This is a genomic window from Butyricimonas sp. Marseille-P3923 (assembly GCF_900184685.1).
Classification (GTDB): Bacteria; Bacteroidota; Bacteroidia; order Bacteroidales; family Marinifilaceae; genus Butyricimonas; species Butyricimonas muris.
In genome coordinates this window covers 1095757-1153427 of record NZ_FXXL01000007.1, presented here as the reverse complement: position 1 = coordinate 1153427, position 57671 = coordinate 1095757, and the positions used below count along the sequence as shown (strand labels likewise).

Here is a 57671-nt window from a genome sequence, read left to right as displayed (position 1 = left end):
ACTGTATTTGACGAATGGATAGATGAGAGAAATCCCATTGCACCTAAAAGAGCAAAAAAATAGAACATATGCAAAAAAACAAGATTCAAATATTATGCCATTTGGTATTTGTAACTTTAATCGGAATGATATGTAATGCTTGCTTTGTCGTTAATGGCAAGTATTGGGATGTACGTGAACCTTACGAGGCGATGAATCCCACGGAATACGTGTTTGATTTTCCAATTCAAACGGTACGAGGGATGATTGATAGTTGTTTTGATTTGTCTGTTAGTGAACGTTTTAAGGATATATATGTTAGGAAATTAAGATCTGATTTATTCAAGTTAATACACGCCGAAGAGTTTCAATCTTATGTATTCAGGGACAAAAAGGGAAACTATTTACCTATGATTGTTTATCCAGTCTTGATGATTGATTCGTTAGGAGAAAATCAGACTATGATTCAAGTGAAATCAGAGGAGCATACGATTGTAGCTGGTAAACGATTTGTTTTTTTTAATCCAGAAAGATTCTCTATGTGGGCTATGCGTTATAAAAGGGAAAAATCATCCACAATTGAAGAATATGAAATATTGCGTTATCTTGGCAAAAGATTAGGACAGATGAATATGCCTCCAATTCATTATCCCAAAGCAATGACATTAGAGGAAGTGAAGTCTAGGTTTTCGTATTTTCCATTCTCTGAAAGTGATTTGGAGTTTGGAAAATGAAAGATATATTTCAAATAGTCAAAGTCATAATTAGAAATAAATACTATATTTGAATTATAGAAATATGGTTTAATTTGTGATTTATATAAAATTTATTTTATTGATTTTTAGATGATAGAATATATATATATAACGAAATTTCTTGTATTTCTGTAGTGTAAAAATTCAGTCAAATAATTCAAAACCGGAAATTGAAATTGGAAAATTATGATGGAGATCGTTTTAGGAGATAAAAAAGTTAGTTTGGAGCGACCTGTCGTGATGGGTATTTTGAACGTGACACCCGACTCTTTTTATGACGGGGGAAAGTACTTGAGTGAAATCGGGGTAATCAAGCGCATCGACGAGATCGTGGAGCAAGGGGCGGGGATTATTGACGTGGGAGCTTATTCCACTCGTCCCGGGGCTGCTTTCGTGAGCGAGGAAGAGGAACTTTCACGGTTGAGTTTTGCCGTCGAGCTGGTGCGTAAATACCATCCCGAGGTTCCGGTTTCGATAGATACGTTCCGGTCGGGAGTGGCAAAGGAGATTAATCACTGTCTGGGACCGGTTATCGTGAATGATATTTCCGGCGGCACGATGGATGAGAGGATGTTCGAAACGGTTGCCGGGATGGGGGTACCCTATATATTGATGCACATTCAAGGTACGCCGCAAGATATGCAAGTAAACCCACGCTATGATGACGTGGTACGTGAGGTTGGGGAGTTCTTCACGGAGCGTATAGCCCGTCTGAATGCCTTGGGATTTAATAATATCATACTGGATCAAGGTTTCGGTTTCGGGAAGACCGTGGCACATAATTATCAATTGATGGATAAAATGGAGTCTTTTCTCGATTTTGGATATCCTTTACTCGTGGGCATTTCTCGCAAAACGATGATATGGCGTTTATTGGATATTACCCCGAAAGAGGCACTGAACGGTACTACCGTGCTCAACACGATATCGCTAATTAAAGGTGCTCACATCCTTAGGGTTCACGATGTTCGTGAAGCCGTGGAGGCAGTGAAGATCGTGGAGGCGATGAGAGGGTGAATCACTTGCCATAGCACGATTCCGGCAGTGACGGAGATATTGAAGGAGTGTTTTGTCCCGAATTGCGGTATTTCAATGCAGTTGTCCGAGAGGTCGATGACTTCCTGCTGCACGCCTTTCACTTCGTTGCCGAACACGAAGGCGTATTTTTGTCCGGGAGTGATGGTAAAGGTTTCGAGAGAGATGCTGTTCTCCGCTTGCTCCACGGATAGAATGGTGTACCCCTCGTTTTTCAATTCTTTCACGGCATCGGTAGTTTCCTCGAAATATGCCCAGTCGACGCTTTCTTCCGCGCCGAGGGCTGTTTTGTGTATTTCCCGGTGGGGTGGGGTGGCGGTGATACCGCAAAGGTATATTTTCGACAACCGGAAGGCGTCCGACGTGCGGAATACCGAACCGATGTTGTTCAGGCTGCGCACGTTGTCAAGAACTACTACAAGCGGGAGTTTTTCTGCCTCTTTGTATTCTTCCGCGGAGAGGCGGTTCAGTTCTTCGTTGAGGAGTTTGCGATGGGACATGAAATTGAAAATTGAAAATTGAAAATTGAAAATGAGGGTGAGTCATTTCGATTTCCAATTCGGGGTTATTAATGATAGTTTTTAGTTTATTTGAAGATTGAATATGTTTTTTGAGTTTTAATTTTCAATTTTGCATTTTCAATTTTCAATTGTTTTGCCGAGTAAGGTGGCTGCCGTGCATTCGGTTACTCGAACTTGAACGAGGTCGCCGACTTTAGCGCCATTATCCGGGAACACGATCACTTTATTTTGGCTGCTACGCCCGAAAAGTTCGTCCGATTTCTTTTTGGAAACACCTTCGACCATAACTTCGAAGACTTTACCCACGTCTTTCAAGTTACTTTGATGAGATATTTCTACTTGCATGTCAATCAGTTCTTGCAGGCGTCTGCCCTTGACTTCCTCGTCCACGTTATCCGGTAAGTTACGGGATGCCATGGTGCCGGGGCGTTCGGAGTACTTGAACATGAAAGCGGAATCGAACATCACTTCTTTCATCAAATCGAGAGTTTGCCGGTAATCTTCCTCGCTCTCGTTGTGGAAGCCCACGAACACGTCGGTAGATATTCCACAATCCGGGACAATCTCACGGATGGCACGGATACGGTCCAGATACCATTCACGGGTGTATTTCCGGTTCATGTCTTTCAACACGGAGTTACTGCCGGATTGGAAAGGCAGGTGGATGTGTTTGCAGATATTGGGATAAGTGGCGATTGCCCGAAGTATGTCATCATTCATGTCTTTCGGGTGTGACGTGGCGAAACGGATACGCATGTCCGGTACCGTTTTTGCAACCATGGCAAGCAACGCCGGGAAATTCATTTCCGTGTTATCTCCCCGCCACAAGTACGAGTTCACGTTTTGCCCGAGTAGGGTAACTTCTTTATATCCTTTTGAATGGAGGTCGAGTACTTCGTTGATGATGCTTTTCGGGCTGCGGCTGCGTTCGCGTCCCCGCGTGTAGGGCACGATGCAGTAGGTACAGAAGTTGTTGCATCCCCGCATGATAGACACGAATCCGGAGATGGCCGTTTCGTCTATGCGGGAAGGGCAAATGTCTTTATAGGTTTCGGTTGTCGATAATTCGATATTGATGGCTTTTTCTCCTTTTGCCGCTTTTTCGATCAACAAGGGAAGGTCCATGTAGGCATCCGGTCCCACGACGATATTCACGTTTTTTTCCTGTTCGAAGAGAGCGTCGCCCAATCGTTCCGCCATACATCCCATGATGGCAACCAACACGTGCGGTTTTTTCTTTTTCACCTCGGTGAAGCCTTGTACTCGCCCGCGTACCCGTTGTTCGGCGTTTTCACGGACAGAACAAGTGTTGACCAGAATTAAATCCGCCTCGTTTTTGTCTTCGGTTCGTTTGTATCCTTTATCTTCTAGTATGGCTGCCACCACTTCGCTATCCGCCACGTTCATCTGGCAACCATAAGTTTCTATGTAAAAATTCCGTATCTCCATTCTCAAATTTTATTTCCGAGGTGCAAAGGTAGTGAATTTCATTCAAAATCCTACCGTATTCCCAAGGTAATCCTAGGGTAATAATATCTCTCCTTGCTTGCAACCCAAGTGTGTGGCACTTCTAGCATCGTGGGGAAACGGTGGGGTAAGCGTGTTGCAAGTGGTCAGTAAGGGGTGTGAGGTAGTAATACGGTGGTATTACCGGGGGATAAAGATAGAAACACTTTGAAATGGTATAAAATAGATAGTAATATTCGATATATTATATGATTATGAGTAAAATACAGATGATATTTATGATTACATACGCCCAATTATGAGAATGTGCCGTTTGAGATACCGAGTTCGTGGGTGTGGACGACATTAGGAGAAATGTTTACCTTACAAGCTGGTAAAAATATTACAACTAAAGATATTTACAATACACCCGACACCAAACATCGTTTTCCTTGCTACGGAGGTAATGGACTGAGAGGATATGTTAGTAATTACAATAAGGAGGGACGTTACCCTTTAATTGGAAGGCAGGGAGCATTATGTGGTAATATAAATGAAGCGCATGGGCAATTTTACGCTACTGAACACGCAGTCGTTGTTGAAACATATTGTGAAACAGATATTGATTGGGCTGTTAACGTCTTAGTATATTTAAACTTAAATCAATATGCAACTTCTACAGCACAGCCGGGCTTATCTGTTGGTACAATTAGTGAAGTTATGATTCCTGTACCTCCGTTAGCAGAACAGCAAAAAATATCTCAAAGAATAAGTAACTGGTTTACCCTCATCGACCAAATTGAGCAAGGTAAAGCCGACATACAAGTTGCCATCAAACAAACTAAGTCCAAAATTCTCGACCTTGCAATTCACGGCAAACTTGTACCCCAAGACCCGAACGATGAACCAGCCTCGGAATTGCTCAAACGTATTAATCCGAAAGTGGAAATTACTTGTGATAACGTGCATAGGAGGAAGTTACCACAAGGTTGGAGTAAATGTTATTTGAAAGATGTGCTTTCAATTATAATGGGGCAATCTCCCAATGGAGAAACAATTAACCACACAAATGGTATAGAGTTTCATCAGGGAAAATTATGCTTTTCGGAAATCTTTGTACAGCATTCTAATGTTTACACATCAAAACCAACAAAGATTGTCGAGAAAGATTCTTTATTACTGTGTGTTAGGGCTCCCGTGGGTATAGTAAATATAGTAGAAAGAAAAGTCTGCATAGGTAGAGGTTTATGCGCATTAAAACCTAAAGAAGGAAATACAAAGTTCTATTTTTATTGGTTGCAAACCTTACAGGATACATTTGAGTATAAAGCAACGGGAACCACGTTTAAAGCTATTTCTGGTGATATCATTAAATATGAGTATATCATGTTACCTCCTCTTGTCGAGCAACAGCGCATCGTACAAAAGATAGAAGAACTTTTTTCATCCCTTAATATCATTCAAAAAGCCTTAGAAGTGTAAATAATTTCACTTCTAAGGGTATTGTTACATTACCAATTCACTACCTTATCCACGATTTTCTGCTGTTCACTGGCTGTTCTTCGGAGATAGATGCGAGTTGTTTCAATACTTTCATGTCCCATAAGGTCGGCAAGTAAGGCAAGGTCGTTGAAACGGTCGAGGAAATTTTTTGCGAAACGATGGCGAAATGAATGAGGATAAACAACATCTTTATTCAGTCCGTATTTTTCTGCAAAGTGTTTCAATTGTTGTGCAATCCCACGTGTAGTGATACGATTTCCAAATCGGTTTAGGAATATATAGCCTGAAGTAAGCCCTTTTTCTTTGAGCCATTGGGAAGCTTCTATACGCAAGTTTTTCGGAATATACAAACGGCGTATTTTTCCACCTTTGCTATAAAGGTCAAGATGACCAACTTGTACATGCTCTGCTTTGATATGAAGAAGTTCACTGACACGTGCTCCGGTGGCAGCCATAAACCACACGACGAAATACCACTCATCATACCCATCTGCTTTTAAGCGTGTTTTGAGGAACTTATAATCTGCATCACTGATTACGTTCTCCAAAAAATTCTTCTGTTGCACTTTGACAAACTTCACCTTCAGTTTCTCTTGTTTCGTAAAGTCCAGATATTTGTTGATACCCTGCAATCGTAGGTTTACTGTCTGTGGTTTGAAGTTCTCCATCAAATAGCCTTTGTAGGTCAAAAGGTTCTTTTTGTTCACTTCCCCATAGTGATTGAAGAAATACTGTACCGTCCACACATATGATGTAACGGTATTTTTTGCCAAATTAGTTTTGGCAAGATGGCTTTTGAATTTTGTTACCATATTACATTAATTTATAATAAATACGATAACAATATAAGAGAATGTATAGTGTATATGACTGTTGATTATATTCTAATTGTAAAACATTACGGGAAAGCAAGGTCGGTTTAGTAGTTCCTCTTTCGAGCAATAAATGTACCGATACCGCCTTATAGTGAGCAATAAAGGATTGTTTATGTAATAAATATTGCTTTTAATTATCTCTATACAATTATGGAGAGTTTACAAATTCTCCATAATTGTATCTAATTTAACGAATGTCTTATGAACGGCATCTATAATTCGTTTTTGTTCAGCCTGGGGCGGTATGGGAATTGTCAATTTGGAATATTCAGAAATCCAATATCGTTTATGGGTATCGCCAATTAAGCGAGTTACGCTCATAAATATTGCGACAAATCCTATTTCAATATCTTTTTTAACCTGCAAAATCTTCATGGCAGATGATTTTACTTTGAAAGGAAAATCTACAAGTTTTGAATCTGTAGTAAAGTCATCAAAGATAATACAAGGCAATTGAGAATATATTCCCTTAACTTCATTGGTATAACCGATAATGAACGATTTGCCAGCTGTTAAAACAGGGATAGGATAAGTATCATTATAATTTGTGGTATCGACAATATAAGCCGTAGGTTGTTCATAATTTACAACATCTTCGAGTTTACATAATACCCATCCGGTGGGCAAGTTCTGATAATGCACGTTATCACAAGTAATTTCCACTTTCGGATTAATACGTTTGAGCAATTCCGAGGCTGGTTCATCGTTCGGGTCTTGGGGTACAAGTTTGCCGTGAATTGCAAGGTCGAGAATTTTGGACTTAGTTTGCTTAATGATGGCTTGTAAATCAGTTTTGCCTTGCTCGATTTGGTCAATCAAAGCAAGCCAGTGTTGAATTTCTGTAACGATACGCTGTTGTTCTGCAAGGGGCGGTATCGGAAATAATAAATCCGACAATACTCCAATATATAATTCCTTTTGATTGGTACTCCCTGCAAGATTATCTTCCAAATGCCGTTGTATAAGTTGCGATGAAATATAAGCAAAAACAAACTCAGATTTAATCTCGCTTGTTGTCCTTATAACTGAGACATGAGAATCTGGTACAACAAAAGGATAATTCTTCAAATAGCTTTCGTGGAAAAGTCTTGTTCGTCCAACTGTTCCAGTTCCTGTTGAATTGACAAGCACATCTCCTGTTTTTAGCTTGTATTCCTCGCTCCATTTACAAATTGTAGATGGGTCTAAGAAGCGTGCTTGCTCTAAAGATATACCGCCTTCTTTTAGATTACATTTTTGAGCAAATACAGGATAGGTTTTATCCGTATCTGAATACTTTGGGGATTTACCTCTAGATAAGAACAAACACATTTCTCCTAATGTCGTCCACACCCACGAACTCGGTATCTCAAACGGCACATTCTCATAATTGGGCGTATCGGAAGATGTGGACTTCTTATTGCGTTTAATTTTTCCTTCTTTAATTAGGCGTTCTTTTTCTGTTTTAATTCGTTCAAGTAAAATAGATGCGGGTTCATCATTGGGGTCTTGCGGTACAAGTTTGCCGTGTATTGCAAGGTCTAATATTTTCTGGCGTAATTTTTTTGTATCCATGATTGTGGTTGATTTGTCCTGTTTATGGTAGGACAATTATCATTCTATTGCTTATTAAGTTCAAATTCAATTTCTTCAATCGTGGGAAGTGAAGACTTCCATTTATCTGTCAATTCATCGTCCAATACTGTTTGCCAGGAGGCAATACCCATGGGACGTTTAAATCCCTCTAAAGAATATTTGACAACGGTTTCATTTTTACTTTTTACGAGTAACAGACCGATTGTAGGTGCATCCGTTTCATGTCGGAGTGTCTTATCTACTATCGCTTGATACATGTTAAGTTGTCCCATCATACCTGGGTCAAAAGGAATTGCTTTCAATTCAATGACAATGTAACAACGAAGTTTAAGATGATAAAATAGCATGTCAATGATGAAATCTTGCCCATCAATTTCTAAATGTATCTGTCTTCCCACGAAAGAAAATCCTTGCCCCAATTCTAGTAAAAAATTTGTGATATGAGTAGTTAATCCATTTTCTATATCTTTTTCACGACTATTGGAATCAGCCCCGGTGAAATCTATCAAGTAGGGGTCTTTAAACAACTGTTGTATCATATCAGATTCTTCATCGGGCATAATTGCTGGAAAGTTGGTTGGGAGTTTGCCTGTACGTTCCACCGTGTATGCTTTAAGATGTATATCAAGCATGTTATAACTCCATCCATTTTCTATTGCAGCCATTGCATACACTAATCTGCGGTTGGGTTCTTTAACCTTCTCCATCAATACGATATTGTGTCGCCATGATAATTGTGCAACGCAGCGTTGCACAATTGATTCGTCCTGCCAGATTTCTGCGAATTTCCTCATGTATTTGAGATTCCTTGGTGAAAAGCCTCTTTGCTCGGGGAATGTTCGTTTTAAGTCTTCTGATAGTTTATCTACAATCTTAGCTCCCCATCCTTCTGCTTTTTGGCAATTCAAAATGTGACGCCCTATATGGTAATACATCATTGACATTTGGATGTTTGCTGTCCACATCACTTTCCTTCGGGCTTGGTTGACCTCTTCTTTTATGGATTGAAAAAGTTCGGCATACCATTGAGGAAGTGAAGCATCTGGTTGACCTATGGGAAAGAAAATACCGTCAACTTCCTTTAATCGTCCTAAACGTTCTACGTTGTCATTTTTTTCTTCCATCATTCTTTGATATTAGCCATTAACTTTTGTAATTCTTGCACTGCTTTGCTTATATTTTCACTCTTGCTCTGTATCTCTTCTATCAGTTCGACAAGTGTATATGTATCTTCTTTACCGCCCTGCTTTATCCAAGTGATGTCAAGACTTGTCTTGTCACGACTCGTAATTTCGTCAATGGAATATTTGCGCCAGCGACCGGAAGGATTTGTTTCGGCATTATAAGTTTCCTTTCGAGCAGAGAGGTTTTCGGCATGAAAACAGGAAACAAAGTCGTCTAAATGATGGCGTTCTAATTTGTTGGTGGCGAGCGTGTGTTTCACATTCGTACGGTAGTCATAGAACCAAATTTCTTTTGTCGGTTGTCCTTTGGTAAAAAATAATACATTTGCCTTTACGCCTTGCGCGTAGAAAATACCCGTGGGTAAACGGAGTATAGTGTGCAAGTTGAAGTCGGCAAGCAACTTTTTGCGAATGGTTTCTCCCGCATTACCTTCAAAAAGCACGTTGTCAGGAAGTACCACTGCTGCTCGACCGCCATTCTTTAACATCACCATGATATGTTGTAGGAAGTTGAGCTGGTTGTTTTTGGTTTCCACGTAGAAATCGGGACGGTTGATGTCTACCGAACCTGCTGGTCTTGTCCCGAAAGGAGGATTGGCAAGAATCACATCCACTAATGTATCCGGAACATTTTCTAGGGAGTCTTGACAGAGAATAGGACTTCGGTCAGTACCGATTCCATGCAGGTAAAGATTCATTGATGCCAACGTTACGACAAGGGCTGTATTGTCAAAACCATGAAGGGCCTTATTTCTAAGGAAATCACGTTTGTCTTTATCTTGAGATTCCTTTTTCATGTGGTCATAAGCCGTGAGTAGAAAACCTCCGGTACCGCAAGCGGGGTCACAAACTGTTTCCGTTATCTTGGGGCGAGTAACGTCTACCATCGTTTGTATTAGAGAACGGGGCGTGAAGTATTGTCCTGCACCACTTTTTTTATCTTGACCATTTTTCTCCAAGATACCTTCATATATAGCACCCTTTACATCGCCATCCATTAAGAGCCATTGTTCCTCTTCAATCATGGAGAGTACTTTCTTTAAATACACGGGTTTGTCTATCTTGTTTTGTGCTTTGGTAAATATCGTGCGAACGAGAACACTTACTTCATCATTATTTTCATCACCTAGAAATTTAAGAGTTGTTTCATAATGTTTTAGTAAGTCCAAGCCTTCGTCTTTGACTGCTAGTAAATCTTGCCAACCATAGCCTAGTGGAATTGCTGATTCTCCCCCGTACTCGACATTCTCCGCATCCATTTTCAAGAAAAGAAGATAGGTCAATTGCGTGATGTAGTCCGTGAAACCGATGCCTTGTCCCGCGAGAGTGGTGGCGAGTGTCCATACTTTTTTCGTGAGTGATGATTCTGTATTGATGTTTTTCTTTGCCATTATTATGCTATTTTTCTATAAATGATGAATTTCGAGAGTGAAATCAAAGCCTCGTCCGCGGCGGCAACTCCACCAAAGGCTTTAATGAGTTGGGCGGCACGAGTTTTGTCATCTTCCCTGATATCTTTAATGTTACAAGCCCCGTTAGAAGCGATATAATTTACGATTTGCCTTATTATTTCAATTTGTTTATCCGTGATATTCCGTTGCGTTTGCCCATACCATAGATTGAATCTTTGTTGGGCGGTCGGATAAAGACTTTCCAAACGGTCTATCTGATGATAAGCATAGCGAATCAACTGAATGATATTGGTCAGCGCATCTTTTTCTTCTTTAGTAGAACGAGTTTTTACACTATTAGGATTGAGAATGGTATACGAGTTCCATAATTGCGATTGACTGAATTTGTTGTTGGCTATTCTTAGTCTATTTTCTAAATCTTTCAAGAGTGAATAGGTAATCGGACTTCCATCGTTGTTATAAATGAGACGTAATGCTTCCACTTCATCTTTATGCTCGTTACAATATTGTTCAAATGCGGAAGTCATACTTTGTGCCTCTTCTACAGAAAATCCTGTTGAAATTAATTTATCTTCACCCGGTTGTAGGGTAAATACGAACCCTGCATTAAGGATAAGCAGATATTCACGAGCCTCCGGATAATTAGCGATATTGGCAACCAATTTTTTCCGCTCGATATTCGGTTCGTTTATATCCATGTAAGGAGGGAGGGAGGCTTGTTCTAGTGCAATATAGATGTTATTTGAGATGTCTTTCATGTCGGTATGAGCCAAATTCATGAATTTGGTTCGCTGAGATTGGTCGCTCTTGTTATAAATACGAGATAGACGACTGGCTAACAGACGTAGATTACCATCATTGACATTTCCGTGTGCTATATGTTCAAGTAACTCCTTGAAAGTAATCAATTTTGTTGTCGCTCCTTCTGACGGGGGAGTAATCTTCTTGTCATGTTCGGTTACCCCTACAGCATCTACCAAGAAAAAGCAATCTTTACTGAATGCGTTGGGAGTAACATTACGCAACTGTTCGTCGCCAATAGTGCGAACACCACGCCCTTTCATCTGAATATAGAGTGGTTCGGAAATTACATCTCGCATAAAAAGAACGACTTCAAGCGGTTTTACATCTGTACCAGTGGCAACTAATGTGCAGGTCACGGCAATACGGAATTCCTTATCGTTTCTGAATTGACGTATCAACTCGTTGCTATCCCCTGATGAGTAGGTTATTTTTTGTACAAATGTATCGTCATTCTCATGCCCGAATACTTCTTTCGCTATGCGGACTATATTCGTTGCGTGATTTTCGTTGAGAGCAAATATTAGTGTTTTTGGTAAATAGTCTATATTAGCTTCTCGCGGAGGGTCATTGAACATTTCGGGATAAACAGCATCTCGGTAAGTCTCAAGTACAAGTTTGATTTGAGCCGGATTTATTATACTGCGGTTCAATTCTTCTTTCGTGTAGTTTTTTGTTTCTTTATTGCTGATGTCCTCGATTTTACCCGTGTAGACTGTAGCCCGTTTCAGTTTATCGCCTTCCAATATTGCACCTCCTTCTTCCGTTGCTTTTGTCTTGATACGGTAAATTCGACAATCTACATTCACTCCATCAACAATTGACTCTTCAAGTGTGTAGTTTACAATTATATTGCTGTTGAAGAATGCTTTCGTTTCAGGTGCGGGAGTTGCTGTAAGTCCAACTAATTTTGCCGTGTTGAAATAATCCAAGACTTTTTTCCAATTTCCATAGATGGAACGATGGCATTCATCTATGATTATCATATCAAAGAAATCAGGAGGGAGATTCGGGTTTCGTGGAAGTTCTATTTCGGAAGTTTCGTCATATTCTTCATCATTATCCGTATCTTCGATATCTTCTCCTTTCAAAAGTGAAAATAATCGTTGAATGGTTGAAATTACTACATTACTGTCTTGCGGGACTTTCGGGGAATGCAATCTGTTTACAGTGAAAATGGTATTGAAAGGGTCACCGTTTTCCGTAAGACGGAACCGTCCAAATTCACCTTCTGCCTGTTTCCCAAGATTATTCCTATCTACCAAGAATAATATGCGTTTCATGGGTGTATAAGCAAGAAAACGATATGCCGCAAGACAAGCCGTGTATGTTTTACCTGCCCCGGTAGCCAAATTCATCAAAGCACGATTTTGTCCGGAACGGAAACTCTTTTCCAATTCCGTGATAGCTTCATATTGACAATCGCGCAGTCCTTTTTTACGAAGTATCGGAAGTCCAGCATAAAAATCCTTTATGCCAAGCATTTTTACAATTTCTTTTGGAGTGTGTATGCGATTCAGCTCAATATAATCAGAATTTTTGTTTCGATGATCTCGAAATAGAACTACATTTCCGTTTGATTGATATATCAAAGGAAGCGGATTCTCGTAAGTTTGATAACAATTCGGTACGCTGCGAACATATAAGGTGGCTTGTTGGCAGACTATATTTGAAGAAACATTTGTTTCTTCTCTTTTGGCTTCTAAAATACCGACGGCTTTGCCATTAATAAATAGGAAATAGTCTGCTTCTAAATTTCCTTTCAACAAACCTTCTTTAATTGCAACAGCTGTAATATTGGGTGCATAATGATCTCTGTCAACAATTGCCCATCCCGCATCAAGAAACATTTGGTCTATTTTTACACGAGCCTTTTCTTCCGGTTTCATAATATCGCTTTTTAGTTCTGATAAGGGAATGTTATCAGAAGTTACAAAGTTAGCGAATAAAAAAGAGAATTTTATGCTATTTCCTCTTGGAATATTAATTACAGGTAATTACTGTCAAATCGGCAGAGAACATTTTTTGGCATAACTATTGTCATTTAGTTGTCGTAAAAATTTGAAGTACAATTAAATTAAAAATATAGAGTTATGTCAACAGGAAAGATTGGAGTTTCAACAGGGAATTTATTCCCGATTATCAAGAAGTTTTTATACTCGGATCATGATATCTTTTTGAGAGAAATTGTATCGAATGCCGTGGATGCTTCACAAAAGATGAAGGTGCTGGCTTCGAACGGGGAGTTTAAGGGTGAACTTGGTGAGTTGAAGGTAAGAGTGAAGGCTGACAAAGCGGCAGGTACGTTGACGGTATCGGATAACGGTATCGGAATGACGCAGGAAGAAGTGGAGAAATATATCAATCAGATCGCTTTTTCCGGCGCGGAAGAGTTCATGAACAAGTACAAAGATAACGCGGCGGCTATTATCGGTCATTTCGGGTTAGGTTTTTATTCTTCGTTCATGGTGAGTGACAAGGTGGAAATCGTGACGAAATCTTATAAAGAGGGGGCGAAAGCGGTGAAATGGTCGTGCGAGGGGAATCCGGAGTACACGTTGGAAGAAACGGAGAAAGCCGAGAGAGGTACGGACATTATCATGTATATCAACGAGGAAGAGAAGGATTTCTTGGAGGATTCGAAGGTAAACGAGTTGCTGACGAAATATTGTAAGTTCCTGCCTATCGAGATTATTTCCGGGAAGAAGAAAGAGTGGAAAGACGGTGAGTACAGGGATACGGACGAGGATAACGTGATAAATGACACGAATCCGGCGTGGACACGTAAGCCCGCGGACTTGAATGAGGAGGATTACGAGAAGTTCTATCGCGAGTTGTACCCGATGGCTCAGGAGCCGTTGTTTCATATCCATTTGAACGTGGATTACCCGTTTAACTTGACCGGTATTTTGTATTTCCCGAAGATTGATAATAAGTTCGAGATTCAGAAGAATAAGATACAGTTATACAGCAATCAAGTGTACGTGACGGATTCGGTGGAAGGAATCGTACCGGAATATCTGACATTACTGCACGGGGTGATCGATTCTCCGGATATTCCTTTGAACGTGTCGCGTTCTTATTTACAAAGTGACCGTAACGTGAAAAAGATTTCCAGTCATATCACGAAGAAGGTTGCCGATAGTTTGACCGATATATTCACGAACAAGCGTGAGGATTACGAGAAGAAGTGGGATGATTTGAAGATATTTATCCAATACGGTATGCTGACGGACGAGAAATTTGACGAGAGGGCAAAGAGTATTTTCTTGTTCAAAAATACCGAAGGGAAGTATTTCACGTACGAGGAGTACGAGAATTTGATTAAAGCTAACCAGACGGATAAGGATAATAAAGTGGTATTCTTGTACGCCACGGACGAAAAAGAGCAATACACGTATATTGAAGCCGCGAAGGGGAAAGGTTACGATGTGTTGTTGATGGACGGTCAGTTGGATACGCACTTTATCAATCATTTGGAGCAGAAGAATGCGGAACATCGTTTCGTGCGGGTAGACTCGGATGTTATTGATAAGTTGATACCGAAGGAGGACGCTAAGGAAGTGGCTTTGAGTCACGAGGAGCAGGAGGAATTGCGTGCCGTGTTCTCGTCCCAATTGCCTAAAGACGGGGGGATGTTCATGGTGAATTTCGAGGCGATGGGTGAGAATGGTGATCCGGTGATCGTTACGCGTTCCGAGTTTATGCGTCGTATGAAAGACATGGCGGCAATGAATCCGGGTATGGGATTCTATGGAGCCATGGGAGATCAGTATACTTTGGTCGTGAACACGGATCACAAGTTGGTGAATGATATTCTGGAGAACGAGAAGAGCGAGATGCAAGCCAAGTTGGAACCGATTTACTTCGAGATTAAGGAAACCGAGAAGAAGCAGGCGGAGTTGGATGAATTGAACAAGGGCAAGAAAGACGAGGAAATTCCGCAGGTAGATAAAGATAGGAAGACTGAGTACAATAAAACTGTTTCCGATTTACAGAAGCAGAAGAACGAGCTGTTGGAAGAATATGGAAAAGGTAATAAGGTTGTAGGTCAGTTGATTGACTTGGCTTTGTTGGCAAACGGGTTGTTGAAAGGAGAGGCTTTAAACAGGTTTGTCAAGCGAAGCGTGGAGTTGATAAAATAAAAAAGTTAAGCCGGACGTTTGTCCGGCTTATTTATTTCAGAAAAAATCATTACTTTCGTTGGATGAATTTGATTGAAGTTACTTAAAAATATAAAATTATGCAGGTTATTTTTTCTTCCGGGACATATAAGAGAACGATGGTAAGGTCTATCGTGGCAATCGTGACAGGTATCGTTTTGGTGCTTTGGCCGACAGAGGTGTTGAATTACACGGTTAAGATTATCGGGGCGGTGTTCTGTCTTGCCGGAATCGTGTCTTTCCTCGTGTCTTTGCGGGATCAGGATGGGAACTCGCCGAGAGGTTTGATTTCTTTTAACGGGATCGGGAGTATTATTCTGGGTATTCTGTTGTGGGTGATGGCGGATACTTTTACCAATATATTGATGTACCTGCTTGGTTTTATTTTGGTTGTCGCTGGTATCGGTCAATTGGTTGTTCTTACTTCTGCAAGGAGATTCGGGCAGATTAGCGGGATGAGTTATTTGTTCCCGATAATCGTACTTTTGGCGGGTATTGTTATTTTCGCGAATCCGTTTTCCGCGAAAGAAGGAATAATCACTTTTTTCGGGGCGATTTCTATATTTTACGGGATTACCGATTTGATTAATCAACGCCGGATTAATCAGTTGAGAAAAGAGGCGCATGAGGCGGAACAACAACAGAAGTTGGGTGGGGGTGAGATTGAGGACACGGAGTATGAGGAAGTTGAATAACCTTTTTAATTTCGGATTTACGATTTCAGATTTATGATTTCAGATTTATGATTGAAGAGGAGTTTGTAGGCTTAGGATAGTATTATTTAAGAATAGATATAATGGTGTATATTATTAATAAGGAGGATTCGGTTTATAATCGTTTTTTAGCAGAGCTTAGAGATAAAGAAATACAAAAGGATCCTTTGCGCTTTCGACGGAATTTGGAGAGAGTCGGTGAGATTATGGCTTACGAGATCAGCAAGACTTTTCACTATTCGTCGCGAAAGGTGCAAACCCCGATAGATGTGGCGGACGTGAGGTTGGCAGATGATGAAGTGGTGGTGGCTTCTGTTTTGCGTGCAGGGCTTCCTTTTCATCAAGGGTTTCTAAATTACTTTGACCGTTCGGGGAGTGCTTTTATTTCCGCGAGAAGAAAATATAAAGAGAATCATATAGATTTTGAGATTCGTTTCGATTCAATTTACACGCCTAGTCTGGAAGGAAAGCAATTGTTGCTGGTAGATCCGATGCTGGCAACCGGAGCGTCTATCGTGGTTGCTTATCATGAGTTGTTGAAGCAAGGTGGAAGACCGCTGCACACGCATATTGCAGCTATCGTGTCCAGTCGTCAAGGTGTGGATAAAATTACCGAGGCGTTGAAAGATGAGCCGGTTACGATATGGACAGGTGCCGTGGACGAGAGATTGACGGAGAGTTGTTATATTGATCCGGGAATCGGTGATGCCGGTGATTTGGCATTTGGAGAGAAATTGTGAAAACTTAAAGATAAAAACTAAAAGCTAAAAGTTGAAGGTTCAGATTAAAGCATTATCTTTGGCGTCATGGAAATGAACAAATATTTAATAGCTGCCTTATATGTGTTTGCCGGTTGTGTGGCAACACTCCCGATTGGGGTGCGTGCCGGGAATGTCCCTGTTGCCAATGACAGCTACCGTTTGTTGATTTCTTCTCCCACTGAAAAAATTATAACCGTTTGCACGGATAAGAGGACCGCGGATGATTTGGACTATGGTGTTTTTAGTCATCAGAATTATTTAGCCTCTATTGATAGTGTAAAGGTTTATTATACTTACTCACCTTTAGTGCTTCCGGGTTGGAAAGTACCCGAAGTAACAGCTAATCCCATACGAGCGCCGGGGAGATGCTGATAATTTTAGATTTATGATTTTAGATTTACGATTGAAGAGGTAAACTATGTTTTATCATTTTCGATTTTCATTTTTCAATTTTTCAATTATAAAAAAGTATGGGATTTAATGATATATTAAAAAGTATGTTCGGTAACAAGGCAGATCGGGATATGAAGGAGTTGTTACCGGTGGTTAAGAAGGTGAACGCGGAGTGGGAGAAGATTAAAGGATTGAGCCATGATGATTTGAGAAAGGTGTCTGCTGATCTGAAGGCGAAGATACACGCTCATGTAAAATCAGAGGAGGATGAGATCGCTACGTTGAAAGCAAAAGTGGAAAACGAGAAACCCTCTATCGAGGAGAGGGAGGAAATATATAACCGGATTGATAAGCTGGAAGAGCAGATTGACAAGAAACTGGAGGATATTTTGAATGAAATATTGCCAGTAGCTTTTGCGGTGATTAAGGATACTGCACGACGATTTACCGAGAACAAGGAAATCGTGGTAAAGGCCACGGATTTTGATAGGGATTTGGCCGTGACGAAAGATTTCGTGGAAATAGAGGGGGAGGATGCCGTTTATTTTAATTCGTGGCTTGCGGGAGGAAATGAGGTTACTTGGGATATGGTACATTACGATGTGCAGTTGATCGGAGGTTCCGTGTTACATCAAGGGAAGATTGCCGAGATGGCTACCGGTGAAGGTAAAACGTTGGTGGCAACTTTGCCTGTTTTCCTGAATGCTTTGACAGGGCGAGGCGTACATGTGGTAACGGTCAATGATTACCTTGCCAAACGTGACTCCGAATGGATGGGACCGTTATATATGTTCCACGGTTTGTCAGTAGATTGTATTGATAAAACGGAGCCTAATTCTCCCGAGAGAAGAAAGGCTTATCAAGCGGATATCACTTTCGGTACGAATAACGAGTTCGGTTTCGACTATTTGAGAGATAATATGGCGATACACCCGGAAGACCTTGTGCAACGGAAGCATAATTATGCTATCGTGGATGAGGTAGACTCCGTGTTGATCGATGATGCCCGTACTCCGTTGATTATTTCCGGTCCTGTACCCAAGGGGGATATCCAGATGTTTGACGAGTATAAGCCCCGTGTGGAAAAGTTGGTTCGTATGCAGCGTGAGTTGGTTTCACGGATTTTTAACGAGGCGAAGACTTTGCTTGCCAGCGGTGACCGGAAACAGGAGGAACAGGGTGCTATTCTGTTATTGAGAGCGTTTAAGGGGTTGCCCAAGTACAAGCCATTAATCAAGTTCTTGAGTGAACAGGGAAATAAGGCGACTTTGGTAAAGACCGAGAATATATACATGCAGGAAAACAACCGTCGTATGCCTGAGATCACGGACGAATTGTATTTCGTGATCGACGAGAAGTTGAATTCAATAGATTTGACGGATAAAGGGCATGATACGATTACGGCGGCGGGAGAGGATCCGAACTTCTTTATATTGCCGGATATCGGTTCCGAATTGGCTGAAATAGACAAGATGAATTTGTCTGACGAGGAAAAGGTCGAGAAAAAAGACCAGTTGGTACAGAATTATGCTACCAAATCGGAGCGGGTACACACGGTGAACCAGTTGTTGAAAGCGTATACTTTGTTCGAGTTGGATGTGGAATATGTGGTGATGGATAATAAAGTGAAAATCGTGGACGAGCAGACCGGACGTATCATGGAAGGTCGCCGTTATTCCGACGGTTTGCACCAAGCTATCGAGGCGAAGGAGAACGTGAAGGTGGAGGCTGCCACGCAGACATTTGCTACAATTACTTTACAGAATTATTTCCGTATGTACCACAAGCTGGCGGGTATGACCGGTACGGCGGAAACGGAAGCGGGAGAGTTCTGGGATATTTATAAATTGGATGTCGTAGTTATCCCGACGAATAAACCGATTATCCGGAAAGACGCAAACGACTACGTGTACAAGACGAAACGCGAGAAGTATAATGCGGTAATAGAGGAGATTATCCGATTAGTGGAATTGGGACGTCCCGTTCTGGTGGGTACGACTTCGGTTGAGGTATCCGAGTTACTGAGCCGTATGTTGAAAATGCGCGGAATTAAGCATAACGTGTTGAACGCTAAGTTACATCAGCGGGAAGCTGATATTGTGGCTGAAGCCGGTAAATCGCAAGTTGTTACTATCGCTACCAACATGGCAGGTCGTGGAACGGATATCAAGTTGAGTCCGGAGGTTCGTGCCGCGGGTGGTTTGGCAATTATCGGTACGGAGCGTCATGATTCCCGTCGTGTTGACCGTCAGTTAAGAGGTCGTGCCGGACGTCAAGGGGATCCGGGTTCATCACAATTCTTCGTGTCATTGGAGGATGATCTGATGCGTCTTTTCAGTTCCGAAAGAATTATTCGTGTTATGGACCGTTTGGGACATGAGGAGGGGGATGTGATTCAACACTCGATGATCACGAAATCTATCGAGCGTGCGCAACGTAAGGTGGAAGAGAATAACTTCGGTATTCGTAAGCGTTTGCTGGAATATGACGACGTGATGAATTCGCAACGTGAGGTTATTTACAAGAAAAGACGCCATGCATTACTCGGGGAGAGAATCGGGGTGGATATTGCTAATAACATGTACGATGTTTGTGAAACGTTGGTAGAAGTACATAAAGATAGCAACGAAGTAGAGGATTTCCGATTGGATGTATTGAAATATCTGTCCGTGAATTTTGATATAAAGGAAGAAGAATTCCAAAAGACTTCCGCTTCGGAATTGACCGAGAGATTGTATAAAGAGGTGAGAGAAACCTTTACCCGCAAAGTAGAAGGAATTTCGAAACAGGCATTCCCGGTGATTAAGAATGTGTTCGAGCAAAGGGGTGAAATGTTTAAGAATATCGTGGTTCCTTTCACGGATGGCAAGAAAATGTATAACGTGGTCACGAATTTGGAAAAAGCATATAAGACAGAGGGGGAAGAATTAGTACGTGCCTACGAGAAATCGATTATGCTTGCCCATATTGATAATGCATGGAAAGAGCATTTGCGGGAAATGGACGATTTGAAACAATCGGTTCAGAATGCCACGTACGAGCAAAAAGACCCGTTATTGATCTATAAATTCGAATCGTTCAATTTGTTCAAGACGATGGTGGATAAGATCAACAAGAGTGTGGTTTCTACTTTGATGAAAGGACAAATTCCGTTCGAGGCTCCGGAGGAAGTAAGACAAGCCGAGGAAAGACGTACGGATATGAGCAAAATGCGCACGGGACGTACGGATGCTCCCGCGGCACAGACAAATCAAGGACCTCGTAAAGTGGAGCCGGTGAAAGTCGGTCCTAAGGTGGGACGTAATGATCCTTGTCCTTGCGGAAGTGGTAAGAAATACAAGAATTGCCACGGTAGAGAAGAAAATTAATTTTAGATTTATGATTGATGATTTCAGATTCTTGCTGTAATCGTCAATCATAAATTTTAAATCGGAAATAATTATGGTTTCATTATTTATCAACTGGGATGTCAGTCCCGAGATTTTTAATTTAGGAGGCTTCTCTATCCGGTATTACGGTTTGTTGTTTGCGTTGGCGTTTGTTTGCGGATACAAGGTAGAAGAGAAGATGTTCAAATCAGAGGGATTAAGTCAGCAATGGTTGGACAAATTATGGATATATGTTGCCGTGGCAACCGTGATCGGTGCTCGATTGGGACATTGTTTCTTTTACGGGTGGGAATATTATCAGAACCATTTATTGGAAATTGTTTTGCCATTTCAACTCAGTCCGTTTAAATTCACGGGTTTCCAAGGGTTGGCGAGTCATGGTGCCGCGATAGGTATTATCGCGGGATTATGGTATTATTCCAAGAAAGTGAGTAAAAAATCAATCTTTTGGATATTGGATCGTGCCGTGATTCCTATTGCTCTTGCAGGTTTTTTTATCCGGATGGGGAATTTGATGAATTCGGAAATAGTCGGACTTCCGACCACTTTGCCGTGGGGTTTTATTTTTATCCACGGGCATGGGATTGAGAATCCGGAATTACCTCGTCATCCGGCTCAGTTGTACGAGGCAATTTGTTATTTAATCAGTTTTGCCGTGTTAATGCATTTGTATTGGAGAACGAATGCGAAAGATAAACAGGGTTTTCTATTCGGTATGTTTTTGATCTTGATTTTCGCGGCACGTTTCTTTATCGAGTTCGTGAAAGAGGATCAAGAGGCTTTCGAGGCTTCGATGACATTGAACATGGGGCAATGGCTGAGTATTCCTTTTGTCCTTGTGGGTATCTATATGGTATGGAGAAATAAAACGCCGTTGAAAGCGAAGTAATTTATGACTAGGTGAATATGAGTTACGATAAAAGATTCATGAAAGAGGCAATTCGAATTGCCGTGGAGAATGTGAAGAATGGGACGGGAGGTCCTTTCGGGGCTGTTGTTGTGAAAGGCGGGGAGATTATTGCATCTTCCGGGAATACGGTAGTACCGGATAATGATCCGACAGCTCATGCCGAAGTGAATGCTATTCGTAAGGCATGTAGAAATTTGGACTCCTTTCAACTGGAAGGGTGTGAGATCTATTCCAGTTGTGAGCCTTGTCCGATGTGTTTGGGGGCAATTTATTGGGCTCGTCCGAAAGCTGTTTATTATGCTTGTACGAAAGAGGATGCGGCTGAAGGCGGATTTGATGATTCTTTTATCTATAAGGAAATCATGTTGGATGGTTTGCGACGTTTTATCCCGTTCGTGAACGAGAAAGAAGAGGGTGCCGGGGAGGAATTTGAGCTTTGGCGTGAGGAAAAGAACAAAGTCAAGTATTAGAATCTGTGTTCTATAAAGTTATGAATAGGGCGTGTTTTGAGAAGGATACGCCCTATTTTTATGTCCTATTTCCAAATATTTCTTGCTGTTTTTCTCTTTTTTTATTAAATTTGTAAACCTCAGGTATTTGCTTTCTGTATAAATACATGTCACTTCTTGGCATTCGAGGGCGTTTTCGGACGCTACAACATTTTATGTTGTGTTTTTGTTTAACTTTTGAAATAGGAGGAACGTGGAGCTGAAAAATGTACTGAAATATTCGTATACCGAATTAATAGATTTATTTGAAAAGGACTTCCCGAGTATATTGCATAACGCAAGGATAAGCGATGATTGGAGAGTCTTCGAGCAATTTTTGAAAGAATATATTCGAGCGACTCTAATCAGACGTCCTTCGCCTCTTTCTATACGGCGTTTTTTTCGCATGTTCGTGAATCGTTCCCGTTATATTCATGATTTCTCGACGGGTGAGAAAATCCGGTACGAGCCGATAAAATGGTTATGGGAGGCTTTGCGGGGGGAAGATAATGATGTGCATCAGGACTTTTTGATCGACAGGTATTTTTTGTTTAAACAGTTTCAAAATAGCTTTGATGTTTTGTCAGATCAAGAGCAATGCAAGAATTGGAGAGAACGTTGGGAAGTGGGTACGGATGAAGATGTTGCCGAGGAACGCCGGGAGAATAGAAAGCGAATATCTTATTTGTTAATTCGTAAAATAGAGCGACGGGATAAAATGAATTCCCGTTATCGTTTTGCCGCAGAAACGAGTGAAGAGGACAAAATGAGGCTGATAGACGAATGGTGGAAAGACTATAAATTTCATTTGACGATGGCAATACGGGAACCGGATGAATTGAATCTGTTTTTGAATCATACGTTATCTGACAAAACGATGCAAATCCTGCATGATGCAAAGCGGAAAGGAATACCTTTTTTCGTGACGCCTTATTATTTATCCCTGTTGAGCGTGAAAGAGAACGGGTATGATGATTCCACGATTCGGAGTTACGTGATTTATTCCCGGGAACTGGTAGAGAATTTCGGACATATTCAGGCTTGGGAGAAAGAGGATGTCGTGGAAGCCGGTAAGCCCAATGCGGCAGGTTGGTTATTGCCAAATTCGACAAATATTCACCGTCGTTACCCGGAAGTGGCTATTTTTATTCCGGATTCGATGGGGCGTGCTTGTGGAGGATTGTGCGCTCTTTGCCAACGGATGTATGATTTTCAAAAAGGGCATCTGAATTTTAACTTGGATCGCTTGAAGCCGATAGAAGGATGGGAGAGAAAGATGGAGCGGTTGATGACTTATTACGAGTATGATTCTCAATTACGGGATATTTTGATCACGGGAGGTGATGCATTGATGAGTCAGAATTCGACGTTGGAGAAAATTCTGGATGCTGTTTACCGGATGGCGGTTCATAAACGGGAGGCTAACAGGGAGCGGACTAAAGGAGAGAAATATGCCGAAATCCGGCGGGTGAGATTGGGTTCTCGTTTATTGGCGTATTTGCCGAGTCGGATTGATGACGGATTGATTGATGTCTTGAAATGTTTTCGGGAGAAAGCCACTCGTGCGGGGATACAACAATTTTTTGTGCAAACGCATTTTGAATCGCCGTTGGAGATCACGGAAGATGTGGTACGTGCGGTACGACGCTTGCTGGATGCCGGATGGATTATAACGAATCAACTCGTATTTACCGTGGCGGCATCCCGCCGGGGACACACGGCAAGGTTGAGGGAGGAATTGAACAAAATAGGAATTTTGACTTATTATACTTTTTCCGTGAAAGGCTTTGGTGAGAACTATGCTCTGTTTGCCCCGAACAGTCGCTCCATGCAAGAGGTAAAGGAAGAAAAAATATACGGTCGTTTGTCCCCGGAATTGGAGAAAGAGGTGTTGGATATATTGAAGCGTCCGGAATTGCTGAATCCCGGTTTGGTTCGTTTATTAGAGAAATATGGTCAACCCTTCTTGGCTACCGACCGGAACGTGATGAATCTGCCGGGGATAGGAAAAAGTATGACTTTTGTGACAGCCGGTTTGACTAAACAAGGGAAGCGAATTTTACGTTTTTCCTTGGACGCGAATCGTCGACATAGTCCCGGTGTGGATAATATCGGGGATATTTATATCGTGGAGAATAAATCTATTGCGGCATATTTACGCCAGTTGGAAGAATTAGGAGAGAATGTTGAAGACTATTTTTCTATATGGCATTACTCGGAAGGGCACACGGAATCCCGCTTCGCTTTGTTCGAGTATCCGGAGCAATACACGGGTATCACGGATGATTTTACAAATTTGATCATAGAGTCTTAAAAAGAATTGCGTATTTGTAAATTTTAGGCTATCTTGGCTGTTGTGTTTAAAAAATACGTTTATGAAAAAGATCAATTTAGTTTCAATCGTAGTATTGTGTATTATTTTGCTTGCCGGATGTGCCGGAGAACCTAATCAAGAGGTGAATATTATTCCTCAACCCCAGAGTGTGGCTGTTGAGGATGGTGGTTTCAAACTGTCCCCGAAAACGGTGATTAACGTTGTGCAAGGAGCGGAGGATTTGACTCCCGCTTGTACTTTCCTTAGTACATTGACCGAAAAATCTTTCGGGACACCTTTAAAGATCGAGAAAGGTGGTGCCAAGAGTAATGCAGTGAACATTACTGTTGATCCTTCCATGAAAGCTGATGCTTATGAGTTGACCGTGAGTGAGAATGCTATTCATATTCAAGGTGGAAGCTCAAAGGCCGTGTTTTACGCCATGCAGAGTTTGCGGCAGATGATGCCTGTCGGGATGGAGAAAGGGGAAAAAATGAACAAGATAAGAATCCAGAATGTACGGATTCAAGATGAACCTCGCTTGGGATACCGAGGTACGATGTTGGATGTTTGTAGACATTTTTTCACGGTGGATGAAGTGAAGACTTTTATCGATATGCTGGCGTTACATAAATTGAGCGTGTTCCATTGGCATTTGACGGATGACCAAGGGTGGCGTATCGAGATTAAAAAATACCCGGAATTAACTCGGATAGGCAGTCAACGTAAACAAACCGTGATAGGTAAAAATACCGGAAAATATGACGGGAAGCCTTACGGGCCGTATTTCTTCACGCAAGAGGAGATAAAAGATGTCATTCAATATGCGGCTGATCGCTATATTACAATTATCCCGGAAATCGAACTTCCCGGGCATGCTTTGGCTGCGTTAGCAACCTATCCGGAATTGGGATGCACGGGTGGTCCTTACGAGGTTTGCCAGATGTGGGGTGTTTTCCCAGAAGTTTTTTGTCCCGGAAACGAGAAGACATTTGAGTTTTGGGAAGGGGTGTTGACCGAGGTTGCCGAGTTATTCCCGTCTGATATCATTCATATCGGGGGTGACGAATGCCCGCGGGATGAGTGGAAAAAATGTAAGAAATGTCAGGCTCGAATGAAAAAGGAGAATATGAAGGAGGAGTACGAGTTGCAGAATTACGTGGTTCACCGGATTGAATCTTTTTTGAAGACGAAAGGGAAAAGGATTATCGGTTGGGATGAAATTTTGGAAGGCGATGTTTCCAAGACTGCTATCGTTATGTCGTGGAGAGGTAAGAGCGGTGGTATAGCCGGAGCGAAGAGGGGGAACGAGGTGATTATGGTACCGAATGATTACGCTTATTTTGATTATTATCAAGCGAAACCGGTGGAGAATGAGCCTTTCGGTATCGGTGGCTACGTACCCGTGGAGAAGGTGTATAGTTTGGATCCCACGGAAGGGTTGACTCCCGAGGAGGCAGCAAAAATCATCGGTGTGCAGGCTAATTTGTGGGCAGAGTATATCACGACTTTTAGCCACGCTCAATACATGTTGTTGCCTCGTATGGCGGCGTTGTCAGAGGTGGCTTGGACTCCGCAAGCGCGAAGAGATTATTCGGGTTTCTTGAATAGAGCCAAGTTGTTAACGCAACGTTATGACGCCTTGGGATATAATTTTGCCAAACATATTTTGCAGGAGCCGAAAACGAATGAATAAGATATTATGGTTTGCCTTTTTCTGTTGTAGCATCGGGGGGATTCTCGGATGCTCTTCGGAAAAAGAGATAAGAACGGAGGTTTCTTCCGGTTGGCAATTCCGTCAAAAGGATAGTGGCGACTGGCTTCCGGCAACTGTTCCGGGGACAGTGCATACGGATTTGCTGGCAAACGGGAGAATAGAAGATCCTTTTTACCGGATGAATGAACTCGGATTGCAGTGGATTGATAAGAAGGATTGGGAATATAGAACCGAGTTTTCGGTTGATGATGAGCTGATAGGCAAGAAAAACCAATATCTCGTTTTTCAAGGATTGGACACGTATGCCGATGTCTACTTGAACGGTGAGTGTATCGGTTCTGTGGATAATATGTTCCGTACGTGGAAATTTGATGTTTCCGGTAAATTGAAAGTCGGGGATAATGAATTGCGTGTTGTACTCGCTTCTCCCACTGCGAGAGGATTGGAAGAGATGAAGCGTTACGGTTTGAGATTGTCGGCAGATAATGATCAAAGTGAAAGAGGGGGAATGGGACAAGACCGGGTAAGCGTGTACACCCGTAAGGCTCCTTATCATTATGGTTGGGATTGGGGACCTCGTTTGGTGACTTCGGGGATATGGCGTCCGGTTATCATCGAGGCGTGGAGTGGTATGAAAGTGGAGGACGTGTATATAAAACAAACGGAGGTCACGAGGGAGTTGGCAACTTTAAGTGCGGATATTCGCGTGAAGGCGGATGTCGGACAAGAGGTCGAAATTGAGATTACGAGTGACGGGAAAGTCTTGGCTTCCGGTAAGAAGAGCTTGGAACGGGGAGAAAACAACGTTTCCGTGCCTTTTGAGGTGGAGAGTCCTCGGTTGTGGTGGAGTAACGGTTTGGGGGAGCAAAACTTGTATTCTTTTAAAGTGCGGGTGACGGGTGTCGAAGGTGTTATTGCCGAGAAAGAGGTGACGACCGGATTGCGATCATTGAAATTGGTACGGAAGAAGGATCAAGGGGGCGAATCGTTCGGTTTTGAATTGAATGGTGTACCCGTTTTTGCCAAAGGGGCGAATATTATACCGAATGATGTTTTTCTGCCTCGTGCGAATCGAGAGGTGTACGAGAAAATGGTTTTCGATGCCGCGAATGCTAACATGAATATGTTACGGGTATGGGGTGGCGGAATATACGAGGATGATGTTTTCTTTGAATTGTGTGACAAGTACGGGATTATGGTGTGGCATGATTTTATGTTTGCTTGCGCGATGTATCCGGGGAACAAGGAGTTTTTGGATAATGTTCGGGAAGAAGCTATTGATAACGTGGTGCGGATGCGTAATCACCCGTGTATAGCCCTGTGGTGTGGTAATAATGAAAATGCATTGGCATGGCGTCACGGTTCTCCCGGCGGGTGGGGATGGAAACAGCAATTCACGAAAGAACAACAGGATACCGTGTTTAAGGCTTATTATGACGTGTTTCACGATTTATTACCGCGCGTGGTGAGTGAATATATGCCCGGGTGCGATTACTGGCCTTCTTCCCCTATGGCGGGACCGGAACCGACTCAGCACGGGTTGGATGGAACGACTTCCGGCGACCAGCATTATTGGGGTGTTTGGCACGGTTTCCGTCCATTGGAGAGTTATGACGAGGTGACTACTCGTTTTTGTAGTGAATACGGATTCCAGTCTTTCCCGGAAATGAGTACTATACGTACCTATGCTTTACCGGAGGATTATGATATTAACTCGGAAGTGATGAAATCACATCAGCGGAGTTATATCGGTAACGGGCGTATTTCGGATTACATGAAAATGTATTACCGGGTTCCGACTGATTTCGAACAGTTTATTTATATGACGCACGTCTTGCAAGGGCTTTCGACGAAAATGGCTATCGAGGCGCATCGCCGGAATATGCCTTACTGCATGGGGTCGCTTGTTTGGCAATTGAATGATTGTTGGCCTGTCGCCAGTTGGTCGACCACGGATTATTACCACAAGTGGAAAGCGGCACATTACGTGATGCGTGATTGTTTTAAAGAGATCATTGTTGCCCCGAAGTGGCGGAATGACAGTATGCTCGTGTATGTTGTCAGCGACCGTTTGCAACCCGTGGAAGCTGAATTAAGTATTGATGTGATGGATTTCTCGGGGAAAATTATTTATTCGGAGAAGTCCAATGTTGAAATTCCGGCTAATACATCAACTGTTTTAACGGGTATGAAGCGTTCTTTTTTACTTCGGGGGGCTAGTGGAAAGGATGTCTTTGCCGTGGTTCGTTTGACAGCGGGAGGAAAGAACGTGGATGAGAAAAACGTGTACTTCGAGTATCATAAAGATTTGAATTTGCCCCAAGAACCGGAATTGTCGATTCTGGCTCGGGAAGAGGGGAAGCAAAAGTATATTTTGGTAACGGCAAATAAATTAGCATGTAACGTGATGTTTGCTTTGCCGGATAGTACGGCTTTCTTTTCGGATAATTATATCGATATACTGCCGGGACGGACGTATAAAATAAACGTGAAGACAGATGTTCCTCTCGCGGAGATTGAAAGACGGATACAGTACCGTTATCTACGATAAAAAATAAGAGCCGTGTATTTTTGAACATGGCTCTTGTTTTTTATTAGAATTCTCCGAAATATCCCGGGGGAGAGTTTTCTCCTGCTCTTTTTCTATCGGCTTTTTTACTTCCCATCGTGTTAAAGCGGTAAGATATCGTCAGCATGTAATAATTCTGGGTATTTGTACTGTATCTGGTTTGCGTGTAAAGGTCTTGGATGCTGTAATTCAATAAATTCCTTTGGCGCAATAGATCCATTGCTTTGAATCTTACTTGAAGTTGTTTCCGTTTTAAGAATTTCTTCCCGATCTCCATGTTTAACATGCTATTGGATTGGTTGATATTCCCGCCTTTTTTACTTAGCGTGTAGCTATAAGAATAATCTCCGGCGAGAATGAATTCTTTCCAGAATACCCATTTAACGTTAGCGTTGACGGATTGACTGAAAGAACTGGACCCTTCCGTTGTCGTGCTTGTTGAAGAAGTGTAAGAGGTCGAAGATCGAATATTGTAATCCAAGTTTTCTGAAACATTACTCGTGATCCCTAGATTGAATGAGGCCCTGTGTGAATTGGTAATATTCTTGATATTATCGTAGATCGACGGGCTTCTGGAATAACTGTAAGATAAGGAGGGGCTTAATCTTAATTTGAGAGCGTTGATCCCGAACGAGTAACTGGAATTCATGGAGATACTCCATTGACCATTTAAGTTTATAGGCGTGGAAAGCCGGGCTCCGCGCAATATCTCGTAACCATTGATAACCGTATCGTTTTCGATAAATTGGGTAGCGGTGGCTATATTATTGAACGAGTTATTGAAATTAAGCCCTACATTTAGAAAGTTGAATTTTTCTTCTGAAATTTTTGAACTGCTGAAACTGAGAGAGGCTGATTGTGAAAATGTTTTTTTCAAATCGGGATTACCTTTGGATACACTTAACTGATCACTGACGTCCAATACATCTTGCAGTTGACTTGCACTAGGTGAACTTGTATTTCCATTATAGCTAAAGTTTAAATTGCTTCTTTCTGTCAGAGAATAGTTGAAATTGAATTGAGGAGAAAGATTCAAGTAATTATTTTTCACGAGTGAATCCGGGGCGTTTAAATACTCGTATTTGTTTTCTTCACTGGATAAATTAATGGAACCACCCCCGTTGAACGAGAATTTTTCTTTGTAATAATTGTAATTGACCCCGATACTATTATTTATTCTGGTATTACTGATTTTGTTCGTGAGAGAGGTGTCAATACCTATGATTTCGGTAAAAAGAGCGTCTTTATACGATATACTCTCTTTATCCGATTCGTCCTGACTGTAACTTAACGAGTAATTGAAAGATAAACGGGCGTGTTCGGTCAAAGGTTCGGAATAGGATACGGAACCTGTTAATGAATTTGAAAAGCTTTTTGTACTGTTGATCAGGTTACGCAAAGTATCTCTTTTGTTGATAATACTACTGTCTTGTTGTATCCCGTCGCTTTTCGTGTCACTGACATTTATATTTCCGTTTATCGTTAATGTCCGTCCTCTTTTGGCAAACCCATGCATCCACGAGAAATTTCCACCGAAAGAATAAGAATCGTTATGGTTTTGGCTTTTGGCATTTGTGATATTTAATGTATCACCGTCTTGAATACTATTTCCCAATCTGATGGAGCGGCTATCCGATTTACGTAACGAGAATGACGGGGAGAAGCTGATCCTGTCTTTTTCACTGATTTCATAACTGAAGCGGGTATTGACGCTATGGCTGGAACTCTCGGACCAAGAGTGATTCTCGTTCTCGTAAATTTTACTTTGGTAACTTTCTGACGGGAAATAATCCTGTCGGGTAGAACTGGCAGAGTAGGATTCGTTATCGCTACCACTATAACCGCCGGTTAGTTCCAGACCTTTTTTGAAAGTATTGAAAAAGTCCATGCCGAAGTTTTTACCCCTGTTGTGTCCCCCTTTTCCCTTGTAAGAGGCGTTAGGTAAATCCGAACCTTGATTCGTGTTACGCAAACTTCCCCGGATAGAGAATCTGCGTTTACGATTGAACGCGTTTGCGTTCGCGTCCAGATTGTAGTTGTTGTTCTTGAAAGAATCTTCGACATCATCCGATATGCCGTAACCTAATCCGGCTTTACCGAATATTTTTAATTGATCCGGATTCTTGGTTTCGATATTCAAAGAGCGGAATTTCTTACCGTCATTGTAACCGGAGAAATTCGCTTCCTCACTTTTCCCGTCAAACATCTTGATTTTAGAAACGATATTTGCCGGTAAGGTTTGTAGGGCTGCCATCGGGTTATCAAGGAAATATTCCGTGCCGTCAATATAGATGCGTTTGACTTCTTCTCCGTTTGCCATGAGTTTGCCGTCCACGAGTTCAAACCCCGGTAATTTTTTTAATAAATCTTCCAATTCTGCGTCTTCCGGGACTTTCACGGCTGCCGCGTTAAATTCGGTTGTATCGCCTCTTTGGATGATAAGAGGCGGTTTTGCCGTGATAACAACTTCATCCAGTTCTTCCGGTAAAAGTTTAATAATCCCCACGTTTGTATCCGCTTTTACCAGATATTTTTTGGTCGTGGGTCTGAATCCGACATAAGAGGCGGTAACGATTACTTCCCCTGCCGGTATATCCTTTAGCGTGAATTCGCCCATGGCGTCCGTTACCGTGGTAGGTTTCTTTTCGGCTCCCAAGTATATATGGGCTCCCGGTAATGTATCGTCATCCGAATCCCCGACGATAACACCTTTAATCGTGTGTACGACGGTTTTCTTTTCCTGTTGTTTGACAGTATCTTTTCTTACCGTATCCCTTACCTGCGTTTGAGCCAGTAGTGACACGGGACTAACGGTCATCAGTAAAATAAAGGCTATTTTGAAAATATGGTGTAGCATGATTTTTCTTTTCTATTTTAAACAAAAATAGATATAATATTATGGAACAGCCATAATAAAAGGCGGGTTTATGATTTCTTTAAATACTGTTTTAACAAATAATTTAGAAGTTTGTTAGAAAGTGATACAAGCGTGTATTCCCGGTCGTTTTTCGATAATCGTGGGAGAGAGGGAGATGCTGTTCCTTCCGTATGGCTTCGTGAATATATAGCTACTTCCGACACCGATGGCTGCCCCGCATAGAATGTCCCACCAGTCATGTCGGTCATAATGAGTTCTGGTCCAAGCCACGTATCCCGAAAGGAGATAGGCGGGGATTCCGAATTTCCAGCCGTAACGCCGTTGTATAAATGAGGCTCCTTGAAAAGTAACCGTCGCGTGTCCTGATGGAAAAGCGTGATGATTGCTACCGTCAGGGCGTTTTTTCCGAATGGTATGTTTTAGAATATAACTTACTCCCACGGCGGTCACGGCGGAAAAGACGAATTGTTTAGTGCCTTGGTAGTCTTTTTTCAATAATGTTGTTGTTAGGCAAGCGACAGGAGTCGCGTAGTAAATGATATCACCGGAAGTTTCTATCGCTTTCTTTTGGGCTGATAGACGGGGGATAAATATTATATTCAAGAGAAAAAATAGGCTGCAAAATAGACAGAGTGATTTTTTTTTCGCGAAAGGCTGTTGTTTCATCTTGTTGATTATTAAAAGGTCGCCGCAAATGTATAAAAAATGTGCAACAAGAAGTCGAAAAAAAATGATTTATCATTTCCAAATTTCAAAAATAGTCGTACATTTGCAGCCGTTATCGCCAATTTAGCTCAGCTGGTAGAGCAACGCATTCGTAATGCGTAGGTCTGGGGTTCGAGTCCCCAAATTGGCTCACGAAAGAGAGATTGTTTATTTCGAAAACAATCTCTCTTTTATTTTTGTATTAATTATTACTTTGGAATAATCCAAATACTGGTGTATTTTCGTGTGACAAGTAAATTTATTACATTTGTATCCGAGAAGGACGTGTAATTTAAAGTCTGGATATACTAATTTATACATATTTGCTTGTGTTTATGAAAAAAGGAAGATTATTTTTGAGCCTATTGGCTTGTTGTGTGTTACTTGGGGTAAAAAGTGGAAATGCCCAGTCGTGGAAAGATATTTTGAATTCTTCTGCGGTAAAGGATGTGGTGAATACGCTCACGGGAAACGTGATTAAGTTTTCTGATTTGCAAGGGAATTGGAATTACGTGGAACCCGCGTGTAAGATGACGAGCGATGACAAATTGAAAGAGGTGGGAGGGACGCTTATGTCTTCCACTTTGGAGAAGAAGATCACGGCTGTTTACACGAAAGCGGGTATCGTTCCCGGTAAGTTTTCGTACACGTTTAACAGTGACAGTACTTTCACGAATGTTATCGGGAAGAAGACGTTGAAGGGAACTTATTCTTTAGACGAGAAAAATAGGGTACTTGTGTTGAATTACACGCTGGGAAATGCTTTCACCGTGAAGAGGACAGAAGTACAACTGACAAAATCGGGAGATCAGATTTCGTTGCTTTTTAATGTCGACGGGTTGATGAAGTTTGTCAAGGTGTTGTCGTCAATGGTGAAGAAATCTGACACATCGTCTACTTTAACTTCTCTGTTAAATGGGTATGACGGAATGCTTCTCGGGTTCGAGATGAAGAAATAGCACTTGTTTTTATATAGGAAAAAGTGAAGGGGAAGGTTCTTTACACCTTCCCCTTTCGATTTATTAAATATTTAAACTCCGGAATTTAATTCTGTACCCGGGTGGAGTGGTTATTCTGCGATAATTTCCCAAGGATAAGTCACGTCGCCGGTTTCATTATATTTGTACCCTTCGGCAGGACTCCATTCCATATTGGAAGGTTTGTTTGTATAGGGTTTTGAGCTGTATTTTCCTCCTTTCAAAATAAAACCTCCGATAGGTGTACCGGGTTGGTCTTCATCCGAAGCGAGGCAGCAAGGCGTGCGGTCGGAGTAGAACTCGCCGCTTTCAACCTCGATGATGCCGTTCCATGCCGCGTAAAGTGCATAGAATGCATCATTTTGGGATTGATTAGGTGTCTTCTTTGCTAATGCTTTCACCTTCGTGAGTAGAATATGTGAGCCTCCGTTACAGGCAATGGCTCCCTGTACGCCCTCGATAGTGGCGTCCTTGATAGTCATTTTACCGCCATCTTGAGCACGCACGCAATATGCCCACGTGTTTGGTCCATTCAAGTTCGTGGATGTGGAGCGGATGTATCCGCCTTCGATATGAATCTCTCCGCCACCGGCAATGGCAAAGTTCGAGGCAACAGCCTGCACGTTCTTTACGGTCATCACAGCCTTGGCATCATTGTTCCAGAACAGGGTGCCCGAGCCGATGGTGTTCGTCGTGTAATGACCGCCTTCGACAGTTAAGGTTCCTTTGTTTTCCACCACGCGTTTTTTGAAGTTGATGGCACTCTTGTCGTTGCCTTTGATAGTCAGTTCGCTGATGTTGATGAAACAAACATCCTCGTGGCTTGATTCTACCGCATAATCGGAATTGCTCTGGTGGAGCGTGATGGTTGTCGGTTTTGTAATATTAATAGCTCTTGCAATAGACGACAGGTCGTAATGGCGCCGGATGGTCACTTCGCCGCCCGCTTCGATTTGTTCAACCAAGCGGTTCACTTCGATGTACCGGTCTTTGGCAACGCCGTTGACAATCACTTTCGGGGCATAAGGACGACGACTGCCGATATTGTAGTTACCAGCCCACCAACCGATGTAGTTATCAGTGCGGTCGCAGGTGGGAATATTATCGGCTTGTTGTGCCACGGTATTGTTCTTCAATTCGATTGTGTACTTACTGTAAGCCTCCGGTTGGGATGAACAGTTGGCTATCGTGCCGATAAAGGCATGGGAATAGCATTGTTCCATCTCATAGACACGGTCGTTTACATCCTCTGCACATTCGTACACTTTGTCGAACGAGATGTTGCTTACCGAGCAGCCTTCAACCGTCACGTTGCGTTCGTGTGACTGGATGTAACCTATCAAACCGCCTGCTTGGTAAAGTCCTTCTGCCGGGGCTGTGGTTTTTAGGGCGCAACCGTTTACCGAGCAGTTGCGTATGGTGATGTCTTTATCGGAGTTGCAGATGAATCCGACCAAGCCGGCTATCTTTTGGTAACTGGTGATAGTAGCGTTCTTAATGTGGCAGTTTTCTATCGTACCGTGGTCCATGCGTCCGACTAAGGCACCTCCGCGATGGCAAGTTACGGTAGCTTTGTCGATGGTCAGGTTCTTTACCGTACCTCGGAGCACGTAGAACAGTCCGCCGTAGTAGTACCCAACGCCATCCTCGTGTCCAGTGTAATTGTCCACGTAAAGGTTACTGATGGTGTACCCCGCTCCATCCAATTCTTTGAAGGCTTTGCCTTCTGTGTCAATCGGTACCCACGGGTTGGATGCGTTGCCTTGCATATCCAAATCGGCTGTCAGCACGATGCGTGCACATTTTTTCGTGTCGATTAGGGCAACGGCTTTCTTCAGGGTGGCTACATCACCTACGGCGTATGTCGATACTATGCCGGCACCATTCTCGAAAGTGATTTCGTTTACCGTGCCGTGAATCTCGACGTTCCCTTTTTTCACGTTCAATTTATTTACCGAGACTCCTGCCGGGATAACCAGCGTGTTATCAGCCGTGGTGGCGTCTATTTCCTCGTAACTTCCGCTTAAGGTTACGGTCGATTCGGGAAGGTTGATGGTCACCTTTTGGGCGGATGGCATGGCGAGTGTTACGGCGGCGGGAGCTTTTTGTCCTTGTGTTCCTGTTTCATTGTTATACGCAATCGTTATCGCCTGTTCCGTCTCTGGAATAGAGATTTGTAAAGTTGTGTTTGCTGTCTCCTTGTATATCTTCGGGATATTGATTGTGGCTGCTTCTACGGTGGGTGCTTGTTTTACCACGATGTTGGTGGCGCCATCCTTGAGGGCTTGTGTCACATCGCTCATTTTATCCACCTCGACAATCGTACTCTCGAAATCGGGGGTATTAAATTCCGGGTTGATGGTCACGCTCATGCTTCCCTTCTTCGTCAGCAGGTTACCGGACACGTTGGTCTTGTAGTTGCGGCGGATGGGGATGTTGTGGAATGCGTCGTTGGTGGTGATTGCGTCACCATTGTTGGTAAATGTCATAGAGAAGTCTGCCAAAGTGCTTCCCTCCTCCGGTGTTGCCCAAATGTAGTCGATGGTCAACAGACCGTTTCCGTTTTCGGGTACAGCCGTGGTGTACGCTAATCTATCTTCTTCGCTCGCCATTCCCGTCAGCGCATTGAATTTGGTGGGTACGGCATAGAAAGTTACGCTTACATGGGTCGGCTTCAAACTTTCGGTTTGGATTGCGTTCAAGTCATTTGTTTTCACGTTCAATTGCCCGAAAGGACGGGTGAGTGTAACTTCTTCCGCGAAAGCCTCGGTCACTTTGAGCGTTTTTTTGGCAAAGAATGCGTCGAATTCGTCATTGTTCCCGGCGTACTCTTTTGCCTTGATAGCTGTAAGGCCATTTGCCGTGGTGTAGTGCTTATCCGCATTACTCTCCCCCGCGACATCTGCCCAGAACACGAAGTCGTAGGTTTGCGAGGTCACCAAGCGTAAATCGGAGAAAGTGGCTTGGTTTTGGGATACGGTTGCAATCTTCCGTTCCCCGTACAATTCCCCGTTCCGGTAAATTTCCAAGATACAGCGGTTTATTTGTGTTCCGTCACCGGCTGCACGGCTCATGGTACCCGCTTGCGGGATGGTCACGCTGATCGTTTGCGAGTTCGCGGCATCAAGTCCTTCGATCTTTTCTTTCTGGCAAGCTACAAGTGTAAATGCAAGGCTTGCAATGATTAAGAATAATTTTTTCATAATGTATTGAGTTTTTAGTGAATTACTATCCCATGGAAATTCATGGAAGATGGTAACTCAACGGTTTATATATATATTCTTCAAATTTTGTTGTTTATCAACCTCATTAGTGTATCTTTTTTAGTCTGGTATAACAATGTCTATTTCGCCGTCGAAGTCGGGATCGATGCCGATACCGGGGGAGTAGCTGCGTGTCAGGAACTTGTCGCGTATTGTTGTCAGTTTGCCGCGTGTGATGGGTACGTTGATTCCGCCTATTTCGTTGAGCACGACGCCTTCGCTGTCGCGGATGGTTAGTTTGACCGTTACCGCCGATTCCGTGCCGTTCACGAAGATATAGTCACTGGCAAGGTGTCCTTCTTTCTCCGAGAGCCGGATTATATTGCTGCTGAACGCCACTCCTAACCGGGCGTCGTTTGGTTTGTTGGTATAGGCGTTAAAACCGCACGGGAAGTAGCAGGTGTATTCCACTTCTACCCGAATCGTGGAAAGATCGGGCGTTCGGGAGAGTTTGTTGTCCGCCGTGGTTCCGGTTTTCGACAGTCGTTCGGAAAGTTTGTCGAGAAACTTGTCGAGATCGGTGGTGATAAACTCGATCTTTGCCATCGGGCGTTGGAGCGTGACGGTCTGTTTCACTGTCGCGTTCCATTGTTTGCGGTACCCCGTCAAGTCTAGTTCTTGGCGAGCGACGTACGTGTCTTTGTAGTCGTTGTTACCGGTATATGCCTTGGTTTCGGGGATGCTGATGGATGCGAGCGAGTTAACGATATAGTATTTGTCTTTTAACGTTCCGTCCTGCACGTAATCCATCCATGTCACGATGTAATATTTTGCGGCGTGCAACGGCAACGAGGTGCTGATGGTATGTTTTCCGTCGACCGCCGGGTTGCAACAGAGTACGCGATGCACAGCGGGAGTGCCGTCGATCTCGTCACGGAATACCTCGATGATCCAGCGTGTGTCGTGTTCGCCGGCATTTGCGGTTTCGGAACGCGACGACGTGTAGGGTTCTATGCTCGGGTCGGTTTCAAACGTCAGGTCTACGTTCACCAGCGTGGGGTCAACACCCCCGTCTTTCGGGGACTCCAGAATAGTCTTGTCGCACCCTGTCATGGCGAGAACGAGTAGGCAAACGATATAGATAGCTAGTTTCTTCATGTTCATACCTCCTTTATTTACCGAATTTATAAACCATGTTGATGCCGACTTTCGTCAATCCCCAGTAGTTGTATGGCGTGTCTTTCTTGTAGCGGGCGCCGTTCGGGATATTATAGAATGTATCGTATTTCGTGTGAATGTAACCTGCGCCAATCGTGAACTCGGCTGCCCAGCGACGGGTGAAGGGGAGTGCATAGCCGTAACTGATTCCCGCCCCGTAGAAACCATCGGGCGATTGGTAGCGGTTCTCTCTGTCTACAGAAATGTTAAACGCCCCTATGTTGAGGTGGATACCGAAGAAATGCCCTTTCATCGGCGAGTTCGGCCAGTAACGGAATTCCGGTTGAATGGCGAGAAAACGCAAACTGTAATTCCGTGCAACGGCGTAGGGGCTGTAAATAAAAGAGAGATCCATTGAGTAATGTTTGTTGAAAGCCATCTCTGTGCCGATGTTGGCGACCGTGGCTGCCAAGTAGACAACGTTCGTCTTTATTGCCCATTGGTAACATGGGTGCCGTTCGAGCGAGGCTACCTTCGCGGGTTTCGGCACGAGGAGAGTTGTCGTATCCGGTTGGGGAACGTCTTTGACTTCAACCTGTGAGGTTGGTTCCGGTATAATCGTATCGGTAGATTCTTTTTTCGCGATAGATTCCTCTTTCGGGGGAATAGATAGTGCTACCACTTCATTTTGTTTCACCCGAAACAAGTAACTGACGGTAACCAAGTCCGCCACGTTATGCCACCGGTTGGGAGTGTTCGTGGTTTGGAAATGATGCTCCTTTATTCTCTCGTGGATGATAAAATAACTTTTTACTTGATTGCTTTGATTCCTAGTCTTTTGTAGGTTGATATCAGGTGAGCCGAACGAGTCGCAAAAACTGAGCACCCGCACTTTGATGTCCCCATTTTCAATCTCTTGACGATGCTTGCGGATAGACAGACCGAGGAGTTCGATGGCTGTTTTATTTCTTTTATAGTTTTTGCGGAATAGTTTTTCGCCCGGGGAGAAGTGGAATATGACCGTATCTTGTGCCAAACTGTCTCGCGTGTGGGTATTGTAGGCGAAAGAGGGCGTTTGGACTAACAATAACGCGAAAAGCGCAAGTGAGTAATAAGCCATCTGTAAGGCGCATTTCTGGTATTGGCGTGTTCGTGTCTTCCCGTAAATCATGCGGTATCCGGAATGTTGCCAAGTTTTGTTTCTCTTTACGTTTCTCATGTCGATATAGTATCATTAAACGATCGTTTAATGATACTGTAAATCGAAAATTTGTCACGAGTGATGTCATTTTCGCAATTAATTGTATATTAAAATTAACGAAAAGCTATCTACATAGTTGTGTTTTCGAAAAATGTTGATATATTTGCGCATTAATAAACGATGATTTAATAATATTTCCCCCTTTTAAGTTTTGTATAAAAATGAGAGGTATTAATCCCCTCTTCGGGGACAATGAGATGGTCTATATAATTTTAAATTTTTAGTTTGATTTACGGTACTTTTCCCCGTTTCGAGCGTGAATAAGGTAAAAAATTATACACACGGGTATTCCGAGGCCCCCGATGATGCGTAAAAAAGATAGCGAAAAGATTTCGGAGGCAAGCATAAGTGATATACAAAGAACAAGGGAAAGTATGAGTTTTCCTGTACTTTTACAAAGTGCTTTGGAATCATACTTTTCCTTTTCTTCTTTTGTCATTGTGTTATACCCGGCGATAAGGAACGCTCCTTTACCGCGTAACAGTAAAATGGCGAGAACTAAAAAAATGGCAATAACACAAATCAAAACAATCATCTTTTTCTTGTTTTAAAATTCCGAGGTAAAGTGGAATATTAACTTTTTATAATTGCTTTGTGCCATTTGGAGCATGTATTGCGATTCGGCGAGAAACACATCCCGTCCCCATTTGTCTTTCGCTAGATACTGTGCTTTATGAAGTTTGAAATCTTCCAGTTCTTTGTTGTCCAGTGCTTCAATCCAGCAAGCCTTGTAGAGGTTGATAGGTTCCCAGCGACACGCCGCGCTATACTCGTGAAGCAAACGGTATTCGATGACTTCGAACTGGAGGGCGCCCACCGTTCCGATGATTTTCCGGTTGTTGAACTGGTTGGTGAAAAGCTGGGCTACACCTTCATCCATGAGCTGGTCGATACCCTTTGCCAGTTGTTTCGATTTCATGGGGTCGGCGTTCTCGATATACTTGAATAATTCCGGCGAGAAGCTGGGTATTCCCTTGAAGTGTAGTTTCTCCCCTTCCGTGAGGGTATCACCGATTTTGAAGTTTCCCGTGTCATGCAACCCGACGATGTCACCGGGGTAAGCCTCGTCGATAATGGATTTCTTGGAAGCCATGAATGCCGTGGGCGTAGAGAATTTAAGGTTTTTACCCAGTCCCACGTGGAGGTAGTTCGTGTTGCGTTTGAACGTGCCGGAACATACTTTCACGAAGGCGATACGGTCCCGGTGGTTCGGGTCCATGTTGGCGTGGATTTTGAAGACGAAACCGGTAAATTTCTCTTCTTCCGGCGACACGATGCGTTCTTCCGTTTCACGAGGGAGGGGAGTAGGCGCTATTTCGATAAAACAATCCAGCATTTCGCGGATACCGAAATTGTTCAAGGCAGAGCCGAAAAACACGGGTGCCAGTTGCCCCTGCAGGTAGGCTTCCCTCTCCGCGGCGGGGTACACTTCACGCACGAGTTCCAAATCTTCACGCAGTTTGGTGGCTGCTCTTTCGCCGATATGGCTATCCAGTTCGTCGGAATTAATGTCATTGATTTCAATCCCGTCTTGTATGGTCTGCACGCTGGCGGAGTAAAGGCACAGGTTTTCTTTGTGTATATTGTATATACCTTTGAACACGTCGCCGTTGCCGATAGGCCAACTGAGAGGGGTTACTTGAATTTGAAGTTCTTTTTCTATTTCATCCAAAAGGTCGAACGGGTCCTGTCCCGGGCGGTCGAGTTTGTTGATGAACACGATGACCGGGGTTTTGCGCATCCGGCATACTTGCATGAGCTTGCGGGTTTGGCTCTCGACACCTTTGGCGGAGTCAATCACGATAATCACGCTGTCGCAAGCCGTCAGTACCCGGAATGTATCTTCGGCGAAATCTTGGTGGCCCGGGGTGTCAAGAATATTGATTTTAACGTCTTTGTATTCAAAACCCATAACGGACGTGGCAACGGAGATACCTCTCTGGCGTTCTATTTCCATGAAGTCGGAAGTTGCCGTTTTCTTGATTTTGTTCGATTTCACGGCACCCGCTATATGGATAGCGCCCCCGAATAACAATAATTTTTCCGTTAATGTGGTTTTACCCGCGTCCGGGTGGCTGACGATACCGAATGTCCGTCTTTTCAAAATCTCTTCCTTGAAACCCATTTGTCTTGATGATTTTAGATTTTATTTTAGCGGGTGCAAAGATAGAAATAAATTTTAAATTTATACCCGGGGTGCGTGGGGAGATGAGGTAAGTTTCTGGCGTGTTCGATAATCTTCTTGTTATTGTCGGTGTTGATACAATGTATCCCATTGTTATTAAATTTTATCTAATAACAATTAAATTTTAATTCTTTTCCTTTTGGAATAGGGAATGAATAGGATTTGAATAGGAATTGAATAGGAAATGGTGCCAAGTAAATACAAATGATGTTTGTATTTTATACATGTTATATTCCTTATTTTAATTGAAATTCTATTCAAAACGGGCACCTGCTTTCATTCGTTTGCTGCGGGAGGAGATGGGGTGCTTTTGAAAGGACGAACTTTTTGTCGTGGAATTTAATTTTTGTCTTTTAAAGTCGTAGATTTGTGAAAACAAAAAAGGAATTATGGAAAAGTATATAGGAGCGCACGTGAGTGCATCGGGAGGAGTTGAAAATGCGCCGGTTAACGCGCACGAGATTGGGGCAACGGCTTTTGCCCTGTTCACGAAAAATCAAAGGCAGTGGAAGGCTGCCCCCCTGTCGGCAGATAGTATAAGGCTGTTTCGGGAGCGTTGCGAGCAGTATGGTTACACGGCTAAACAGATATTGCCGCACGACAGTTACCTGATTAATCTCGGGCACCCGGAAGCCGCGGGGTTGGAGAAGTCCAGAGAGGCATTTTTCGATGAAATGAAGCGTTGCGAGGAGTTGGGTTTGGACAGGTTGAATTTTCACCCGGGAAGCACGTTGAAGGAGATTAGCGATGAGGCTTGCTTGACTTTGATAGCGGAGTCGATTAATATGGCATTGGAACGGACGCGTGGGGTTACTGCCGTGATTGAGAATACGGCGGGGCAAGGTTCTAACTTGGGCTACAAGTTCGAGCAGATTGCCTATATTATCGATAAGGTGGAGGATAAAACCCGTGTCGGGGTTTGTCTTGATACTTGCCATTCGTTTGCGGCGGGGTATGATTTGGCGACTTCTTCCGGTTTCACGGAAACGTTCGAGCATTTCGACAACGTGGTCGGGTTTAAATATTTGCGGGGGATGCACTTGAACGATGCCAAGAAAGAGTTGGGTTCCCGTGTCGACCGTCACGATAGTTTGGGCAAGGGGACGTTGGGTATCGAGCCGTTCAAATGGATTATGCAAGACGGGCGGTTTGACGGGATTCCTTTGATTTTGGAAACGCCGGATGAATCGTTATGGCCGGAAGAGATTAGGATGTTGAAAGGATTTGTAAAATGAAAATATTGCATACTTCGGACTGGCATTTGGGAAAACGCCTGAACGAGCGGGAAAGGACGAGGGAGCAGGTGGAAGTGATGGATGAAATCGTGCGAATCGCGGAGGAGGAGCGTGTGGATGTTGTCGTTGTTGCCGGGGATTTGTTCGATACGTTTAACCCGTCGGTGGAGGCGATAGAATTGTTGTATCGTACGTTGCATCGCTTGGCGAACGGGGGCAAGCGGTTGGTGGTGGCTATCGCGGGGAATCATGATTCGCCCGACCGGGTGGATTCTCCCGACGTGTTGGCTCGTCAGCATGGAATCTTTTTCGTGGGTAGCCCGAAGGTGCATTTTAATTCCACGGTGACGGACGGGGGGATTGAGTTGTCGCGGTCGGAGGAGGGGATTTCCGAATTCCGGTTGCCGGGACACGAGTATCCTTTGCGGGTGATGCATACGCCTTATGCCAATAGTCTGCGCCTGTGCCGGTTTCTTGGAGTCGAGGGGCAGGAGGAGGGATTGCGTGCCGTGCTTCGGGAGCATTGGGGGGCGTTAGCCGCGAAGTATTGTGATAACGCGGGTGTGAATTTGTTGGTGACGCATCTTTACGTGGTGCGGGAAGGGGGAGATATGCCGGAGGAACCCGAGGATGAACGTCCGATTAATATCGGCGGGGCGGATGCGGTGTACACGTCATTGATACCCGACGGGATACAATACGCGGCGTTGGGGCATTTGCATCGCTGGCAAGTGGTGGACACGGCGCCTTGTCCGGCGGTGTACAGTGGTAGTCCCCTTGGGTATAGTTTTAGCGAGGCGGGGCAGGATAAATATGTCACGCTCGTGGAGGCGGAGCCGGGACAAGAGGTGCGTTTCGAGAAGCGGCGTTTGACGAGCGGGCGTCCGTTGGCACGGGTGCGTTTCGAGGGGGTGGAGCAGGCTGTGGCTTGGTTGACGGGGCATCCCGAGGCGTGGGTGGAATTGACGGTAGCGACCGATACTTACCTGACTGCCGCTGAAACGAAGTCGATACACGAGGCGCATGACGGTATCGTGTGTTTGATTCCGGAGGTGAAAGAAGCGTCGGTTTCCGATGAACGGGTGGCGTCGATACATGATTTGCGTTCTGACGTGAACGCTCTTTTTGCCGAGTATTTTCGTCGTCGTAAAGGGCAGGAGCCGAATGACGAGATTATGGCGTTGTTTAAAGAAACTTTATCAATTGAAAATTGAAAGTTGAAAATGGAAAATTATAAAAAGCTATCAAATCGAAATCAAGAGTTCTCATTTTCAATTTTCAATTCTTAATTTTCAATTATATTATGGTTCCGGTTAGATTGACATTAGAAGGTATATATTCGTATAGAGAAGCGCAGACGATAGAATTCAATCGGCTGACGGAGGCTAAGTTGTTCGGTATTTTCGGTCCGGTGGGAAGTGGGAAATCGACGATTTTGGAGGCGATGATTTACGTGATTTACGGGGTGATCGATCGGTTGAACAACGAGGTGAAGTATAATTTGATGAATCTTCAGTCCGATCGCTTGTTCGTGGATTTTGAATTCAAGGCGGGCGAACAGGGACGGGATTTTAGAGCCACGGTCGAGAGTAAGCGGAACAAGAAAAGGTTTACCGATATCTCTGTTCCGAAATTTTTATATCACGCGTGGAAGGACGGGGAATGGATGCCGTGTACCCGGGAAGATGTTATCGCGGCGATAGGGCTTAATGCGCAAAATTTCAAGCGGGTTGTGATTATTCCTCAAGGTAAGTTTCAAGATTTTCTTATGCTTCGGGATAAGGAGCGCACGGAGATGATGATGGAGCTTTTCGGGGAGTTGCGCCGTTATGATTTGGGCGGTAAGGTGGCTTATCTGGAGGGGGAAACCAACAAGAAAATGATTGATCTGAAAGGACAGTTGACCGGGTTGGGAGAGGTTAGCGAGGATGCATTGGCAGAGAGCAAGAAACGATTGGTGGGATTGCGGGAAGATGCGGAACGATTGAAAAAGGCGTTGCAAGAGGGGACGGAACGGGAAAATCAATTGAAAAAAGTGAAACAGCTGGTGGAGGAACGGGGTGTTCGGGAAGAGGAGGAAAAAGGTTTGTTGGGACAAAAAGAGAGTATCGCCGAATTATTGAAACAGGTCGAGAAGTACGAGTATTGTTTGCAATATTTTCAACAACCGATCAATCGCTGGGAAGATAGTTCCCGCCGTTTGGCGGAATCTGAAAAAGCTTTGTCCGGGTATCGGGAACGGTTGGTTGGCAAACAACAGGAGTTGACTTGTTTTAAAGAACAATATAATGAATTGAAGTTGAGATACGAGGAGCGGGATCAGTTGAAAGTGCGGGCGGAGCGGTTGGAAGGGGTGATTCGCTTGCGAAGTTTGACGGTGGAACAGAAGGATTTACGGGAACGGCATGCCAAAGGGGAGGCTATGGTGGCTACCACACGAGAGGAAGTCGAGGTTTTGAAACGTCAATTGGCGGAGCGGAAAGATAGACTGGAGAAATTGGTGCAGTCTATCCCGGATATGAAGTTATTGTCTGACATTCGGGAGTGGTATAGCCAGTATCATCATTTGCGGGAAGAAGAAACACGGGTGCGGGAGGAGTTGAAGCAGGTTGAAAATGAGCTGTTGAAAGATAAGGAAGTTGTTCTGTCCCATAAGCAAAAATATTCCTTCTTCGCTGACGCGGAAAGCGATACGTCAGAAGAGTTGTTGGAAGTATCTGAAAAAAGGAGCCAACAGATAGAGCGGGAATTAAAGGGTTGTCGGGATGAATTGATGCATCTGAATACTCGTCAGCGTTTAGTCGATTTTGCCAAAGAATTGAGCGAGGGGGAACCTTGCCCGTTGTGTGGTGCGTTGTCACATCCCGCACCTTTGCACGCGGAGGAGATGGAGGGCGTGATGCGTTTGACCGCGGAGAGAATCAAGGCGTTGGAGCGCGAGCGGGAGGAATTGAACCGGTGGAGTTCCGTTTTAGCCATCGCGGGTGAACGAAAGCGCTTGAATTTGAACAGACAGGTACAGGCGAAGATAAAGCAAGAAGAAATACAACATAAATTGCAGGAGCATTTGTCCCGTTTTGTATGGGAGGGTTTCGCCCCGGATGACGCACGACATCTCAAGGAGGAGATTGATAGGGCGGCGTCTTTAGGGGATGAGCGGAAACGGTTGGAGGCGGGGGTGAAGCAGACGGAGTCGGAGATGGACGTGAAGAGAGGTCATTTGGAGAAATATAGCAAACGGTTGGAGGAGATTGACCGGGAAGTGGTGCAGCGTGAAACGCAGATGGAGTTGTTGCGGGAACAGTTGAAAGGCTTTGACGTGACCGAGTACATGGAAACCGGTCTGGAGAGTTTGAAGGGGGAGAAAGAGAAGTGCCTCGCTGTTTTTGAAAAACTGGGAAAAGATTACCGGGAGGCTACCGAGCGATTGCAGCTTATGGAGAACGAGTATCGAAAATGGGAAGGCGGCGCGGAGGAAAAAGAGAAAGAAATCGTGTTGCTCCGAGAGGAAAAGAAGAGTGGAGAAGAGAAATTGAACGCGTTGTTAAGGGAGAGTGTTTATGAAGATATAGCGGCGGTGCGTGGAACGCTGGACAAGAAACTGGATTTACCTGCCAGCCGAAGTAGGATAAATCAATTTAATCAACAATTGCACGTCGTGCAGGTAAGGAAATTGGAATTGGAGAAGTTGCTTGCCGGGGTGGAGTATCGGGCGGAGGAGCACGAGGCATTGGCACGTCAACTGGAAGAGTACCGGCTACGGGAGAGGGAAGTGTTGGCGGAACATGGCGCGTTGGCAAATCAAGTCAAAGATATGGAAAACCGTGCCGCTGCACGGGTGAAGATTGGGAAAGAGTTGGATGTTCTGGATGCTCGGCTTCGGAATTTGCAGGTATTGAAAAGTTTGTTCCGCGGGAATGATTTCGTGAAATTCGTGTCGTCGATTTATTTGCAGAATTTGTGTAACGCGGCGAACGAGCGTTTCTACCGGATGACTCGCCAGCGTTTGAAGTTGGAGTTGGACGAGGATAATGATTTCGTGATTCGGGATTACATGAACGAGGGACGAACCCGTAGCGCCCGCACGCTTTCCGGGGGACAGATATTCCAGGCTTCTCTTTCGTTAGCGTTGGCGTTGATCGATAATATCCGGCATTTGACGGGAAGTGACCAGAATTTCTTTTTCTTGGACGAGGGGTTCGGTTCTCTTGACAAAGAGTCTTTGCGTGTCGTTTTTGAAACACTCAAGTCGTTGCGGGAAGAGAACCGGGTTGTCGGTCTGATTTCTCACGTGGAAGAGATGCAGCAGGAATTACCGGTATGCGTGTTCGTGGAGAACACGACGGAACGGGGGAGCGTTGTGACAATTGACAATTAAATTAATTTGTGATTTATGATTTGCGATTTACGATTAAAAAAGCCTTGGCAAGTGCCGTTGGAATCATAAATCTAAAGTTATAAATCATAAATCTAAAATCATAAATCTAAAATATGAAAGTCGGTTTATTATCAGATACCCACGGGTGGTTAGACCCGAAGATTGTGGAGTTTTTTAAAGCGTGTGATGAAGTGTGGCATTGTGGGGATATCGGGGATGTGGCGGTGACGGATGCTTTAGCGAAACGGTTTAAGTTGCGTGCCGTGTACGGGAATATTGATGGGGAATTGTTGCGTAGAATGTTTCCGGGGACGGAGGTTTTCCAATGCGAGGGGGTGAAGGTGATGATGACTCATATCGGGGGATATCCCGGTCATTATGACAAGAAGGCGGCGGATGTTTTACGACGGGAACGACCTAAATTATTTGTTTGCGGTCATTCGCATATCGCGAAAGTGAAATACGATCAATTATTGGATTGTTTGCATATAAACCCCGGTGCGGCGGGAAAATTCGGTTTTCATACCGTGAGAACAGCCGCACGCTTTGAAATCAACGGGGAACGGATTGAGAATTTGGAATTGATAGAGTTGGAAAAATAATTAATTTAAGACTCTGTTAATAGAATTAATGCTTTCGGAGTGTTACATTTGCAAATGTTACTCGTAGAAAAGAGAGAATACTAAATATATATTATATGAAAAGAGTTTTACTATCGGCGGTTGCTCTGTTAATCGCTTGTTTGAGTTGGCAAAGTGTTTCGGCGCAACGGGATATGCAAGCCGTGCGGGAACAGTCTATCAAGTATCAACAATTAATGCAATTGATAGCCGGATATTACGTGGATACGGTTAATTTGAAAAAGATTACGGAGGATGCTATCGTGAAAGTGTTGGCTGACCTTGATCCCCATTCCGTGTATATACCTCGGGAGGAATTGGAAGAGGCAAATGAACCTTTGGAAGGAGGGTTTTTCGGTATAGGGATACAGTTTAACGTGCTTCATGATACCTTAACCGTGGTTGACGTGGTCGCGGGAGGACCTTCTGAAAAGGTCGGGTTGCTCGCCGGTGATCGGATTACGGAGGTTGACGGGGAGAATATAGCGGGAATCGGTATCAGTAACATGGACGTGAGGAAGCGTTTGAAAGGGGAGAAAGGAACCGTGGTGAAAGTTAAGGTGAAGAGAGGGAATGAATGGATTGATTTCAATATCGTGCGGGACATGATTCCGATTTACAGTGTCGATGCCGCATACATGATTGACAAGAATATCGGGTATATCAAGATTGCCCGTTTTGCTGCCACGACTGTCGAGGAGTTTGAAAAGGCCGTGAAGCAATTGCAGGCAGAAGGGATGAAAGATTTGATTATAGATTTGCAAGGTAATGGCGGTGGTTACATGGGGGCGGCTATCGGTCTTGCCGATCACTTGTTGGACGGGCGAAAAATGATTGTGTACACGGATAGTCCCGCTTATGGCAGGGCTGAAGAGTTTTCTACTCCCGCTGGATTATTCCAAGATGGTCGGGTTGTCGTGCTTCTTGACGGCAACTCCGCTTCTGCCAGTGAAATTTTGGCAGGTGCCGTGCAGGACTGGGACCGCGGGTTAATCGTCGGACGCCGTTCTTTCGGTAAAGGATTGGTGCAACGTCAATACCCTTTGGCAGATAAGTCTGCTATTCGTCTTACGATATCCCATTATTTTACACCGTCCGGACGGTGTATCCAAAAACCGTACAAGGGAAAAGATTACCAGATAGAATTGTATGAACGTTACGCTAACGGGGAGTTGCTGAATGCCGACAGTATTGCGCTGACGGATTCCACGAAATACTACACGAAGAAGGAGCATCGTTTGGTTTATGGCGGGGGTGGTATTATTCCCGACGTGTTCGTGCCGATTGACACGAACGTGAATTACAGTTATTTCAATCGTTTGTTGGCGAAGGGTGTTATCGGTGAATTTACTTTGAATTACGTGGATAAGAACCGGGATGCTTTGAAGAAAAAATACCCGAAGTTCGAGATGTTCAAGAAGGATTTTCAAGTGACCGACGCCATGGTGAACGAGATTGTGCAGAAAGGAGAGAAACAGGGCGTGAAAAAGGACGAGAAACTGTTGACTCCGGTTATTCCGGAAATCAAATTATTCGTGAAATCCTTGATTGCCCGGGATTTGTGGGGAATGGCAGAGTTGTACAAGATTTCCAATGAGCAGAACAAAGTGTTAAACGCGGCTGTAAAGACTTTACAGGATGGGACTTATAATAATACAATAAAATAAGTATTGTTTTGGTCTGTTTTTTGATAGAGTTGTTACGTAGTGTTAATACATTGTGAGCTATTGTAATTGAATAATCTAAAATTTGATGGAATGAAAAAGTTTTTATTAGTGGTGATCGCTATGGTCACGTTAGGAAGTGTTCATGCTCAGACTGCGTTCAAGAGCAAAGTCGAAGGTATAACCGGTACGGAATTTTATTTCGGTCCGAAATTCGGATTCAACGTGGCCGGTATAAGTGATGGCCCGAATAAAAGTAAATTGAGTTTCCTTGTGGGAGCTTTTGCCGAATTCAAGTTCAATGATTTATTTGGTTTGCAAACCGAGTTGATCTATTCCCGGCAAGGTGATAAAGGGAAAGAGGGAGGTACTAAATATTGGATGAGGGTGAATTATTTGAATATTCCCGTTTTGGCGAAGTTCTACGTGTGGGAAGGATTGAGTGTTGATCTTGGTCCGCAATTGGGATTTGCCTTGAATGGAAAGCATAAAACAAAGCATGGGGGAACTGAAACGAAATCCACTATAAAACATTTGAATACGGTAGATTTGAGTTTCGGAATGGGATTATCCTATGATTTCGATATGGGATTGGTTTTATCGGCTCGTTACAATTTGGGATTGACTAACGTGGTTGAAAAGGATAAAACTTACGGTAATAACCAAAACCGTGTATTCCAGTTATCTGCCGGATGGAAGTTCTAGGAACTGACAATATAATAAAAATGCCGTCACAATTTTTGCGACGGCATTTTTATTATATTACAACTCTTTATTTAGAACCGGAAACCTAATGTAAGTCTGAATTCGTTGTTTTTGAATTTCGTGTTGAATTCCGGGGATTCGATTACACCGGAAGGTGCTTCATAGTAATAGAACAACCCGTTGATGTCAGACTTCTTGTGCATGTAAGAGGCATCGGCATAGAATGAACCGAGATTTACCCCTAAACCGCCTGAATATATCTGAATGTCATTATCTTCATTCATTTCACCCTTTTTATAAGGAGAAGCCGAAAGAGCGTATCCGCCACGGAGGCAGAAAACGCTGTTGAGTCTGAACTCGGCACCTGCTCTAAAATTATGGGTGGCTTTGTAGATATTTTTAATAGCCTCGTTTGTTTCGAAATATTCATTGCCTGCATCATTGTTAGAGAACTTTGCTGCTGTGTAATCCACGTACTCGTAATCGGCACTGAGAATCATTCTTTGCCCCAAAACAAAGGCTGCACTTGCGATAACTCGCCAAGGTGTTTTTAATTTGTATGAGTAATCTGTCTGCACGAAATTACCATAGATTCCATCGTCCACGTCTGTGGCATCTTCAACCGGTTTCTCCGTGAATAAAGCTAGTACTTTATTCTGGGCATAAGCATCAATATTATAATATGTCGGCGTATGAATAGCTGCTCCTAAACGAATTGCCGGGATGGGGCGGAAAATGAATCCTGCCTTGAAGTTGAATCCGGTACCACTGCTTGTAAAATCTTGGAATGAAGTAAATTTTACTAGTTTGTTCGTGATATCCTCTCCAATCACCTCTTCCGTGTAATCCGTGTATGATTTGTAGTGGAGGGATTGGATACCTAAAGTTGCCCCGAAATAGAATTTATCGTTGAGGTTAGCACCAAGGGATATCGCGTATTCCCCTTGATATCCTCGTTCTCTCGTGTATTTGTAATGTTGCAATTTGTCTGTTGCCACGATAGGGGTTTCATAATTGTAGTCTTTGTCTGCTATTGCTTTTGGAGTGAGATAAAGCATATAGGCATCATAAGCCAATCCCGTGGTGAAGTCATTCAACTCCTTTGGGGATTTTCCTTTGGCTTCTTCTTTCCAAACCAGTGCCAAGGAAGAATTACCGTCCGTATCGTAGTACCCTTGAAAATTGTTTCTATTGAAGTTGTTCAAGGTTGAATAATTGAAACCAATATTGAAATTCTTTAGCGTTTTACTGTTTGGTGTGAATGATAGAACTATTCCGGCATTGCTTAGAAGAAATATGTTTTTCTCGCTATCAATGTTTTTGGTTTTTGCATGGGCGAAATCCATCATCGGGGTAAAACTGAACTCAGATTTACGAAATACACCGATTCCCCCGGGATTCATGGATAGTGTGGTTAAATCTCCACCCAAAGCACCGAATGCACCCCCCATGGCAGTAACTCGGGCTGACCCGAAGGGGAGAATCCTAGAAAATTTAAGTGCATCTTCTTCGTTTTGTGCCGAGGCAAATAACGAAAAGGTTAGTAGTACTGAAAGTATATACAGTGTTTTCATATCCCAATTTTTTGTGTTAGACATTATCTTCTACTTCCGGTACCGGAGTGGGAGCGATCGACAGACCCGCTTCCACCGCTGCTTGAACGGGAGGTAGAACTACTGCCATAAGACCCTCTACTCGTGCTTCCGTTCGAATAACTTCCGGAACTGTATGACGGATTGTAGGTTGATCCTGAATTACCGCGGTCGAAGCTACTGCTTCTGGTTGTGCCGGAACTTCTCGAAGAGCGGGAGTACGTGCTGTATGACCGGGCGTTACGATTTGTCGTGTACTGTTTTTTAGGAGCGTAACGGGTTGTTGAAGCCGTTGGTCTTTCCACTGCACCACCCCAACCCGGACGATGATGTCCCCAGTTCGGTCCGTGGTGTCCCCATCCCGGGCGATGTCCCCAGTGCGGATAACCCCATCCCGGGTAGTAACCGTAATTTGGGCCCCATGAATTCCAACCCCAAGGGTCGTAATACCCGTGATAATACCCGTAGTTATTCCAATAAGGATCCCATCCCCACGAGTTACCCCATCCGAAAGAACCTCTCCATCCCCAACGATCCCAACCGAATGCTACACGGTTGCTCCACGCGAAACTGTCGAAACGGGGATCGTTCCATGCTACAGTCCAGATGTATTTCGGGTAATTACCGAAGATCATTTCGTTATATAATGAAATATTCGAGTTGCTGGGGAACCACCAGTAACGACCGTTTAACGTGAAAACGTTCCAGTCGGAGCTGAATGACAGGTTTTGGGCGATTTCATACCCGTTGCCGAAATAAGCAAAGCCTTCCGGGTAACGGTTCATGATGCGCACGCATTCTTCCAAGTCGTTATCGGAGCCTCTGAAGCCCCCGAGCCAATACCCGTCGCCTTCCGAAACTTCAATTCTTGTCACGGGTTGTCCCGTTCTTTCTTCTTCTTTCTGTACTTGTTTTTCAGTAGCGTAACGTGCCATTCCTATGGCGTGAGATTTAGGATTCACGCTGTTGTCTTGTTCTTTAGGATAGACTTTATCGTTTGCTGTATTTTCTTTGGAAGATGAGTTCTTGTCCGCTACGATGTCCACGCCCGTTTTCTTCTTGATTTCCTGCGCGAAAAGAGAACGCTGCCCGGGAACATAGTAGATATCGTCTTCCTGCGCTCGTGTGAAATTTTGCGAGGAAGAGCAGGCACCGAAAATGACTGCTAATGCTGAAATGTATAACGCTATCTTCATGGCTGTAAATTTATTTCTTTCTTGTATGACAATTTTTGAGTGTCTTGGTTTATTCTATAATATAACAAATTGCGTACCACGCTATGTTTATTTCTCCTACTTTCATGCTAACAAGTCATAAACTTGTCAATCTGTCGGTTGCATTTTGCCTTTTATGCGAGCAAAATGCCTATTATCATGATAAAAATAGAAAATAAAAATCGGAAATCCTAGTTTTTGTTGTAAATTTGCGCTTGTTTTATCAAAAAATAATGAGATGGCTAAGTTTTTAACTTCAAGAGAAGAGAATTATTCACAATGGTACAATGATCTGGTCGTGAAAGCCGGATTAGCAGAGAATTCAGCAGTAAGAGGATGTATGGTGATAAAACCTTACGGTTATGCCATATGGGAGAAGATTCAACGTCAGTTGGACCAGATGTTTAAAGACACCGGGCATAGCAATGCTTATTTCCCGTTGTTGATTCCCAAATCTTTCTTTTCCAAGGAAGCTGACCACGTGGAGGGATTTGCCAAGGAGTGTGCGGTTGTAACTCATTATCGATTGAAAAATGATCCCAACGGGGGCGGGGTAGTTGTTGACCCGGCTGCCAAGTTGGAAGAAGAATATATTATTCGTCCGACTTCCGAGACGATTATCTGGAATACTTACAAGAATTGGATTCAGTCGTACAGGGATCTTCCGATCTTGTGTAACCAATGGGCTAACGTGATGCGCTGGGAGATGCGTACGCGTATGTTCCTGCGTACTGCCGAGTTCTTGTGGCAAGAAGGTCACACGGCTCACGCCACGAAAGAAGAAGCTGTCGAGGAGGCTCATAAGATGGTACGCGTGTATGCCGAGTTTGCCGAGAAATGGATGGCAATGCCCGTTATCATGGGACACAAGAGTGAAACGGAGCGTTTCGCCGGGGCTTTGGATACACTGACGATCGAGGCCATGATGCAGGACGGGAAGGCTCTGCAATCGGGTACTTCTCATTTCTTGGGACAGAATTTTGCCAAGGCTTTTGACGTGCAATTTACCACGAAAGAGGGGAAACAAGAGTACGTGTGGGCCACATCTTGGGGAGTTTCTACCCGTTTGATGGGAGCGTTGATTATGGCTCATTCCGATGATAACGGTTTGGTGTTGCCGCCGAAACTGGCTCCGCTTCAAGTGGCGATAGTTCCGATTTACAAGAGCATGGAGGGATTGGAGAAAATCCGTCAAACGGTTAGCGGTTTAATCGAGAAACTGAAGAAAGCCGGAATCACGGTTAAGTTCGATGATCGGGACACGCAGAAACCGGGTTGGAAATTTGCTGACTACGAGTTGAAAGGTGTTCCCGTGCGTTTGGCCATGGGAGAGCGTGATCTGGAAAACGGAACGATTGAAGTGGCACGTCGCGATACTTTGACCAAGGAAACGTTACCCTTGGAAGGTATTGAATTACACATCGAGAAGTTATTGGACGAGATTCAGGAGAATATATACAAATTGGCACTGGATCGGCGTAACAATTGGATCACGAAAGTGGATTCTTACGAGGAGTTCAAAACGTTGATTGACACGAAAGGCGGGTTCTTCTTGTGTCATTGGGACGGAACCCCGGAAACGGAGGAGAAGATCAAGAACGAGACGAAAGCCACGATTCGTTGTATCCCGTTTGATGCTCCCGAGGAAGAAGGCAAGTGCATGGTGACAGGGAAGCCGTCGCGCAGGAGGGTGTTGATAGCGAGAGCTTATTAATTTAGTGATTGGGTGATTTATGATTTTAGATTCCAGCCGCACGAACTGCGCTTTTCAGTTAAAATTGTAAATCACTTAATCATAGAATCATATAATCACAGAATTAATATATGTTGCCAGTAGTTGAGCGTTTTCTCAGGTATGCGAAGATACACACGGAATCGGATCGGGAAACCGGGTTGATTCCGAGCACACCGGGACAATTGGAATTTGCTTATCTCCTTTCAGAGGAGATGCAAGCAATGGGTATGCAGGACGTGTCAGTAGATGATTACGGGTATGTGATGGGATTTGTGCCCGGGAACACGGACAAGGAGTGTTCATCTATCGGGTTTATCGCCCACATGGATACCAGTCCGGATATGACGGGTAAGCACGTGAAACCACAAATAATCGAGAACTACAGGGGTACAGATGTTCTTTTAAATAAAGAAAAAGGGTTTACTTTGTCGTCGGATGATTTCCCCGAGTTGAAGAATTACGTGGGGACGGATTTGATCGTGACGGACGGGAATACCCTTTTGGGTGCGGATGATAAAGCGGGTATTGCCGAGATTTTGACGGCAATGGAGTATTTGATTCAGCATCCGGAAATCAAACACGGGAGAATTGCCGTTTGCTTTACCCCGGACGAGGAGATTGGAGAAGGAGTAGACCATTTTGATTTGAAGAAATTCGGGGCTAAGTTCGCTTATACCTTGGATGGGGGTGAGATCGGGGAATTGGAATACGAGAATTTTAATGCGGCTTTGGCTCGCTTGACGTTCAAGGGAAGGAATTTCCACCCCGGTTACGCTAAAAACAAGATGGTTAATTCTATCAAGGTAGCCAACGAGTTCATGGCAAGTCTGCCGAAAAAGGAGGCACCCGAGTATACTTCCGGTTACGAAGGCTTTTTCCATATTTATTCCATAAAAGGAACCGTGGAAGAAACAGTACTTGAGATATTGATTCGTGATTTTGATAGAGAAACTTTCGAGTGGCGCAAAGGGGTAATCGAGAACGGTGTTCGGGAGTTTACCAGAAAATACGATTTGCCGGTATTGTTGGATATGAAGGATCAGTACGCGAACATGAAAGAACGACTTGAACCTGTACGGTACATCGTGGATATCGCCAAACAAGCCATGGTGGAGTTAGGCATCAAACCTTTGTTTGTGCCTATCCGGGGAGGTACTAACGGCTCGAAATTGTCTTTCATGGGATTGCCCACCCCGAATTTGTCTAACGGGGCACATAATTCTCACGGGCGTTACGAGTATATTCCCGTGTCGTCCATGGAGAATGCGGTTAAATTGATCGTGAAGATATCCGAATTTTGTGCTAAAGTTTGAGTTTATGAACTTAACGTGTAACAAATTTTCATTGTTTCACGTTTCATGTGATAAAGTTACTTTGTAGAATTATATCACGAATTATTTAAAAAGAATATGATGAGAGGATTTTTATGCATTGCCTTCTTTTTGTTGGGATGGGGGCAATTAGATGCGCAGCCGGTAAGAGATACGGCTTGGACTAAAGCGGGATATTTCGGGTTGAAATTGACACAGGTTAGCTTGAGTAGTTGGTCTGCCGGAGGTGAGTCCGCGATGGCATTTGATAGCCAGATAACGTACAGTGCCGATTTTAAACGCGATCGTCAATTATGGCAAAATCGTTTGGAATTGGGATACGGTTTGACCAAGAATGACGGGAAAAGCGCCCGGAAGACAAACGATAAGATCTATTTCGCCTCTACATACGGTTATCAGATGTATAAAGCGTGGTACTGGAGTGCCTTGTTGAACTTTAACACGCAGTTTGCCAAGGGTTATGATTATAACATCGAGGATTCTGATTTTATATCTAAATTCTTGGCGCCCGGGTATTTAGTGATTGGAGTCGGTGCCACGTGGAGTCCGAATAAGATATTTACGGCGACCATTACTCCTGCTTCGTGGCGGGGAACTATCGTGGCAAACAAACGCCTGTCGGATGAAGGTGCTTTCGGCGTGGACAAGGGAAAACATTTGCTGTCAGAATTCGGTGCCAATTTGAAGGCCGAAGTAAACTACGAGTTTTTGCAGAACATGACGATTTATTCCCGTTTGGAATTGTATTCCAATTACTTGGAAGATCCGCAGAATATTGATGTCCGTTGGGACGTGCAGTTGAATATGGCTATCAATAAATGGTTTTCAACCACGTTGTCTACCAACTTGCTGTATGATAATGACGTGAAGATCGCGCAGAAAGACGGAACCGCCGGACCGCGGGTTCAGTTTAAAGAAGTGTTGGGAGTGGGGTTGCAGATTCATTTCTAGGAAGATTAACCAAGATTTTGTGTAAACGTGGAATACGGAATGCTTGCAAGCATTCCGTATTCCACGTTTTTTCTAGTGGCAAACCTATAGAGAACTTATTGTAATTCTACCCAAGTAATACCGTAATCATACCCTTGTTTCTTTGTTCCTCCGTTTATCTCGTGGAGTTCTTGTTATCTCTAATATAGAAATGCTGTAGTTCTAGCAGGATAGCGTCGGCTCGATGTACTTTATAAACTTTCAACAGCCTTATGCTTGATAGAAGCTCTGCTGGACAATCTATAATAAAATTCTTATTATGAAGGATATAAAATGGCAGAGTGGCTACTAGGTAAATTATGATGATTAATAAATGTTAAATAATAGACTTAAATTCATACATTTTTACTTCTAGAGTGTATTATGATTAAAATATATTATACTACTTCAAATACTTAATATAAATATGATAATCAAATAATAGTTTGAATATGTATAAAATAAGCGGTTTGTCACAAATAAAATGCTCCATGGAATATCTACTTTTAATTATAGTAGCATTCTTAATCATCTCGTGCAATCCCACGTCTACTAAGCTAAAAGATGCGATGTGCAAGAGTAAAGAAAATAAGATTGAACTCGAAAAACTTCTTTCTCATTATTCATCCAATCCCGGGGATTCGTTGAAGTTGAAAGCCGCCATTTTTCTCATAGAAAACATGCCGGGACATATAACCTTAGAAGGAAAAGAGATTGATAGGAATAACTTAAACGTGGAACTCGCAAATGGTAATCGACCGTATTTTACAAGAAAAGTAATGAAAATGACCCCTCTTCGTATTCCCTCGATTCGAGATGAGCTTGTTGGGCGAGAAGATATAACTACCATAAAAGCTGACTATTTAATACATCATATCGACAAAGTATTTGAAATTTGGCAAACACGGCCTTGGCTTGAATCATTACAATTTGATGATTTTTGCGAGTATTTATTGCCATATCGGGCTGAAGAAGAATTTATGGATTACTGGATTGACTCCGTTCCTTTACCACACGAGATTCTGTACGATATTATTAACCATTATGATGATTTAAAATACTCGATAACAAACGTAAGTAATTTCATGTATCGTTTTCCGGAAATAAGTATGATGAATTATCAAGATTCTATGATAAAACCTTACATGTTGGATTGTGTTGATATCAGTTTAATTAAATTATTCAAATATCGGGCTCTCGGGATTCCTTGTGCAATTGATTACGTACCTTGCTGGAGTGGTACAGGTGGGGCACATCATTGGTTGAGGACTATAGACCCTTACTACAAAGACGGAGGTGTGCCTCAAGTGTATCAAAGAACACCCAAAATATACAGGAGAACTTTCTCGATCAATGCA

The 57671-nt window shown here is 43.4% G+C and carries 41 protein-coding genes and 1 tRNA gene (2 of these 42 only partly in view); 26 read left to right on the top strand and 16 right to left on the bottom strand.

Features of this window, described 5'->3' with window-relative positions; genetic code table 11:
• The 3 genes from CS948_RS16325 to folP all read left to right on the top strand — a co-directional run.
• Positions 1-63, top strand: the final stretch of a protein-coding gene (locus CS948_RS16325; RefSeq protein WP_099292780.1) for a hypothetical protein. 1326 nt of this gene lie to the left of the window's left edge; 63 of the gene's 1389 nt are visible here — the last part of the coding sequence; the start codon falls outside the window, past its left edge; the stop codon is at positions 61-63.
• Between the two features lie 5 nt (positions 64-68).
• Positions 69-713, top strand: a complete 645-nt coding sequence (locus tag CS948_RS16320; protein ID WP_099292778.1) for a hypothetical protein — start codon at positions 69-71, stop codon at positions 711-713.
• Positions 714-920: 207 nt separating this feature from the next.
• Positions 921-1751 (top strand): dihydropteroate synthase, encoded by an 831-nt coding sequence (gene folP, locus CS948_RS16315; RefSeq protein ID WP_099292776.1) that lies wholly within the window; start codon positions 921-923, stop codon positions 1749-1751.
• On the opposite strand, the gene CS948_RS16310 is transcribed toward folP, so the two are convergent.
• Entirely contained in the window at positions 1694-2269 is a 576-nt protein-coding gene (locus tag CS948_RS16310; RefSeq protein WP_099292774.1) for an RNA methyltransferase, read from the bottom strand. The two genes, folP and CS948_RS16310, sit on opposite strands and share 58 nt — an antisense overlap.
• 138 nt (positions 2270-2407) lie before the next feature.
• The gene (miaB, locus tag CS948_RS16305; protein ID WP_099292772.1) at positions 2408-3739 is read right to left on the bottom strand and encodes a tRNA (N6-isopentenyl adenosine(37)-C2)-methylthiotransferase MiaB; all 1332 of its coding nucleotides are present in this window, start codon (positions 3737-3739) and stop codon (positions 2408-2410) included.
• A gap of 324 nt (positions 3740-4063) precedes the next feature.
• Between miaB and CS948_RS16300 the strand changes: the two genes are divergently transcribed.
• Entirely contained in the window at positions 4064-5218 is a 1155-nt protein-coding gene (locus CS948_RS16300; RefSeq protein ID WP_141560972.1) for a restriction endonuclease subunit S, read from the top strand.
• Positions 5219-5247: 29 nt separating this feature from the next.
• On the opposite strand, the gene CS948_RS16295 is transcribed toward CS948_RS16300, so the two are convergent.
• The 5 genes from CS948_RS16295 to CS948_RS16275 form a co-directional block, all read right to left on the bottom strand.
• Positions 5248-6051 (bottom strand): tyrosine-type recombinase/integrase, encoded by an 804-nt coding sequence (locus tag CS948_RS16295; RefSeq protein WP_099292768.1) that lies wholly within the window; start codon positions 6049-6051, stop codon positions 5248-5250.
• Positions 6052-6273: 222 nt separating this feature from the next.
• Positions 6274-7668 carry a restriction endonuclease subunit S gene (locus CS948_RS16290; RefSeq protein WP_099292766.1) on the bottom strand — a complete coding sequence of 465 codons (1395 nt, stop codon included), beginning with the start codon at positions 7666-7668 and terminating at the stop codon, positions 6274-6276.
• A 44-nt stretch (positions 7669-7712) separates the two neighbouring features.
• A complete protein-coding gene (locus CS948_RS16285) occupies positions 7713-8816 on the bottom strand; it encodes a YhcG family protein (RefSeq protein WP_218014307.1) in 1104 nt (367 codons plus the stop codon).
• Positions 8813-10264 (bottom strand): class I SAM-dependent DNA methyltransferase, encoded by a 1452-nt coding sequence (locus CS948_RS16280; protein ID WP_099292764.1) that lies wholly within the window; start codon positions 10262-10264, stop codon positions 8813-8815. The genes CS948_RS16285 and CS948_RS16280 overlap by 4 nt, the downstream gene beginning before the upstream one ends.
• Positions 10265-10266: 2 nt before the next feature.
• Positions 10267-12975 carry a DEAD/DEAH box helicase family protein gene (locus tag CS948_RS16275; protein WP_099292762.1) on the bottom strand — a complete coding sequence of 903 codons (2709 nt, stop codon included), beginning with the start codon at positions 12973-12975 and terminating at the stop codon, positions 10267-10269.
• Between the two features lie 204 nt (positions 12976-13179).
• Between CS948_RS16275 and htpG the strand changes: the two genes are divergently transcribed.
• From htpG to CS948_RS16225, 10 genes are all read left to right on the top strand, one after another.
• Entirely contained in the window at positions 13180-15231 is a 2052-nt protein-coding gene (gene htpG / locus CS948_RS16270) for a molecular chaperone HtpG (RefSeq protein WP_099292760.1), read from the top strand.
• Positions 15232-15329: 98 nt separating this feature from the next.
• A complete protein-coding gene (locus CS948_RS16265; RefSeq protein WP_099292758.1) occupies positions 15330-15944 on the top strand; it encodes an HdeD family acid-resistance protein in 615 nt (204 codons plus the stop codon).
• Positions 15945-16045: 101 nt separating this feature from the next.
• Positions 16046-16702: a uracil phosphoribosyltransferase gene (upp, locus tag CS948_RS16260; RefSeq protein ID WP_176555087.1), complete on the top strand. Its 657-nt coding sequence runs from the start codon at positions 16046-16048 to the stop codon at positions 16700-16702.
• 72 nt (positions 16703-16774) lie between these two features.
• Positions 16775-17095, top strand: a complete 321-nt coding sequence (locus CS948_RS16255; protein ID WP_176555086.1) for a hypothetical protein — start codon at positions 16775-16777, stop codon at positions 17093-17095.
• Between the two features lie 98 nt (positions 17096-17193).
• Positions 17194-20484: a preprotein translocase subunit SecA gene (gene secA / locus CS948_RS16250; protein ID WP_099292752.1), complete on the top strand. Its 3291-nt coding sequence runs from the start codon at positions 17194-17196 to the stop codon at positions 20482-20484.
• A 73-nt stretch (positions 20485-20557) separates the two neighbouring features.
• A complete protein-coding gene (gene lgt / locus CS948_RS16245) occupies positions 20558-21394 on the top strand; it encodes a prolipoprotein diacylglyceryl transferase (RefSeq protein ID WP_099292750.1) in 837 nt (278 codons plus the stop codon).
• Between the two features lie 17 nt (positions 21395-21411).
• Positions 21412-21885 carry a nucleoside deaminase gene (locus tag CS948_RS16240; protein WP_099292748.1) on the top strand — a complete coding sequence of 158 codons (474 nt, stop codon included), beginning with the start codon at positions 21412-21414 and terminating at the stop codon, positions 21883-21885.
• A 232-nt stretch (positions 21886-22117) separates the two neighbouring features.
• Entirely contained in the window at positions 22118-24217 is a 2100-nt protein-coding gene (locus CS948_RS16235; RefSeq protein ID WP_099292746.1) for a KamA family radical SAM protein, read from the top strand.
• A gap of 61 nt (positions 24218-24278) precedes the next feature.
• On the top strand, positions 24279-25913 hold the full coding sequence (locus CS948_RS16230) for a beta-N-acetylhexosaminidase (protein ID WP_099292744.1): 1635 nt from the start codon (positions 24279-24281) through the stop codon (positions 25911-25913).
• Positions 25906-28485 carry a glycoside hydrolase family 2 protein gene (locus CS948_RS16225; protein ID WP_099292742.1) on the top strand — a complete coding sequence of 860 codons (2580 nt, stop codon included), beginning with the start codon at positions 25906-25908 and terminating at the stop codon, positions 28483-28485. Before CS948_RS16230 ends, CS948_RS16225 begins: the two co-directional genes overlap by 8 nt.
• Before the next feature lie 43 nt (positions 28486-28528).
• Here CS948_RS16225 and CS948_RS16220 read toward each other — a convergent pair whose 3' ends face one another.
• Complete coding sequence (locus CS948_RS16220) at positions 28529-31360, bottom strand: TonB-dependent receptor (RefSeq protein ID WP_099292740.1); 2832 nt, start codon at positions 31358-31360, stop codon at positions 28529-28531.
• A gap of 114 nt (positions 31361-31474) precedes the next feature.
• Positions 31475-32047, bottom strand: coding sequence for a phosphatase PAP2 family protein (locus tag CS948_RS16215; protein ID WP_099292738.1), 573 nt, complete (start codon positions 32045-32047; stop codon positions 31475-31477).
• A gap of 117 nt (positions 32048-32164) precedes the next feature.
• Between CS948_RS16215 and CS948_RS16210 the strand changes: the two genes are divergently transcribed.
• Together CS948_RS16210 and CS948_RS16205 are read left to right on the top strand one after the other, a co-directional pair.
• Positions 32165-32237 (top strand) — tRNA-Thr (locus tag CS948_RS16210).
• Between the two features lie 184 nt (positions 32238-32421).
• Positions 32422-33045, top strand: a complete 624-nt coding sequence (locus CS948_RS16205; protein ID WP_099292736.1) for a DUF4923 family protein — start codon at positions 32422-32424, stop codon at positions 33043-33045.
• Between the two features lie 110 nt (positions 33046-33155).
• On the opposite strand, the gene CS948_RS16200 is transcribed toward CS948_RS16205, so the two are convergent.
• From CS948_RS16200 to CS948_RS16180, 5 genes are all read right to left on the bottom strand, one after another.
• On the bottom strand, positions 33156-36266 hold the full coding sequence (locus CS948_RS16200; protein ID WP_099292734.1) for a DUF6562 domain-containing protein: 3111 nt from the start codon (positions 36264-36266) through the stop codon (positions 33156-33158).
• 120 nt (positions 36267-36386) lie between these two features.
• Positions 36387-37430: a DUF6562 domain-containing protein gene (locus CS948_RS16195; protein ID WP_099292732.1), complete on the bottom strand. Its 1044-nt coding sequence runs from the start codon at positions 37428-37430 to the stop codon at positions 36387-36389.
• Between the two features lie 7 nt (positions 37431-37437).
• Entirely contained in the window at positions 37438-38643 is a 1206-nt protein-coding gene (locus tag CS948_RS16190; RefSeq protein WP_255302045.1) for a DUF3575 domain-containing protein, read from the bottom strand.
• Positions 38644-38905: 262 nt separating this feature from the next.
• Complete coding sequence (locus CS948_RS21985; protein ID WP_099292730.1) at positions 38906-39220, bottom strand: DUF3784 domain-containing protein; 315 nt, start codon at positions 39218-39220, stop codon at positions 38906-38908.
• Positions 39221-39232: 12 nt separating this feature from the next.
• Positions 39233-40810 carry a peptide chain release factor 3 gene (locus CS948_RS16180; protein WP_099292728.1) on the bottom strand — a complete coding sequence of 526 codons (1578 nt, stop codon included), beginning with the start codon at positions 40808-40810 and terminating at the stop codon, positions 39233-39235.
• Between the two features lie 449 nt (positions 40811-41259).
• Here CS948_RS16180 and nfo point away from each other — a divergent pair, with 449 nt between their 5' ends.
• The 6 genes from nfo (at position 41260) to CS948_RS16150 (ending at position 49472) form a co-directional block, all read left to right on the top strand.
• Positions 41260-42105, top strand: coding sequence for a deoxyribonuclease IV (gene nfo, locus CS948_RS16175; RefSeq protein ID WP_099292726.1), 846 nt, complete (start codon positions 41260-41262; stop codon positions 42103-42105).
• Positions 42102-43319: an exonuclease SbcCD subunit D gene (locus tag CS948_RS16170; protein ID WP_099292724.1), complete on the top strand. Its 1218-nt coding sequence runs from the start codon at positions 42102-42104 to the stop codon at positions 43317-43319. The genes nfo and CS948_RS16170 overlap by 4 nt, the downstream gene beginning before the upstream one ends.
• 89 nt (positions 43320-43408) lie before the next feature.
• A complete protein-coding gene (locus CS948_RS16165; RefSeq protein ID WP_099292722.1) occupies positions 43409-46483 on the top strand; it encodes an SbcC/MukB-like Walker B domain-containing protein in 3075 nt (1024 codons plus the stop codon).
• Between the two features lie 113 nt (positions 46484-46596).
• Entirely contained in the window at positions 46597-47085 is a 489-nt protein-coding gene (locus CS948_RS16160; protein ID WP_099292720.1) for a metallophosphoesterase, read from the top strand.
• Positions 47086-47180: 95 nt separating this feature from the next.
• Positions 47181-48770, top strand: coding sequence for a S41 family peptidase (locus CS948_RS16155; RefSeq protein ID WP_099292718.1), 1590 nt, complete (start codon positions 47181-47183; stop codon positions 48768-48770).
• 90 nt (positions 48771-48860) lie between these two features.
• Positions 48861-49472, top strand: a complete 612-nt coding sequence (locus tag CS948_RS16150) for a porin family protein (RefSeq protein ID WP_099292716.1) — start codon at positions 48861-48863, stop codon at positions 49470-49472.
• Positions 49473-49543: 71 nt separating this feature from the next.
• Here the strand turns inward: CS948_RS16150 and CS948_RS16145 are convergent, their stop codons facing one another.
• Complete coding sequence (locus tag CS948_RS16145; protein ID WP_176555085.1) at positions 49544-51046, bottom strand: OmpP1/FadL family transporter; 1503 nt, start codon at positions 51044-51046, stop codon at positions 49544-49546.
• Between the two features lie 23 nt (positions 51047-51069).
• Complete coding sequence (locus CS948_RS16140) at positions 51070-52260, bottom strand: hypothetical protein (protein WP_099292712.1); 1191 nt, start codon at positions 52258-52260, stop codon at positions 51070-51072.
• 256 nt (positions 52261-52516) lie between these two features.
• Between CS948_RS16140 and proS the strand changes: the two genes are divergently transcribed.
• The 4 genes from proS to CS948_RS16120 all read left to right on the top strand — a co-directional run.
• On the top strand, positions 52517-53992 hold the full coding sequence (proS, locus tag CS948_RS16135) for a proline--tRNA ligase (RefSeq protein ID WP_099292710.1): 1476 nt from the start codon (positions 52517-52519) through the stop codon (positions 53990-53992).
• A gap of 110 nt (positions 53993-54102) precedes the next feature.
• The gene (gene pepT / locus CS948_RS16130; protein WP_099292708.1) at positions 54103-55326 is read left to right on the top strand and encodes a peptidase T; all 1224 of its coding nucleotides are present in this window, start codon (positions 54103-54105) and stop codon (positions 55324-55326) included.
• 96 nt (positions 55327-55422) lie between these two features.
• Entirely contained in the window at positions 55423-56295 is an 873-nt protein-coding gene (locus tag CS948_RS16125) for a DUF3078 domain-containing protein (RefSeq protein ID WP_099292706.1), read from the top strand.
• 509 nt (positions 56296-56804) lie between these two features.
• A protein-coding gene (locus CS948_RS16120; protein WP_099292704.1) for a discoidin domain-containing protein crosses the window boundary here: on the top strand, positions 56805-57671 show its 5' end (the start). 963 nt of this gene lie beyond the right edge of the window; 867 of the gene's 1830 nt are visible here — the first part of the coding sequence; it begins with the start codon at positions 56805-56807; its stop codon lies off the right edge, out of view.

Excerpts from the sequence above, each read along its gene's own strand:
- CS948_RS16320 (WP_099292778.1), top strand. The coding sequence starts at position 69 with ATGCAAAAAAACAAGATTCAAATATTATGCCATTTGGTATTTGTAACT.
- folP (WP_099292776.1), top strand. The coding sequence starts at position 921 with ATGATGGAGATCGTTTTAGGAGATAAAAAAGTTAGTTTGGAGCGACCT.
- CS948_RS16310 (WP_099292774.1), bottom strand. The coding sequence starts at position 2,269 with ATGTCCCATCGCAAACTCCTCAACGAAGAACTGAACCGCCTCTCCGCG.
- miaB (WP_099292772.1), bottom strand. The coding sequence starts at position 3,739 with ATGGAGATACGGAATTTTTACATAGAAACTTATGGTTGCCAGATGAAC.
- CS948_RS16295 (WP_099292768.1), bottom strand. The coding sequence starts at position 6,051 with ATGGTAACAAAATTCAAAAGCCATCTTGCCAAAACTAATTTGGCAAAA.
- CS948_RS16290 (WP_099292766.1), bottom strand. The coding sequence starts at position 7,668 with ATGGATACAAAAAAATTACGCCAGAAAATATTAGACCTTGCAATACAC.
- CS948_RS16285 (WP_218014307.1), bottom strand. The coding sequence starts at position 8,816 with ATGATGGAAGAAAAAAATGACAACGTAGAACGTTTAGGACGATTAAAG.
- CS948_RS16280 (WP_099292764.1), bottom strand. The coding sequence starts at position 10,264 with ATGGCAAAGAAAAACATCAATACAGAATCATCACTCACGAAAAAAGTA.
- CS948_RS16275 (WP_099292762.1), bottom strand. The coding sequence starts at position 12,975 with ATGAAACCGGAAGAAAAGGCTCGTGTAAAAATAGACCAAATGTTTCTT.
- htpG (WP_099292760.1), top strand. The coding sequence starts at position 13,180 with ATGTCAACAGGAAAGATTGGAGTTTCAACAGGGAATTTATTCCCGATT.
- CS948_RS16265 (WP_099292758.1), top strand. The coding sequence starts at position 15,330 with ATGCAGGTTATTTTTTCTTCCGGGACATATAAGAGAACGATGGTAAGG.
- upp (WP_176555087.1), top strand. The coding sequence starts at position 16,046 with ATGGTGTATATTATTAATAAGGAGGATTCGGTTTATAATCGTTTTTTA.
- CS948_RS16255 (WP_176555086.1), top strand. The coding sequence starts at position 16,775 with ATGAACAAATATTTAATAGCTGCCTTATATGTGTTTGCCGGTTGTGTG.
- secA (WP_099292752.1), top strand. The coding sequence starts at position 17,194 with ATGGGATTTAATGATATATTAAAAAGTATGTTCGGTAACAAGGCAGAT.
- lgt (WP_099292750.1), top strand. The coding sequence starts at position 20,558 with ATGGTTTCATTATTTATCAACTGGGATGTCAGTCCCGAGATTTTTAAT.
- CS948_RS16240 (WP_099292748.1), top strand. The coding sequence starts at position 21,412 with ATGAGTTACGATAAAAGATTCATGAAAGAGGCAATTCGAATTGCCGTG.
- CS948_RS16230 (WP_099292744.1), top strand. The coding sequence starts at position 24,279 with ATGAAAAAGATCAATTTAGTTTCAATCGTAGTATTGTGTATTATTTTG.
- CS948_RS16225 (WP_099292742.1), top strand. The coding sequence starts at position 25,906 with ATGAATAAGATATTATGGTTTGCCTTTTTCTGTTGTAGCATCGGGGGG.
- CS948_RS16220 (WP_099292740.1), bottom strand. The coding sequence starts at position 31,360 with ATGCTACACCATATTTTCAAAATAGCCTTTATTTTACTGATGACCGTT.
- CS948_RS16215 (WP_099292738.1), bottom strand. The coding sequence starts at position 32,047 with ATGAAACAACAGCCTTTCGCGAAAAAAAAATCACTCTGTCTATTTTGC.
- CS948_RS16205 (WP_099292736.1), top strand. The coding sequence starts at position 32,422 with ATGAAAAAAGGAAGATTATTTTTGAGCCTATTGGCTTGTTGTGTGTTA.
- CS948_RS16200 (WP_099292734.1), bottom strand. The coding sequence starts at position 36,266 with ATGAAAAAATTATTCTTAATCATTGCAAGCCTTGCATTTACACTTGTA.
- CS948_RS16195 (WP_099292732.1), bottom strand. The coding sequence starts at position 37,430 with ATGAACATGAAGAAACTAGCTATCTATATCGTTTGCCTACTCGTTCTC.
- CS948_RS16190 (WP_255302045.1), bottom strand. The coding sequence starts at position 38,643 with ATGAGAAACGTAAAGAGAAACAAAACTTGGCAACATTCCGGATACCGC.
- CS948_RS21985 (WP_099292730.1), bottom strand. The coding sequence starts at position 39,220 with ATGATTGTTTTGATTTGTGTTATTGCCATTTTTTTAGTTCTCGCCATT.
- CS948_RS16180 (WP_099292728.1), bottom strand. The coding sequence starts at position 40,810 with ATGGGTTTCAAGGAAGAGATTTTGAAAAGACGGACATTCGGTATCGTC.
- nfo (WP_099292726.1), top strand. The coding sequence starts at position 41,260 with ATGGAAAAGTATATAGGAGCGCACGTGAGTGCATCGGGAGGAGTTGAA.
- CS948_RS16170 (WP_099292724.1), top strand. The coding sequence starts at position 42,102 with ATGAAAATATTGCATACTTCGGACTGGCATTTGGGAAAACGCCTGAAC.
- CS948_RS16165 (WP_099292722.1), top strand. The coding sequence starts at position 43,409 with ATGGTTCCGGTTAGATTGACATTAGAAGGTATATATTCGTATAGAGAA.
- CS948_RS16160 (WP_099292720.1), top strand. The coding sequence starts at position 46,597 with ATGAAAGTCGGTTTATTATCAGATACCCACGGGTGGTTAGACCCGAAG.
- CS948_RS16155 (WP_099292718.1), top strand. The coding sequence starts at position 47,181 with ATGAAAAGAGTTTTACTATCGGCGGTTGCTCTGTTAATCGCTTGTTTG.
- CS948_RS16150 (WP_099292716.1), top strand. The coding sequence starts at position 48,861 with ATGAAAAAGTTTTTATTAGTGGTGATCGCTATGGTCACGTTAGGAAGT.
- CS948_RS16145 (WP_176555085.1), bottom strand. The coding sequence starts at position 51,046 with ATGAAAACACTGTATATACTTTCAGTACTACTAACCTTTTCGTTATTT.
- CS948_RS16140 (WP_099292712.1), bottom strand. The coding sequence starts at position 52,260 with ATGAAGATAGCGTTATACATTTCAGCATTAGCAGTCATTTTCGGTGCC.
- proS (WP_099292710.1), top strand. The coding sequence starts at position 52,517 with ATGGCTAAGTTTTTAACTTCAAGAGAAGAGAATTATTCACAATGGTAC.
- pepT (WP_099292708.1), top strand. The coding sequence starts at position 54,103 with ATGTTGCCAGTAGTTGAGCGTTTTCTCAGGTATGCGAAGATACACACG.
- CS948_RS16125 (WP_099292706.1), top strand. The coding sequence starts at position 55,423 with ATGATGAGAGGATTTTTATGCATTGCCTTCTTTTTGTTGGGATGGGGG.